The organism is Candidatus Moraniibacteriota bacterium (genome assembly GCA_026396275.1).
In the GTDB taxonomy this organism is placed as follows: Bacteria; Patescibacteriota; Minisyncoccia; order Moranbacterales; family JAPLXC01; genus JAPLXC01.
This window is the reverse complement of record JAPLXC010000011.1, coordinates 1-48,296: the sequence shown is the minus strand read 5'-3', so window position 1 is coordinate 48,296 and position 48,296 is coordinate 1. Positions and strand designations below refer to the sequence as shown.

At 39.8% G+C, this 48,296-nt stretch carries 48 protein-coding genes, 2 tRNA genes and 1 rRNA gene; 45 read left to right on the top strand and 6 right to left on the bottom strand.

Annotated elements, in window-relative coordinates; genetic code table 11:
- From NT136_03245 to NT136_03215, 7 genes are all read left to right on the top strand, one after another.
- Positions 1–1,466, top strand: a 16S ribosomal RNA gene (locus tag NT136_03245); the annotation flags it as partial.
- A 383-nt stretch (positions 1,467–1,849) separates the two neighbouring features.
- Entirely contained in the window at positions 1,850–3,250 is a 1,401-nt protein-coding gene (locus tag NT136_03240) for a RelA/SpoT domain-containing protein (protein ID MCX6765948.1), read from the top strand.
- Positions 3,251–3,591: 341 nt separating this feature from the next.
- Positions 3,592–4,344, top strand: coding sequence for a hypothetical protein (locus NT136_03235; protein ID MCX6765947.1), 753 nt, complete (start codon positions 3,592–3,594; stop codon positions 4,342–4,344).
- 152 nt (positions 4,345–4,496) lie between these two features.
- The gene (locus NT136_03230) at positions 4,497–4,715 is read left to right on the top strand and encodes a DUF2116 family Zn-ribbon domain-containing protein (protein MCX6765946.1); all 219 of its coding nucleotides are present in this window, start codon (positions 4,497–4,499) and stop codon (positions 4,713–4,715) included.
- A gap of 38 nt (positions 4,716–4,753) precedes the next feature.
- Positions 4,754–5,731 (top strand): methylamine utilization protein MauJ, encoded by a 978-nt coding sequence (mauJ, locus tag NT136_03225; GenBank protein MCX6765945.1) that lies wholly within the window; start codon positions 4,754–4,756, stop codon positions 5,729–5,731.
- A 116-nt stretch (positions 5,732–5,847) separates the two neighbouring features.
- Positions 5,848–6,639: a serine protease gene (locus NT136_03220; protein ID MCX6765944.1), complete on the top strand. Its 792-nt coding sequence runs from the start codon at positions 5,848–5,850 to the stop codon at positions 6,637–6,639.
- Positions 6,640–6,940: 301 nt separating this feature from the next.
- On the top strand, positions 6,941–8,311 hold the full coding sequence (locus NT136_03215; protein MCX6765943.1) for a peptidoglycan-binding protein: 1,371 nt from the start codon (positions 6,941–6,943) through the stop codon (positions 8,309–8,311).
- A gap of 66 nt (positions 8,312–8,377) precedes the next feature.
- Here NT136_03215 and NT136_03210 read toward each other — a convergent pair whose 3' ends face one another.
- Positions 8,378–9,010 (bottom strand): hypothetical protein, encoded by a 633-nt coding sequence (locus NT136_03210; protein MCX6765942.1) that lies wholly within the window; start codon positions 9,008–9,010, stop codon positions 8,378–8,380.
- Between the two features lie 134 nt (positions 9,011–9,144).
- On the bottom strand, positions 9,145–9,624 hold the full coding sequence (locus tag NT136_03205; GenBank protein ID MCX6765941.1) for a hypothetical protein: 480 nt from the start codon (positions 9,622–9,624) through the stop codon (positions 9,145–9,147).
- A 59-nt stretch (positions 9,625–9,683) separates the two neighbouring features.
- On the opposite strand from NT136_03205, the gene NT136_03200 reads away from it, so the two are divergent.
- From NT136_03200 to NT136_03180, 5 genes are all read left to right on the top strand, one after another.
- Positions 9,684–10,724, top strand: coding sequence for a metallophosphoesterase (locus tag NT136_03200; protein ID MCX6765940.1), 1,041 nt, complete (start codon positions 9,684–9,686; stop codon positions 10,722–10,724).
- A 35-nt stretch (positions 10,725–10,759) separates the two neighbouring features.
- Complete coding sequence (gene amrS / locus NT136_03195; protein ID MCX6765939.1) at positions 10,760–11,794, top strand: AmmeMemoRadiSam system radical SAM enzyme; 1,035 nt, start codon at positions 10,760–10,762, stop codon at positions 11,792–11,794.
- A gap of 66 nt (positions 11,795–11,860) precedes the next feature.
- Positions 11,861–12,640 (top strand): class III extradiol dioxygenase subunit B-like domain-containing protein, encoded by a 780-nt coding sequence (locus NT136_03190; GenBank protein MCX6765938.1) that lies wholly within the window; start codon positions 11,861–11,863, stop codon positions 12,638–12,640.
- A 33-nt stretch (positions 12,641–12,673) separates the two neighbouring features.
- Positions 12,674–13,189: an AmmeMemoRadiSam system protein A gene (gene amrA / locus NT136_03185; GenBank protein ID MCX6765937.1), complete on the top strand. Its 516-nt coding sequence runs from the start codon at positions 12,674–12,676 to the stop codon at positions 13,187–13,189.
- A gap of 96 nt (positions 13,190–13,285) precedes the next feature.
- The gene (locus NT136_03180) at positions 13,286–13,630 is read left to right on the top strand and encodes a hypothetical protein (protein MCX6765936.1); all 345 of its coding nucleotides are present in this window, start codon (positions 13,286–13,288) and stop codon (positions 13,628–13,630) included.
- A 66-nt stretch (positions 13,631–13,696) separates the two neighbouring features.
- On the opposite strand, the gene NT136_03175 is transcribed toward NT136_03180, so the two are convergent.
- On the bottom strand, positions 13,697–13,870 hold the full coding sequence (locus NT136_03175; GenBank protein ID MCX6765935.1) for a hypothetical protein: 174 nt from the start codon (positions 13,868–13,870) through the stop codon (positions 13,697–13,699).
- Between the two features lie 88 nt (positions 13,871–13,958).
- Between NT136_03175 and NT136_03170 the strand changes: the two genes are divergently transcribed.
- From NT136_03170 to NT136_03075, 20 genes are all read left to right on the top strand, one after another.
- On the top strand, positions 13,959–14,387 hold the full coding sequence (locus NT136_03170) for a ribonuclease HI family protein (GenBank protein MCX6765934.1): 429 nt from the start codon (positions 13,959–13,961) through the stop codon (positions 14,385–14,387).
- Positions 14,388–14,475: 88 nt separating this feature from the next.
- Positions 14,476–15,486: an efflux RND transporter periplasmic adaptor subunit gene (locus tag NT136_03165; protein ID MCX6765933.1), complete on the top strand. Its 1,011-nt coding sequence runs from the start codon at positions 14,476–14,478 to the stop codon at positions 15,484–15,486.
- A gap of 96 nt (positions 15,487–15,582) precedes the next feature.
- Entirely contained in the window at positions 15,583–16,314 is a 732-nt protein-coding gene (locus tag NT136_03160) for an ABC transporter ATP-binding protein (GenBank protein ID MCX6765932.1), read from the top strand.
- A 1-nt stretch (position 16,315) separates the two neighbouring features.
- Positions 16,316–17,557 carry an ABC transporter permease gene (locus NT136_03155; GenBank protein MCX6765931.1) on the top strand — a complete coding sequence of 414 codons (1,242 nt, stop codon included), beginning with the start codon at positions 16,316–16,318 and terminating at the stop codon, positions 17,555–17,557.
- Position 17,558: 1 nt separating this feature from the next.
- The gene (locus tag NT136_03150; protein MCX6765930.1) at positions 17,559–18,815 is read left to right on the top strand and encodes an ABC transporter permease; all 1,257 of its coding nucleotides are present in this window, start codon (positions 17,559–17,561) and stop codon (positions 18,813–18,815) included.
- 97 nt (positions 18,816–18,912) lie between these two features.
- On the top strand, positions 18,913–19,206 hold the full coding sequence (locus NT136_03145; GenBank protein MCX6765929.1) for a hypothetical protein: 294 nt from the start codon (positions 18,913–18,915) through the stop codon (positions 19,204–19,206).
- An 83-nt stretch (positions 19,207–19,289) separates the two neighbouring features.
- The gene (locus NT136_03140; protein MCX6765928.1) at positions 19,290–20,348 is read left to right on the top strand and encodes a DsbA family protein; all 1,059 of its coding nucleotides are present in this window, start codon (positions 19,290–19,292) and stop codon (positions 20,346–20,348) included.
- 192 nt (positions 20,349–20,540) lie between these two features.
- Positions 20,541–21,113 carry a 2-oxoacid:acceptor oxidoreductase family protein gene (locus NT136_03135; GenBank protein ID MCX6765927.1) on the top strand — a complete coding sequence of 191 codons (573 nt, stop codon included), beginning with the start codon at positions 20,541–20,543 and terminating at the stop codon, positions 21,111–21,113.
- Between the two features lie 67 nt (positions 21,114–21,180).
- On the top strand, positions 21,181–21,456 hold the full coding sequence (locus NT136_03130; GenBank protein MCX6765926.1) for a 4Fe-4S binding protein: 276 nt from the start codon (positions 21,181–21,183) through the stop codon (positions 21,454–21,456).
- An 11-nt stretch (positions 21,457–21,467) separates the two neighbouring features.
- The gene (porA, locus tag NT136_03125; protein ID MCX6765925.1) at positions 21,468–22,676 is read left to right on the top strand and encodes a pyruvate ferredoxin oxidoreductase; all 1,209 of its coding nucleotides are present in this window, start codon (positions 21,468–21,470) and stop codon (positions 22,674–22,676) included.
- A gap of 47 nt (positions 22,677–22,723) precedes the next feature.
- Complete coding sequence (locus NT136_03120) at positions 22,724–23,629, top strand: thiamine pyrophosphate-dependent enzyme (protein MCX6765924.1); 906 nt, start codon at positions 22,724–22,726, stop codon at positions 23,627–23,629.
- Positions 23,630–23,647: 18 nt separating this feature from the next.
- Positions 23,648–23,720 (top strand) — tRNA-Thr (locus NT136_03115).
- Between the two features lie 110 nt (positions 23,721–23,830).
- Positions 23,831–24,352 (top strand): hypothetical protein, encoded by a 522-nt coding sequence (locus tag NT136_03110; protein ID MCX6765923.1) that lies wholly within the window; start codon positions 23,831–23,833, stop codon positions 24,350–24,352.
- Between the two features lie 91 nt (positions 24,353–24,443).
- Complete coding sequence (locus NT136_03105; GenBank protein ID MCX6765922.1) at positions 24,444–25,184, top strand: ZIP family metal transporter; 741 nt, start codon at positions 24,444–24,446, stop codon at positions 25,182–25,184.
- A 28-nt stretch (positions 25,185–25,212) separates the two neighbouring features.
- Positions 25,213–26,308 (top strand): peptide chain release factor 2 gene (gene prfB, locus NT136_03100; protein ID MCX6765921.1). Its coding sequence is split into 2 segments (ribosomal slippage): positions 25,213–25,278 and positions 25,280–26,308, totalling 1,095 coding nucleotides; the frame shifts between segments, so codons are not numbered across the junction.
- A gap of 15 nt (positions 26,309–26,323) precedes the next feature.
- On the top strand, positions 26,324–27,004 hold the full coding sequence (ftsE, locus tag NT136_03095; protein MCX6765920.1) for a cell division ATP-binding protein FtsE: 681 nt from the start codon (positions 26,324–26,326) through the stop codon (positions 27,002–27,004).
- The gene (locus NT136_03090) at positions 27,001–27,921 is read left to right on the top strand and encodes a permease-like cell division protein FtsX (protein MCX6765919.1); all 921 of its coding nucleotides are present in this window, start codon (positions 27,001–27,003) and stop codon (positions 27,919–27,921) included. The genes ftsE and NT136_03090 overlap by 4 nt, the downstream gene beginning before the upstream one ends.
- 169 nt (positions 27,922–28,090) lie before the next feature.
- Positions 28,091–28,351, top strand: coding sequence for a GIY-YIG nuclease family protein (locus NT136_03085; protein MCX6765918.1), 261 nt, complete (start codon positions 28,091–28,093; stop codon positions 28,349–28,351).
- A tRNA-Gln gene (locus NT136_03080) sits at positions 28,342–28,412 on the top strand. The genes NT136_03085 and NT136_03080 overlap by 10 nt, the downstream gene beginning before the upstream one ends.
- 18 nt (positions 28,413–28,430) lie before the next feature.
- Entirely contained in the window at positions 28,431–29,546 is a 1,116-nt protein-coding gene (locus NT136_03075) for a glycosyltransferase family 1 protein (GenBank protein MCX6765917.1), read from the top strand.
- Positions 29,547–29,564: 18 nt separating this feature from the next.
- Here the strand turns inward: NT136_03075 and NT136_03070 are convergent, their stop codons facing one another.
- The 3 genes from NT136_03070 to NT136_03060 are packed head-to-tail and all read right to left on the bottom strand — an operon-like array spanning position 29,565 to position 33,183.
- Positions 29,565–29,966 carry a hypothetical protein gene (locus NT136_03070; GenBank protein ID MCX6765916.1) on the bottom strand — a complete coding sequence of 134 codons (402 nt, stop codon included), beginning with the start codon at positions 29,964–29,966 and terminating at the stop codon, positions 29,565–29,567.
- The gene (locus tag NT136_03065) at positions 29,938–31,281 is read right to left on the bottom strand and encodes a hypothetical protein (protein ID MCX6765915.1); all 1,344 of its coding nucleotides are present in this window, start codon (positions 31,279–31,281) and stop codon (positions 29,938–29,940) included. Before NT136_03065 ends, NT136_03070 begins: the two co-directional genes overlap by 29 nt.
- A gap of 18 nt (positions 31,282–31,299) precedes the next feature.
- Positions 31,300–33,183, bottom strand: coding sequence for a hypothetical protein (locus tag NT136_03060; protein ID MCX6765914.1), 1,884 nt, complete (start codon positions 33,181–33,183; stop codon positions 31,300–31,302).
- Between the two features lie 96 nt (positions 33,184–33,279).
- Here NT136_03060 and NT136_03055 point away from each other — a divergent pair, with 96 nt between their 5' ends.
- The 13 genes from NT136_03055 to NT136_02995 all read left to right on the top strand — a co-directional run.
- Positions 33,280–35,736: an AAA family ATPase gene (locus NT136_03055; protein ID MCX6765913.1), complete on the top strand. Its 2,457-nt coding sequence runs from the start codon at positions 33,280–33,282 to the stop codon at positions 35,734–35,736.
- A gap of 23 nt (positions 35,737–35,759) precedes the next feature.
- Positions 35,760–36,956 (top strand): glycosyltransferase family 4 protein, encoded by a 1,197-nt coding sequence (locus NT136_03050; protein MCX6765912.1) that lies wholly within the window; start codon positions 35,760–35,762, stop codon positions 36,954–36,956.
- A 134-nt stretch (positions 36,957–37,090) separates the two neighbouring features.
- Positions 37,091–37,495 (top strand): YerC/YecD family TrpR-related protein, encoded by a 405-nt coding sequence (locus NT136_03045; GenBank protein MCX6765911.1) that lies wholly within the window; start codon positions 37,091–37,093, stop codon positions 37,493–37,495.
- A gap of 133 nt (positions 37,496–37,628) precedes the next feature.
- Positions 37,629–38,816, top strand: a complete 1,188-nt coding sequence (locus NT136_03040; protein ID MCX6765910.1) for a glycosyltransferase — start codon at positions 37,629–37,631, stop codon at positions 38,814–38,816.
- 40 nt (positions 38,817–38,856) lie between these two features.
- Positions 38,857–39,582, top strand: a complete 726-nt coding sequence (locus NT136_03035; GenBank protein MCX6765909.1) for a class I SAM-dependent methyltransferase — start codon at positions 38,857–38,859, stop codon at positions 39,580–39,582.
- A 5-nt stretch (positions 39,583–39,587) separates the two neighbouring features.
- Positions 39,588–39,869 (top strand): hypothetical protein, encoded by a 282-nt coding sequence (locus NT136_03030; GenBank protein ID MCX6765908.1) that lies wholly within the window; start codon positions 39,588–39,590, stop codon positions 39,867–39,869.
- 10 nt (positions 39,870–39,879) lie between these two features.
- Positions 39,880–41,892: a glycosyltransferase gene (locus NT136_03025; protein MCX6765907.1), complete on the top strand. Its 2,013-nt coding sequence runs from the start codon at positions 39,880–39,882 to the stop codon at positions 41,890–41,892.
- 156 nt (positions 41,893–42,048) lie between these two features.
- Positions 42,049–43,005 carry an SDR family NAD(P)-dependent oxidoreductase gene (locus tag NT136_03020; GenBank protein ID MCX6765906.1) on the top strand — a complete coding sequence of 319 codons (957 nt, stop codon included), beginning with the start codon at positions 42,049–42,051 and terminating at the stop codon, positions 43,003–43,005.
- Between the two features lie 367 nt (positions 43,006–43,372).
- Positions 43,373–44,146 (top strand): ABC transporter permease, encoded by a 774-nt coding sequence (locus tag NT136_03015; protein MCX6765905.1) that lies wholly within the window; start codon positions 43,373–43,375, stop codon positions 44,144–44,146.
- A 33-nt stretch (positions 44,147–44,179) separates the two neighbouring features.
- Complete coding sequence (locus tag NT136_03010; protein ID MCX6765904.1) at positions 44,180–45,424, top strand: ABC transporter ATP-binding protein; 1,245 nt, start codon at positions 44,180–44,182, stop codon at positions 45,422–45,424.
- Positions 45,425–45,454: 30 nt separating this feature from the next.
- Positions 45,455–47,026, top strand: a complete 1,572-nt coding sequence (locus NT136_03005; GenBank protein ID MCX6765903.1) for a glycosyltransferase — start codon at positions 45,455–45,457, stop codon at positions 47,024–47,026.
- Positions 47,027–47,030: 4 nt separating this feature from the next.
- Positions 47,031–47,657, top strand: a complete 627-nt coding sequence (locus NT136_03000) for a class I SAM-dependent methyltransferase (protein ID MCX6765902.1) — start codon at positions 47,031–47,033, stop codon at positions 47,655–47,657.
- Positions 47,658–48,296 (top strand): glycosyltransferase (locus NT136_02995; GenBank protein ID MCX6765901.1); only part of this gene is annotated, 639 nt, incomplete at its 3' end.

The window sequence follows — 48,296 nt, the reverse complement described above, 5'->3', positions numbered from 1 at the left end:
AATATTCTGTTCCTGTTGTTTCTTCGTTTTTTTTAATTTGTTTATAAATAGAATCAATATTTTTAAGAATATTGGTCATGACACTTTTTTGACTCTCTCTTAAAATCTCTTCTTCATCCGGAATAATACACGATGTGCTCTACGGAGTAAAGATTTATCGCTTTCGGAGCGGCCTGTGTCCTATCAGCTAGTTGGTAGTGTAATGGACTACCAAGGCAATGACGGGTAGGGGGTGTGAGAGCACGGCCCCCAACATTGGGACTGAGACACTGCCCAAACTCCTACGGGAGGCTGCAGTCGAGAATATTCGTCAATGGGCGAAAGCCTGAACGAGCGACGCCGCGTGCGGGATGAAGGTCCTTGGATTGTAAACCGCTTTTATGTGGGAACAAATTATTGAGTGTACCACATGAATAAGAGGTTACTAACTCTGTGCCAGCAGTAGCGGTAATACAGAGACCTCAAGCGTTATCCGGATTTATTGGGCGTAAAGAGCGGGTAGGCGGATTTGTTAGTCAAATGTCAAATCCCTCGACTTAATCGAGGAACTGCATTTGAAACGGCAAATCTCGAGGAAGCGAGAGACCAGTGGAACTTATGGTGTAGCAGTGAAATGCGTTGATATCATGAGGAACACCAAAGGCGAAAGCATCTGGTTGGCGCTTTCCTGACGCTGATCCGCGAAAGCGCGGGGAGTGAATGGGATTAGATACCCCAGTAATCCGCGCCCTAAACGTTGCATACTAGGCATGATGAGTATCGACCCTCTTCGTGTCGGAGCTAACGCGTTAAGTATGCCGCCTGGGAAGTACGAGCGCAAGCTTAAAACTCAAAGGAATAGACGGGGATCCGCACAAGTGGTGGATCATGTGGTTCAATTCGACGATAAGCGAGGAACCTCACCAGGGCTTGAAATTCAGCTGCAAGCTCGAGAAATCGAGCCGCCTTCGAGGGTGCTGGACAGGTGCTGCATGGTTGTCGTCAGCTCGTGCCGTAAGGTGTTCCGTTAAGTCGGGAAACGAGCGCAACCCCTTTTGTGTGTTACATTTGTGTCACACGATACTGCCCAGCTCTTTTGGTATTATTTTTAGCACCAAAAGGGCTGGGAGGAAGGAGGGGATGACGTCAAATCAGCATGGCCCTTTGATGCCCTGGGCGACACACGTGATACAATGGCCAGTACAGAGGGTTGCCAAGTCGCAAGACGGAGCCAATCCCAAAAAACTGGTCCCAGTTCGGATTGATGTCTGCAACTCGACATCATGAAGCCGGAATCACTAGTAATCGGGAATCAGAACGTCCCGGTGAATACGTTCTCGGATCTTGTACTCACCGCCCGTCACACCAGGAGAGTCGGTAACACCTGAAGACCCCGGATTAAATCGGGGGCCGCGGTGGGATCGATGATAAAGGTGAAGTCGTAACAAGGCATCCGTAGCGGAAGCTGTGGATGGATCACCTCCTTTCTAGGGAGAAATTGACAATAGTCGAGAAATGTGTCCTAGTAAAAGTTATATCCCTCATAGGATATAATGGGAAGCATTGATTATTGTCCGGCGGTCGAACTGTTAGCTTACTAACAGAACTGCCAAGGGCTTAGCCGAGCCAAATAATCGGTAGCCGTACCTTTTGTACAAGGGGTATGCATAGACTCTTTAGGACTAATCGCAAAAGATTTCGATTTGCTGAAGAATATAAGAAACGCCTGTAAATGGCGTTTTTGTGTTGCGCTAAGCTGTGTTATAGTTAACTCACTATGAATGATGATCTGAATAATTTTTTAGCAAGATTCAACATATCGGAGAAGGATTTTGAATCCACAAATTTAAAGTGGGAAGATTTGCAGTCCATGGAAAAAGATTATAAAAAAATCAAAAAAGAATTAAATCTTATTGCCAGGTATATAGAGGAAAAACTGCATACTTTGGACATAGTGCATTCAGTCAGATATAGGATAAAAGACTCCGAACATCTTTTAGCCAAGATTATAAGAAAGAAAATTGAAGATCCAAAGCGCGAGATTACGATTCACAACTATAAATCTTTGATAACAGATTTAATCGGAATAAGAGCCATTCATCTATTTAAGGAAGACTGGGTGTTTATCCATAAATTTATAGAGGATAATTGGGATTTGCACGAGCAACCATTAGCTTATATCAGGGAAGGAGATGCAGGTCCCTGTGTTGAGGAATACAAAAAGTATAAATGTAATGTTGAATTGCATCCCCATGGTTATAGATCGGTTCATTACCTGATTCAGTCAAGGCCTGGCAGAGATCCCTATATTGCTGAAATACAAGTTAGAACTATTTTTGAAGAAGGATGGAGCGAAATAGATCATACAATAAAATATCCCAATAGCATTGCCGATCCTCTATTGAATAAATTCCTTGATACATTCAACGTGCTGGCTGGAAATTCTGATCAGATGGGATCTTTCGTGAGGCGTTTGAAAGACGACTTACTCAAAGGAACAGAAAAGATTGAAGAGTATGAAAAATTAACCGAAAAGAATACTGGAATAATCAGTGATTTAAGGAAAAGAATTGCAGGGACTATTGGCGAGCTCAATTCCAAAATCCGAAATGTTGAATTAAAAATAAATGATTTAGCCTCTAGCGGAATTGCTGCAGAACCATTCAAGAATATTCTCAGCGAAGTAAGGGTTACGGCCTCCGGATTTGAGCTAATGATGGCTACCAATCCTCAGGAAGCGGCGAGCCTTCTGGAATCAGCCGAACAGAAATTAGAACGATTGGAAAAGTTGCTTGAGATGACCCTCGAAGAAAATAATAATATTAATAATACTGATGATAGCAATAAAGAAGCAGTGGCTGGTTCTTATAAAAAGCATGTCGCTTATTTCATCCATAATTTGAGAACCATAGCGGAGCTGGTAGGAGGTATTGGGCAGAAAATACTAATGAATGTGCGTGGGCAGGATGATTCTCAGGCAAAAATTGAAAACGCAGTTAATGAAATCAGTAGCAGGAGTGGATTTGCAAAATTTCTTATCGGGCCAAAATATAAAGGCATTAAATCTTTAAAGGCTGAGATAGTTGCAAACCAAGCAAGAATTAAGACTCTGACTGATGTAGCGAATCTAATAACCGATCCTGCTGTAAGATCTGTATTACAGAAGCAAATTAATTTGTTCACTCAACAGAACAATAAATTGCAAGCATTTGTTGCTAAAAGAGAGCGGAGCGTAAGTTTGTTTGGGTGGCTAGTCAAGCTATTTAGTTAAAAGCCAATTATTCGTAATTTTGCGCAACTGCATGATATGCTCATCTTTTCGAAATTTGAATTTATTCAAGACACGTCAAAGGCCTAATCAAGCCAAGTAATTGATAGTTGTATCTTTTATACAAGGGTATGCATAGACTTTAAAAGCCTGCCCGCAACGCCTGAAGCGTAGCGATGGCGGGCGGGGACTAATCGCATAAAATTACGATGCTGAACAAAATTATGGAAGCAGGGGAAACCCTGTTTTTGTGTTTTTATTTCTCAACATTTTATTTCAGAACGATAAAATCTGGTATAATACAAAAAGTAGGAATGTTAAATTTTTTTTGAAGTTATATTTTAATGGATTTTTATACTGGTAAAACTAAACAATATGCTGATTTAGTATTTGATTTTTCGAGAGATAGGATAGATAGCCACAAAGATGAGGATAAGGAGCTGGCTGAAGTTTTGGGAAATGTTTTATTTGACAGAGACGGACCAAAAGCTTTGACGCAAAAAAAATTGAGCCGAGAGGACGAATTTGCTATGAAGTTATTTAGACTATTCTCTGAGATAGCTAATTCTTATGAAGCATTACAAAACATCCCGATATATATAGATGTTTTTCCTTTTCAAAAAAAAGGAATATCAAAATATGTCTATTTTAAATACCACATTGAAAATTATTTAAATGAGATTTATATTTTACAACAAAGAATGTTAGCATATTTAACTATTATTGAACGAGCTTATAAAAAATCAAAAATTAAATCCAAAGTCTCTTCGGCAACTAAGAAATTGGGCACTTTGGTAACCTCAGCTTTTAGCGGATACATTAAGGTTCGCGGGTCGCACGTTCATTTCACAAGGTATACTGATGAAGATATCGATAGGCTTTCTATGATAGATACGCTAGCTAGATCGAAGGACGAACAATTCGTAGAAAAGCTTGAACTATTATATAGGTTGGTGTATAAGGACATCAGAAGAAAATGGAAAAAGAAAATTGTTGAGGACAAAAAGAGTATAAACCGATTAAATGAAATATATTTTGGTACTTTATATAAAACAATTACTGACAAGGGAGCATTGGTTTATCCTTGGGATAAGTGAGGATGCCGATGGGTCAACTTTCTAATCTCGTCCCAAGCGGACTTTTTGTATAAAAAACTTTTATTCTAGGAGTTTTTTGTGTTGGTCTGCTCCACTTTCCTAGGCGTCATTTTTGTGGTACATTTTATTCAGTAATTGGATAAAGTAAAAAAATGAAAAAATGCCCGTATTGTGCCGAAGAAATACAGGATGACTCAGCTAAATGTAAACATTGCGGAGAGTGGCTGGGCAAAAACAAAAGAGGAATATCAATAGTTTGGAAAATAATTCTTGGCATTTTTTTGCTTATAGTTATACTTTTAGTTGTCGAATCATACAATAAAACCCAAGATACGATGAGCGGAGCAAGACAGGGAGTGGAGGATAGGTAAAAACAAAATAGGTTAGTATTTTTTTAAAGACGCCTTAAATGGTGTTTTTTGTTTTTATTTTGGGATATAATAATGATATGTGGATTCCCCATTTTGGCTATGCCCTCTGGGATAAAGGGGATAGCGATTTAATAAAATCGGATGCTTCAAAAAAAGACACTTCGAAAAGAGAATTCGAAGTAATTTTTACATTGGAAGATCCAGACCGAAGGAAAAAATTTGACAGCCCATTTGTGTTAAAAGAAAATGAGACTAAAACTCAAACCGAGATAAAAGGAGATAAGAAGGAGGAAATAACAATGCTCTTTGAAAAAAATGAAGAAGAAAGATTGGGGCGCATAAGATTTAAAATAAAATCAAATTCTTCTATCGAGGCTCTGGTAAGAACATACAATAACCTTTCTAATTTAATTAGTTTTATAACATTTGCTTCTGCTTCACCACTTTCCATTTTCGGTGTTGTTGTAGTTGATTTAAAACATCAAACAGCTCGAGAAGCTTTTCCACAATATGCTGCTCCAGAGGAATTTGCACTACCAGCGGGGCTAGAATTTGATGATAAGTTTAAAGCTATTCTCTCATTGTATAGAGAGGGAAGAAATAGTCCTAGTCCGTTCTATCGTTTCTTTTGTTTTTATAAAATTTTAGAAGGTTTTTATGAAAGAAGAGAGGCATTTAGAGATGCTGATGAGTATATAAAAAAATATCCTGAAATTAAAAGGCCTCAAAAAAAAATAGATCAAGATACGCTAGTTTGGGCTATTGCTTATCCTAAATACAAAGAGCTAGACGGAAAAGCATTTGGATATTTTTATAAATGGATAACTCAATCTCATAGACACTTAATCGCGCATATTTTTCCTGAAAAATATCCGCAAGACAAATGGTTGAACCTTGATGATTTTAAAATTCACACTGAGTTTGCAATTATCGGAAATATTACGGATTTAGTAGTTAGGCAATTACTCTCTGATGAACTTGAGCTCTGGAACAAAATAAGAAATAAGATTCAATAACCCGCCCCAAGCAGGGGTTTTTATTTCCCTAAGTGGGCAACGAGTGGGTAACTAAAAGTTGACTTTCGTGCAAGCGAAATAGAGTGGGGAAGGTTATTAATTTTTTTAAAAAGTATATGAATAAAATTGAAATTTGTAAAAAAATAAAAAACGTAACAAGAAAGATTCTATTAAAGGATGGAGATAATTATATTAGTGCAGGAACAGGTATTTTAATCAATAGCGAAGGCTTTATACTTACAGCAAACCATGTTATAGAAAAATATAAGCAATTAAAACAGCCGCTTATTATCGTTAATACCTTTGATAATGATGGGAGCCTCCAACCAATACCTTATACAATTGATTTTTCTGATGTGTCATTGGATGTCGGGACTTCTGGAGTTGTGAAGCCGTTAGGGATAGACTTGGCAATCTTAAGACCAATTGAAAATTTAGAGGGTCTCGAATTTATGGAATTGGAAGAAAGTATACCAGATGTTGGGGAGGATGTAATAATGGCTGGTTTTCCTGATGAAATAAATCCTACCTTAGATTTTAATAAGAGTTTAAATTATGAAGGAAATGCTGAACTTGTAGCTAAACATAAAGAAATCGAAAATCATTTTAAATTTTCGATGAATCTGATTATGGCAAAAAGCGGTATGATTGGTGCTGTACATGGTATAAAAATCAGCGCAAAATTTTTAGATAAAAGTGTTAGTATAGACGGTGCTTCTTACTGGATAGACAACGCTTCCACTTTCGGTGCTAGCGGTGGTCCGGTAGTAAATTATTCAGGAAAGTTAGTAGGGATTGTTTGTCAGAAAGGTTTAACAAGTTTAAATGGAATAGAAAAGATTATACCTTCTGGAACTACTATGGCATTGTCTCACAAACTTATAACCTGGAAAATTTCTAAGCAATAAATTTTGCCCAAAACGGCTCATTTTTATTTTTCCCAAGTGGGCAACGAGTGGGTAACTAAAAGTTGACCCCGTAAAGTCGCTACGCTCCCGCGGGGCAGGCTTTCTTGCCTCAAGAGCTAACATCGCAAGGTGAGTCCAGGAAAGTGTTAAATACGTATTTAAGTATATACTTGAGTATATATTCAGGTAAGTAATTATTTACGTACAATTGATATTAATGACACTGGTGGTTAGAATTTGCGCGTTCTCTGAAAAATATGGTAAAATAATTGTGTAAAATAAAAAAAAGGGGGCGAGAAAAATGAAAAAAATAAGCAGCCTTTTTATTTTATTATTCCTCTTGTCCTGTTTTTTGGTTTTTTCTGCGGATAAGGCAAAAGCCGCTCCTTCGGTTTCGGCTTATCATATGGTAACCAATGATCCGACGCCTCTTATCAAAGGAACGATCAGCGGCGTTATCAGCAGCGCTGAAATTTCCGTGACAATTAACGGAATTGACGGAATTGAATATTCTTTAGATTCAGTGAATAATGGAGATTGGAGCATAACATTTGCTAGTGCGTTGGATCCAGGATATTATTACACGGCCGAAATTACGGCTACCGAAGAAGGAGAAGATTCCACTTTCGCTTATATTTATGTGGACGAAGATTATCCTTTTGAATTTTATTATACTAGCGAAGGAGAAGATTTTGAATTTTCGTCAGTTACTTTTAGCGAGGAATACAGCTATGATTCCGAAGACGGAGATTTCTCGCTTCTTTTTCCGTCCGGAACCGTGGTTACAACAACTGAAGAAGGCGGAACATTTGATCTTACGGAATGGTATGCTGAAATCGTTGATCCCAACAATGAAAGAATTATATTAAAACTTCGTTTCGGGATACCCGATAACGATTTGACTTTTTCTTCCCATAATGTCACCATCACTTTTCATGTTGGCGCGGAATATAACGACCAAATTTTGAATATATTTTCAAGAAATGACGGCGATAACGATGAAGGCTGGGATCCTATGGAAATTGACTGTACCGTTATAGGCGGCAGTTGCTCTTTTGATGTTTCCCACGCTTCTTATTTCGCAATTTCCCAATATACCAGCATTGCCGAAACTGAAGAAGAAGAAAATGATGACGAAGATGAAAATGAAAAAGCAAGTATAAGCTCCTGGAAAGCTTATAAATATGAAGACCAAACCAGCAAATTATGTAAAGATAAATTGAAACTTGAAATCAAAGGCAAGCATTTTGACGGTGATGCTGAAGTTAAAATTGGTAACCACGAAGCTTTTTCGGTAGATAAAAAATCCAGCAAGAAAATTGTAGCTAAATTCTGTATGAATAAGTTATTGGATAATCAGGCTAGTCGGAAAAGAACCGTCAGCGTGACCAATCCTCATACTGATAAGGAAAAAGCGGATAAAAAAATAAATCTGAATAACATTGGCTATAATATGTCAGCGGAAGACTTTAATCCCCAAACAGTTGAAGGAATTAAAAATATTCAGAAAGCTCTTATTTCTCTCAGTTTTTTGGATAAACAATATATCACTGGATTTTACGGGCCACTTACTACAAATGCAGTTATGGAATTCCAAAAACAGAATGGCATTTCTCAAACAGGCTATGTCGGACCGCTGACGAAAGCGAAATTGGAAGAAAAAATAAAATAAAAAAACTTATCAGATAACAAAAAGCAGCCTCTTATTTTGAAGCTGTTTTTGTTTTTTGAAATCATCTTATGGGTTTATTTTAACTGTCACGGTGTGAATCAGCTCGTTGTTGAAATAGATGTTCAATTCAAAATCTCCAACTGTTCCGAATGGAATGCCAAATCCAGTTCCGCCTCCTCTTGGGTCAACTTTCATTTTATTGCCAGCTGAAGACATAGTGGTTTGTCCTGTGGTGGAATCGATAAGTTCGTAATATAACTCTCCAGTTGTGCCAGCTTTGGGTTCAACGTCAATTTCTATGGCATCAGTAGCTGCATTGAATTCGGTGGCTGGGACAGGGATATTTTTCAGACTCGGAGGCATTCCCGCTTTCATTTTGGCGATAGTAATTTTATTGAAATATTTTGAATATGACGGGGGATTGGAACAAACTGATTTTACGCAGTAAAGACCAGTGTTGCAATCTTTGTATGTTGCACAAACCGAGCCGACCTTTCCGGATGAGCATTTATTGCTTATGCACTTTAGTCCTGTTTCGCAGTTTGTATTCGTAGTGCAATTTCCTCCTTCCACGCTTAAAGCCACTTTTTTCTCCGGAGTCAAATTGACGGTCGGAGTTGTTTTACTTGTTTGCGTTCCGCAACCAGCCAGAAGCAATACCGCAAAAGAAGCTATTCCCAGAATAATATATTTTTTCATAATTCACCTGCCTTTCTATTTGTTTTATTAGTTTTTGTTCTTATCATTATTATAACATATTGCTAGATGAATATTTGAAAAAACACCTTAAATGGCGTTTTCTGCGTTTTGAAGTGTTTTTCGTTTGCGTAAAATTAATTTTTCTGAAGATTGTCTTTAGAGCGGATGAATTTTATGTAGCCCAGGATAAGGGCGATTATCAAACCAACAGTGACTATGAGAAACCGGAATTTTGTATCCGCGCTCATCAGACCCCGGATGATGCTGTAAGCGGTGGTGAAAACCCCGCCTAAAAGTATCCCGTCGGCGATCATTTTGATTTTCGCAAGAAGAGTCAAGCTGGAAATTAAGATAATAATAGCCGCCGCCAAGGAAATAATTGAAACATTCCGGTTGTAGGGCTTGGATTTTTCCTGAAATTCTTTTTGAGCTTTATTAAAATCATCCCTTATGGTTTTTTGTTCAGCGGTTTCCTCACAGCCGGGCTTTGTCGCGTCAAGTTCCAGCGGATATTGGGGAGCTTCCGGTCCCGGATAAAAAGCATCAATGCCCAGCCCCACAAAAAGGGCGATAAGAAGAGCCAAAAAAAGCGTGTAGATTAATTTTATTATCATACGTCTCTATTATAAATTACAAATACATTATAGCACAAATTTCTGCTATAATTAAGGATATGAAGAGGTATCTAATTATCACTCTCGCTATTCTCTTTATGGCCCTGGGAGCGGTTAGCAGTGGGATATTATTTGCCGAGTGGCAAATCGGGAGAAACAGGACTGTTGAGATTTCCAATCCCTCAAATAATTTGCCCGAAGAACCTGAAGCAAAAGAATCCGATATGGTTACTTCTGAAGCTGAAAAGGAGACGAAGAATGATCCGGCTGATTCGGAACTGCAAACTAGCCCTGATTCCTTTTCCTTCGCAGTTATTGGTGATACCAGGAGTTTTAAAGAAAATGATCCTGACGGGGGTCTTCAGAAAGCTGTTAAGGGAATAAAAGAAAAAAATGTGGATTTAGTTCTCACCGTTGGAGATTTAATTTCTGGCTGTGATACCAGAAGTGATTGCGAAGATGAATTTGGCAGTTGGAAAAAGGTAATGGGTCCACTTCTTTCAAAGACATATGAGGTGGTAGGCAATCATGATCGCGTTGCGTTTCCGGAAATGGAAAATGTCTGGCAAAATTATTTTGATCTTCCCCTTAACGGTCCAGCGGGATTTAGTGAAAAAGTTTATTCTTTTGACTTCAAAAATTCTCACTTCGTGGTCCTGGACAGCGAAGAACCGGTGGAGCGTATTATTAATTCAACCCAGCGCGACTGGCTGGAAAAGGATTTGGAATCCAGCAAGGGAAAAAATATTTTTGTGTCTTTTCACGAGCCCGCTTTTCCAGTAGCCGCGAATATCGGTGAAAGCTTGGATGCGTACGAAAAGGAACGCGACGCGCTTTGGGATATACTTGTAAAATATGATGTAACCGCAGTTTTCTGCGGCCATGAGCATATTTACAGCCGCAAAAAAATAGGCAATATCTATCAAATTATGGTAGCTAACACTGATGTGGAAAGCTATGAAGCTCCACGCGCCGGAGTGGTTGAATATTATTATCAGGGAAAGCATTATGCGATAGTTCAAATAAATGGAGAAAAGATTACGCTAAAAGTTTATTCCGTTGACGGAAAACTTTTGGATTTTATCAATCTCTCCGGCTGAAGATAATTTAGGAAGGATTGTATTATAGTATAGGTATGAAAAAGTGCATAAATTACGAAAAGCTTGAAGGCGACACGCTCCAGTGCCAAACCTGCTCTCATTTTTGCCGGATCAAAGAGGGTCAAGTTGGAATTTGCGGTATTCGCCAGAACATCAAAGGAGAGTTATTTCTTCTGGCTTACGGGAGAGCTGTTGCCGCTCACGTTGACCCGGTGGAAAAGAAGCCCCTCTTTCACTTTTTGCCCGGGACTCTCGCTTATTCACTGGGCACGCTGGGATGCAATTTTCGTTGCGGTAATTGCCAGAATTTCGATATTTCTCAAATGTTCGGACACAAAGGCCAGGTAAAAAAGTACGGACGGCTGAATTGGGGCTATTCTCTCTCTCCGGAAGAAATTATTGACGAGGCAATTAAAAACAAATGCACCAGCGTCGCTTATACCTATAACGAACCAACAATCTGGCTGGAATACGCCCTGGACACGATGAAATTGGCTAGAAAATCTGGACTCAAAAATATCTGGGTTTCCAATGGCTTTATGTCTTCCCGCACGCTTGATGTTATCGTTCCGTATCTTGATGCGATCAATGTAGACATCAAATCATTCGATGACGATTTTTATCAGTCAAATTGCGGAGCCGGAGTCGCACCGGTTCTGGAGAATTGTAAAAGATTAGCTAAAGAAAAAATATGGCTGGAAGTTACGACTTTAGTTATCCCGACGCTTTCCGATGACGAAAAAATGCTTCGCAAAATCGCTCAATTTGTAAAAAAAGAACTGGGCGAATTTGTGCCCTGGCACGTGAGCGCTTTTTCCGGAGCCATTTCCTGGAAACTTCAAAATCTTCCTGATACGCCAGTTGAAAAAATAAAAAGGGCTTATGACATTGGCAAAAAGGAAGGATTAAAATATGTCTACGCGGGCAATGTTTGGGACAGAAATCTGGAAAGCACTTATTGCTCAAAGTGCGGCGAGTTGGTGATTGAAAGAACGGGCTACGAGGTGACGCGCTATGACAAAGACGGAAAATGTCCAAAATGCGGAGAGAAGATTGAAGGAATATTTTGAATGCTAATGGTCGCGAATTGAAAAACAATATTCGCGAATATAGTTCTAACATTAGTGACAATTAGTATGATAAGCTCTGCTTATATAACTCCTCATCCTCCGATTATCATTCCCGGCATCGGAAAGCCAGATGATTTAAAGTTGGTTTCGAAAACAATTGAAGCAATGGAGAAATTAAGAGAAGATCTGGAAAAGATAAATCCGGACACGATTTTAATAATTTCTCCCCACGCACCGACGGATTTTTCGGCGTTTGTGGTTAACTCCGCGCCGCGGTTGAGAGGAAGCTTGATTGATTTTGGCCTGGATCAGGATTTTGATTTTGAAAACAATCTTAATTTGGTGAAAAAAATCGCCGCTGCCGGCAACCGGGAAAACATCCCGGTCCATTTTCACGAAAGTTTCCTGGACCACGGAGCGCTGGTGCCACTTTATTATTTAACTGAAAATATAAAACCGAAAATAGTTCATCTTTCTTTTTCTCTTTTGAACTTTAAAAGTCATTATCGCTATGGGGAAATCATTGGCAGTGTTTGCGGGGAGGAAAAAAATAGAATCGCGATTGTTGCCAGCGGGGATTTGTCTCATCGTCTGACTGCCAGCGCCCCAGCCGGCTATTCTTCCTTGGGAAAGAAATTTGATGAAAAGCTTATGGAAATGCTTGCCAAAAAAGATATTTCTGGAATATTAAATCTCGATAAAAACTTCATTGACGAAGCTGGAGAGTGTGGATTGCGCTCAGTTATAATTCTTCTGGGTATTTTAAAAGATAAATACAATTTTTGCTGTCTTAATTACGAAGGGCCGTTTGGAGTCGGCTACTTAGTGGCCTCATTGTCTTGTTAGAGAATTATAAAGGGCTAATGGAGCTAATTGTTTGTGAATAAATACATTGAGCTTGCCAAGCAGGCAATAGAAGAATATGTGAAAAGCGGGAAGGTAATACTAGTGCCTACTGGTCTTCCCCAAGAATTCCATTCACGCCAAGCGGGCGTTTTTGTAACTATTCGCAAAGGGAGGGAACTGCGTGGCTGCATCGGTACTTATCTTTCAACAAAAGAAAACATCGCCAAAGAAATAATTGATAATGCCATATCAGCCTGCTCCCGAGATAACCGTTTTTATCCCATAGGCAAAGAAGAATTGCCAGGGTTAAACTATGAGGTGAGTATCTTGAGTAAACCCTCGCCGGTGAAGAATATAAAGACGCTAGATGCAGGAAAAAATGGTATTATAGTAAAGTGTGACGATGGACGATGCGGGCTGCTGCTTCCTGATCTTCCCGGCGTGGATACAGTTGATCAGCAGATTTTTATCGCCTGCCAGAAGGGAGGAATTAATCCTGCTGCTGATGGGTATGAACTTTACAGTTTCACAGTGGAAAAACATTCATAGTTATGGTACTATGAGATTGTCAATTAGCGCATTAGCGAATTTCTTAAAAAACCAATCAACTCGTTAACCTGTTAACTAGTTAATAAATAAATTAATATGGATCAACAAACACAACCCCAGCCGCCAGTCCAACAGCCGCCGGCCGCGCCTGCCAAAAAAAGCAAGGTGTGGCTTTGGATTCTGGGAGGATGCTTGGCAATCGTCGTTATTACTTTGATTGTCATTGGAGCCCTGGGTTGGTGGGGAGTGAAAAAAGTGAAGAAGGAAATTGACAAAGCCCAGCCGAAGCTTGAGCAGTTTAAAGAAGGTACTGAAGAGTGGCAAGGGCAATCCGAACAGTGGAAGAAAGATGCGGAAGAGTTTCAGAAGGAGATGGAAAAGTTGCAAAAGCAAGTGCCAAGTTCGCCAGGTGAAACGGGAAATGAAGCTGAACCGGAATAGGTTTAAGTAATTCAAGTTGGAAAAAGATTAAGGCACAAGATTCTTCTTGTGCCTTTAAGTTTGTTTCTAAGATTTCATCTTTACCAATTTGATCAGGGATATTCCCAGTTGTTGCAGCACTGCTCCCAGAGCGAACATTATAATCATGATTAGTATAAGAGTGAGAGCGGCCATAAAAAGAGCAGTTTCTTCCTTTTCTTTGTCATAGGGCGGGGGATAATCATTGGAATTTTTCCCCATAACGTACCTCCTTTTGTTTTAATTTACCAAGAATATAGCATAAATCCCGGATCTTTTCAAGTATTTAAAATAGTGCTAGAATTATTGTATGGAAAAGATAATTATGTACACCGACGGGGGATCGCGCGACAATCCCGGCCCGGCGGCGGTAGGAGTTTACATCGAAACACTTCATAAGCAATACGGCCACTTTATCGGCGAAAAGACCAATAATGAGGCGGAATACGAAGCTGTGATTTTGGGACTTCGGAAAATCAAGCAGGTTATCAGCAAGGAAAAAGCAAGGAAAGTAGAGGTGGCGTGTTTTCTGGATAGCGAATTCGTCACCAAACAGCTTAACCATGAGTATAAAGTAAAAGAGCCGGAACTTCAGCAGTTGTTCTTAACTGTCTGGAATTTGATGCTGGATTTTGGCAAAGTTACTTTTTCTCATATTCCCCGGGAAAAAAATAAAGTGGCTGACAAGCTGGTGAATGAAGCATTAGATGAAAAGGAGAGGCAGATCAGTTTATTGTAATTCCCAATTTCCAATAAAGTTTCCAATGTCAAAATTAAAAAATTTTTATAGTCAGATATTTATTTTCGTTAGCAATTAGAAATTTTCTATGTCCAAACCCAAGAAGTACACAATTTGGATAATAATACTACTCGTAATTGGAGCGGGTGGCTATTTTTTTCTGCGTCCTAAGGCGCCGGTGACGGTTTATACCACGGCAGATGTAACGCGGGGAAATCTGGCGCAGACGGTATCTGTGACGGGGACGCTCAACCCTGAAGAGCAGATAAATCTGACTTTCAAAACTACAGGCATACTTAAAAGCATCAATGTTGATGTGGACGATCAGGTCAAAAAAGGCCAGAAGTTAGCGACGATTGACACCGGATCGCTGCTTTCGCAACTCAAGCAAGCCGAGGAGGAAGTGACAGTGCAAAAAGAAACGCTGGATGATATGAAAAAAAGAGACGATACCTATAATCATGAACAGCGCCAGGCGCAAAGAGCCAATATAAAATCGTCCGAAGCCGCTGTCAATGCCATTCTAGACCAGTTGAAAGACGTGAATATGATTTCTTCGATTGACGGAATAGTGATCAGAAGAACTGCCGATCCAGGAGAAACCGTGGTTTTAAGTTTAAACAGTCCCGTGCTTACAATTGCGAAAAATAACGACTTGATTATTGAATCCAATGTTCCGGAATCCGATATTTTAAAATTAGTAATCGGGCAGAAAACCAGCGTGACATTAGACGCGCTAACGGCGCAGGATAAATTCGACGCGACTGTTTACAAAATCGATCCGGCTTCAACCGTAATTCAAGACGTGGTTTATTACCGGATAAAGCTAAAGTTTAATAATCTGGATCCGCGCTTCAAAGCTGGTATGAGCGCCAATGTTGATATTCACACGGCTGAAGCGGACAATGTTTTGATGATTCCGATGCGCGCCGTGCAGACGGAAGGAAATAATAAATTTGTCGAAGTATTGGATCCGGACGGAAAAACCACAACCAAAATTCAAATCCAGGCCGGTCTTGAAGGAGATGAAGGAATGGTGGAAGTAAAATCGGGCCTCTCGGAAGGGCAGAAGGTAGTAACGTTTACCAAGACGCAATAAGATAACTCGAATAACTCGAATTTTTGCTCGAATGATTCGAATGACAAATATTCGGGACATTCGGTTAATTATTCGTAATTCGGGTTAATTTTTTTTATGTCAAATTCACTAATTTCTGTCCAAAACCTTTGCAAAACTTATGATAATGAAGGTGTGAGGACTCCGGCCGTTTGCGGCGTCACATTCACCATTAATAAAGGCGAATTCGTGGCGATTATGGGGCCATCGGGCTCCGGAAAATCAACGCTCATGCAGGTTCTTGGGTTTTTAGACCGGCCAACGGATGGTGAATATCTGTTTGAAGGACGAAACACTTCCAAGTTTACCGAGGACGAATTAGCTGATTTGCGCAATCAGAAAATCGGTTTTGTTTTTCAAACTTTTAATTTATTGCCGAGAACTTCTGTTTTTGAAAATGTGGAGCTCCCGCTTCTCTATGACAGAAAAAAAGCGACCAAGCAAAGTAATGCGGAAAAAGTTATACGGGCTCTTAAGGCCGTGTCTATGGAGCATCGCGCTGGTTATCTTTCCAACCAATTGTCTGGCGGTGAAAAACAAAGAGTGGCGATCGCTCGCGCCTTAGTTTTGAATCCGGAAGTGATTTTTGCCGATGAGCCGACCGGGAATCTTGATTCCAAAACTGGAACGCAAATTATGAAAATTTTCCAGGAGCTTAATAATGAAGGACACACAATAATTCTAGTCACACATGAAACATTTACCGCCGAACACGCAAGGAGAATTTTGCGCGTCAAAGATGGAAATATTGTTTCTAATGAACCAGTGATAAATAAGAGAGTGGCAAAAGACGGCGAATTATTAAAATAGCATGACGCTCTGGAATCCTATTAAAATCTCATACAAAAATCTGATGGCGGCGAAGTGGCGCTCTTTTTTGACTGTGCTGGGAATTATTATTGGCGTGGCCTCGGTCATTATTGTCATGGCGATAGGAGCCAGCGCGCAACAGCTGATTCTGGATCAGGTGTCTGGTGTCGGTTCTAATCTCATCGGTATTCTGCCGGGCGGATCGGAAGAAAAAGGCCCGCCAGCCACCGTTTTCGGAACAATCATCACCACGCTAAAATATAGTGATCTAAAATCGATCTTAAACAAGGACAATGTGCCGGATGTCGTAAATGCTTCCGGCTATGTGACCGGTTCGGCTGTGGCCGAATATCGGGACAATAATTTTGCGGTGACTTTCCAGGGCGTAAGCCCGCAGCTGATCAATGTAGAGAATATTAAAGTGGCAGAAGGCAGATTTTTTATGCCCGAAGAAGAAACTAATCTGGCGCGGGTTGTGGTTTTAGGCGCGGACAGAGTCAGAGATTTTTTCCCCAATGAGGATCCAATCGGCAAAACGCTAACCATAAAGGATTTGAATTTTACGGTGGTCGGAATTTTAGAGAAAAAAGGATCGTCCGGTTTCTCCAACACCGACCAGAATATATTTGTGCCGCTTTTCACGGCGCAAAAATTAATCCTGGGAATTGATTATCTTAATTTTATCCGGGCTAAGATTAATAATCCGCAAAATTTGAATCAGACAGTCGCGGACATTAAAACCACGCTGCGGAACAATCATAATATCAAAGATCCAACCGATGACGATTTTTCAGTGCGCACCACGGCGCAGGCGCTTTCCATACTGACTAACATCACAGATGTTTTGAAATATTTTCTGACGTCAATCGCGGCTATTTCGCTTCTGGTCGGGGGAGTGGGAGTTATGAATATAATGCTCATCGCGGTCAATCAAAGAATCCGCGAAATCGGCTTGCGCAAAGCCGTAGGCGCGCGCAATTCCAGCATTATCACGCAATTTTTAGTAGAATCTGTTTTTATTACTCTAGTTGGAGGAATTTTGGGAATCATTTTGGGAATCCTAGTGTCTTATTTTGCGTCGGTGATTATCAACCGTCTGGGCTATGTCTGGCAATTTTTAATTACCGGACAATCAATCATCATTGCGACAACAGTAACAATTTTAATAGGCTTGATTTTTGGCATGTATCCGGCCAGAAAAGCGGCAAAAGTTTCACCGATGGAGGCGTTGAGATACGAATAATATGTTCCACGAAATTATCCTATCAGTAAAATTAGCATTTAAAAACCTCCGTTCCAACATCGGCCGGACGGTTTTGACGCTATTCGGAATTGTGATTGGGATTACTTCGGTGATTGTGATTATGTCCAGCGGGCAAGGAGTTAAAAGTTTCATTCTTGATCTAATTGGAACTTTCGGCAACGATGTGATCCAAGTTGAAGTTAAAGTGCCGGCAACCGGAAAGACTTCCACGCAAAATGCTTTAGGACAAGCGATGGGCATTCAGATTACAACTTTAAAACAAGAGGATGCGGATGCTATCGCAAAACTTCCCAATGTAGAGGCGCTGTATACGGCTAACTATACTCAGGAAATTTCCAGTTATCAGGGCGTGAAAAAGCGCACTTTACTTTTTGGAACCAGTGCCGGAGTTTTAGAAACGGATCCCGGTGTCAAAGTGACGGAAGGAAATTTTTTCACAGAGGCCGATGATCGCAGTCTAGCTCAGGTGGTGGTCGTTGGTCCCGATATCAAGCAAACTTTTTTTGGGGATACCGGGGCGATTGGAAAAGAAATAAAAATCGGCAATAAAAATTACAAAGTTGTCGGCGTCTTGGAAAAACGCGGGACATTCGGCGTAGTGAATTATGACGAATTGATTTATCTGCCGGTACGCACGCTTCAGAAAAAAATACTGGGCATAGATTATCTGCGCAATATTATAATCAAGGTCCAGGATGAAAATCTTTTGGATGCGACGTCGGCGGACATCACTGATACGATGCGCCGTCTTCACGGCATCACCGATCCGGACAAGGATGATTTTTCGGTCACATCTCTCAAGGAAGTGCAGGATATCATCGGCACGGTTTTTAACACAATAAATATTTTGCTTTTGGCGCTCACCTCCATTTCGCTGGTGGTTGGGGGAGTGGGGATTATGAATGTTATGTATGTGGCGGTGGTAGAACGCACATTTGAAATTGGACTGCGCAAAGCCGTAGGCGCGCGGTCAGGAGATATTCTCAAACAATTTTTGCTGGAAGCGATTTTTGTGACGCTGGCCGGGGGAATCGTGGGAATTATTTTCGGGTTTTTGTTTTTGTCGCTTTTGTCTTTGATTTTTGCCCGGCTGGGGTTCAATCTAGCGCTTGCCGTCACCTTGCAATCGGTTCTCATTGCCACCGGTTTTTCCGCGGCGGTGGGAATTCTTTTTGGATATTATCCGGCGCAGAAGGCATCGCAGTTAAGTCCAATGGAAGCTTTGCGGAAAGAGTAGGGCTATATTTTTAAGCATCTCTTGTTCATCAGCACCAATAACATCACAAAAATAGAAAAATGTCAACATTGCGCTGTTTGAGGCGGCATGTTAAACTATGAGGGTAAAAATTATTGGCTTTAACACTATGGAGAGCAAGAATACTCTTTCAAAGAAGAAAAAAGATCTCTATTTTGAGCTTGCCCTTTTTTTAATTCTGGGATTTTTGCTTGGAGTGGTGATAAAAACGGAAGCCATAAAGAGGATTACCGTCGGTTTTTATGACTATAAAATCTCTTCTCTGCGCCAGTCCTATGATATCAGCCAGATTCAGAAGAATTTAGCTGCAGAGGCAGAGGCCGGACAGCAGTCAAACTCAAGTCAGGCGGGTAATGGATCCTGCGGACAATAATTTTTTGCAGCGCATTAAAGTTGTAATAATTAAATAAATTTCGCTCCGGCAATTTTTGCTTAAGTTGAAATTTTACTTACAGAATGGAAGAAAATAAAAAAATAGAAGAAGCACCTGCTAAAGAGATGATAGAAGCAGATAAAAAGATAAAAAATCTGATTGCTTTGTCTATTCTTTTGGGCGGCTTGTTTATCGGAAGTATTTTTGTCGATGTGGCGCAGCTGTTGAAAGGGAATGGATTTTCCCAGCGGGTGCTCAATAAAACAGATGTGTTTACTCTGGACGGGAAAACCTGGGTGGCTTATTCCGAGCCGATTGTGAAAATCCAGGTGATTACCGACGACAGTTGCGAAAATTGCCAGCCGGACCAGGCGCTGGTGTGGCTCCGTAGGGTTGTTCCCACAATTCTGACTCAAAAAGTTGATCTAAACTCACCCGAAGGAAAAGATCTGATAGCTAAAACCGGTGTCAAAACCGTTCCAGCTTTTATATTTTCGTCTGACGTGGAAAAGACCGATTTTTACCAGCAAGCCAGTGCTCTATTTGAAAAGAAAAATAACCAGTTCCTGTTGCGCACAGCGGAACTGGGACTGCAGCCGGGAAAATATCTTGAAATCCCCTCAATTTCTGAGAATGACATCCAAGTCGGAAATAAAGAGGCAAAAGTAAAAATTGTTGAATTTTCCGATTTTCAGTGCCCTTATTGCCGGGCTTTTCACTTAAACTCCATAAGCAAGGCAATCAGGGACTATGGAGACAAAATATTGTTTGTCTATAAGCAATTTCCGCTGGAATTCCACTTGCAGGCGGAAAACGCGGCCCTTGCTTCCGAATGCGCCAATGAGCAGGGTAAGTCATTGCCGTATGTTGATAAATTATTTGAGGACCAGAGTAATTGGGGCAAGTTGGAGGGAACGCAAAAATTCAAGAGCTACGCGCTTCAACTCGGCCTAAATTCCTCCCAGTTTAATCAGTGTCTGGACAGCAAGAAATATCAGGATAAAGTGAATCGGGATAAAGAAGAAGCGAGAAGCTTCGGAATTGGAGGAACTCCCTCAACTTTCATCAATGATCAGTTTATGAACGGAGTGATTGCGTATGATGAGATAAAGAAATTAATTGACGAGCAGCTGGCGAAATAAGCAAGATCATTTTTCAGTAATATCTATCAGGAGGCGGGGAAATCAAAGTGCCCGCCTCTTTTGTTATGTCTACTAAATACTAATCACATACAAATATACTAATTTTTAGCGTATATTTTAAATTTTAAGGCAATTATGTTATAATTTATTTATTCGTATATTAGTATATGATTAGTAATTAGTAGGGAAATCATGAAGTTTAACAAAGACACTTTTGAAATTATCTTTTTTGCGCGAGCGGGACAAGGAGCCAAAACCGCTGCTGAAATTATTGTTCAAGCAGCAGTTAGGGAGGGAAAATATGTTCAGGCCTTCCCTTTTTTCGGGCCGGAAAGAAGTGGCGCTCCGACGAGAGCTTATGTTCGCGTCTCTTCCGAACCAATCAGGACTCACGAGCCGGTAATTGACCCGGACGCGGTGGTAGTTTTGGATGAAACTCTTTTAGGAAGTGAAAAAGTAGCGGAAAATTTGGACCGCCACGAGTCATTAATAATTAATACTAAGAGAAACAGAGAAGAAATAGCGCAAATGGTAAAGAACTTTCAAGGGAGAATTTATCCCATTGACGCGACGGGACTGGCGCTTGCAGTCATTGGCCAGCCGAATACCAATTCGGTAGTCCTGGGGAAAATTGTTCAGATTACCGAGGTAGTCAAACTGGAAAGTATAACTCACGAGTTTAGAAAAATTTTTGAAAAGAAGATCGGGAAAGAAATGACAGAGAAAAATGTAAGAGCGATTCAGGAAGGATATGACGCGATTTGATCTTTACGAATTACTAATCAAGTACGAATATACTTAGTAAATAAATTCGTAATTAGTAAAGAAACACATGGAACAAGATGCAGTCATAAAACACAACATAGAAAAAGCTCCGCGAACCGGCAATTGGCGGTATATGAAGCCAGTAGTGAACAAAAAAAAGTGCGTCGGCTGCGGCACGTGTGTTAAATATTGTCCGGAAGCAGCTATAGAATTAGCGGCAAGCGATAAGCGACAAGCAGCAAAGAATAAAAAAGTGGCGGAAATTGATTACGATTTTTGCAAAGGATGCGGGGTTTGTGCAGCAGAATGCCCGCAAAAGGCGATAGTAATGATTAAAGAATAAATTACTAGTACATGATACATAATACTAAAAAACGTGTAGCGTTGACGGGTGGAGCAGCAGCGGCCGAGGCCCTGCGGCAGATTGATCCGGATGTGATGCCGGTTTATCCGATCACTCCCCAGACACCGATTATTGAGACCTTTGCTAAATTTCAGGCTGAAGCGTTAGTAGGCACAGAAATCATTCCGGTGGAATCGGAACATTCTATGATGAGCGCCTGCGTGGGTGCGTCGGCTGCGGGAGCACGCACGGTGACAGCGACCAGTTCCCAGGGATTGGCCCTAATGAATGAAGTTCTTTATATCGCCAGCGGCCTTCGCCTTCCGATTCTGATGCTGGTTTCCGCCCGAGCTCTCTCCGCTCCGATTAATATCCACTGCGACCACAGTGATGTTATGGGAGCGCGCGACGCCGGCTGGATTCAAATTTTTTCGGAGAATGTCCAGGAAGCGTATGATAATACCCTGATCGGCATGAAACTGGCAGAAATTATGAAACTTCCCGTAATGGTTGTAATGGATGGGTTTATTACATCGCATAGCGTGGAAAATTTGGAGATTCTGCCGGACAATATCGTAAAAAAATTTGTCGGGGAATACCAGCCGGAAAAATATCTTTTGAATATTTCCGATCCGGTGACTTTCGGACCGGTGGCACTTCCCAATTCTTATTTTGAATTCAAAAAAGGCCAGGAAGAAGCGATGCAAAACGTTTTTGGAGAATATCAAAAGATTGCCGCTGAATTTAAGCGTATTTCCGGAAGGCATTATGATTTATTGGAAAGTTATCGGGTCGCAACTGCGGATTATGTTATTGTCGCGGCGGGCTCGACTGCCGGGACGATAAAAGTGGCAGCAGACAATCTTCGCTCTCAAGGGATAAAAGCGGGATTGGTGAAAATCAAGCTCTTTCGCCCGTTTCCTTATAAAGAGATTGCCAGGGTTATCAAAAACGCCAAGGGTATTGCTGTTTTAGACCGCGCGCTTTCGCCGGGAACTCACCCGCCAATTTATCAAGAAGTATTAAATAGCATGTATCAAGTATCAAGTATAAATAAAAATAAATCATACTTTATACATGATACAAAATACTTTATACAATCCTACGTTTACGGTCTTGGCGGCCGGGAAATTTTTCAAAAAGATATTGAAGAAGTTTTTGAAGATTTAGCTGATGGAGATAAAGCCGGTGAAATTAGATATATAGGAAATAAAAATTAAGCGATATTCGTATATTCGTACACAATTCGTAATTCGTAGAGAATCTCATGAACAAAAAACTAACTGAAAAATTGGCTCCCGGGCACAGCACTTGCGCCGGATGCGGAATTCCGGCGATTTTCAGAACGGTTCTTGGGGCAACCGATAAGCCGGTAATTGTAGCCAATGCTACCGGGTGTGGTGAGGTAACTACAACGCTTTATCCATATACTGCCTGGAGAGTACCTTATATCCACAACGCCTTTGAAAACGCGGCAGTGACTGCATCAGGAATAGAATCTGCCCAGAAGGTGCTACTAAAAAAAGGAAAGGTAAAGAGACAAGCTAAAATTGTCGTCTTTGCCGGCGATGGTGGAACATACGATATTGGCCTGCAATCACTTTCCGGCGCGCTGGAGCGAGGTCATAATTTCCTTTATGTTTGCTATGACAATCAGGGCTATATGAACACCGGTGGCCAGCGATCAAGCGCCTCGCCATACGGCGCTTCAACAGAAACCACGCCGTTTGGAGTGCATGATATCGGAAATGAACTCACCCGGAAAGATATCATGCAAATTGTGGATGCCCATCACGTGAAATACGCGGCCCAAGCCAATGTGGCTTATCTTGAAGATTTAGAGCAAAAAGCTAAAAAGGCCTTAGCGACAGAAGGACCGGCATTTTTATTGGTCCTTCAGCCCTGCACTAATTTGTGGAAATTTCCCACTTCGCAATACGTGAATGTCGGCCGGCTGGCAACAGAAACCAATTTCTGGCCGCTTTATGAAATAGAAAAAAGGAGATACGTAATTAATTACTTACCTAAAAGTCCGAAACCGGTGGAAGAATTTTTGAAAACCCAGGGAAGATTCAAGCATTTATTTAAGCCGGAAAATAAGAAGGTCATTGAAAAGATTCAGGGAATGGTGGATGAGAGATGGAAGGAACTTCTTGATAAAAGTAAAAAATAGCGTTATAATGATTAAACTGCCCACGTAGCTCAGTTGGTAGAGCGATGCATTCGTAACGCATAGGTCGTCAGTTCAATCCTGACCGTGGGCTCAAAGATCTGGCGGGGCAATGCACTTTAATTAAAAGTAATTTACTACAGTATTTCAGTATACTGTAGTAAAAATTATCACGCTTAAATAATTTGTAATTTGTAGGAGCTTATGAAAACATTCATCTGTGAAATATGCGGTGATGCGTATATTGGCTTAGAGAAGCCAAAAAATTGCCCTTTTTGCGGAGCGAGAGAAAATTTTATCAAACCTGGTAGCGAAGCTAAGCCGATAGTCAATGAAAAAATTGATTTAAGCGAGCAGTCTATTAAGAATCTTAAAGCAACTTATGATCTTGAAATAAGAGCTGTTGCTATTTATACCTGCATGGCTGGGAAAGCCAAATCCTACGAAATAAAAGCAATGTATAAGCGCTTGGCTAAAGTAGAAATGGAGCACGCGGTAATAGTAACGAAGTTGCTTCAGACCGAACGGCCGGTGATTGGCGAAGAATCCTGCGATGACGAAGATATTGAGAATTTCAAAAAGACGATAGTCCTAGAAGAAAACGCAGCTAATTTGTATAAGCAGTTTATGCAAGAAGCGGAGGAGCAAAACATAAAAATTTTGTTCACCGCGCTTTCACAAGCGGAAGAAGATCATATCGAGTTGATTAAGAATTATTTAAAATAGCTTTTAGGATTTAGCTTTTTAGCATCTTAGATTCCTAACAGCTTTTATAAGTATCTAATAAGCTACAAGCTAACAAGCTACAACCTGATTCATGGTTTGGCTTTACACCTTATCGTCAGTCATAATTATCAGCTTAATTTCGCTCGTCGGAATTTTTACTTTTTCTCTTGATCAGAAAAAATTAGCTCGGGTCTTAATTTATCTCGTGAGTTTTTCCGCCGGCACGCTGCTCGGTGACGCTTTTATCCATCTTATTCCGGAGGCCTACGGAAATACGGCTCCTTTGCACGTTTCTCTTTATATTTTATCCGGTATTATTATATTTTTTATATTAGAAAAGTTCATTCACTGGAGGCATTGCCACGTGGTTGCTTCTGCCGAACATCCCCACCCGTTTTCTTATATTATTTTGGCTGGAGACACATTGCATAATTTCATTGATGGCTTGATAATTGCAGCGAGTTTTCTGGTTAGTATCCCCGTCGGTATTGCTACCACACTGGCGGTAGTTTTTCATGAAATTCCCCAAGAAGTGGGGGACTTTGGTTCGCTGGTCTACGGAGGATTTTCACGATTAAAGGCCTTGGCATTTAATTTTCTTACTGCTCTGGCGGCAGTAGCCGGAGCATTGTTAGTACTGGCCATAAGTGGGCAAGTCGGTTTTTTGGTTAATTTTCTTGTTCCTTTCGCCGCCGGAGGATTTATTTATATTGCCAGCACTGATTTGATTCCGGAGCTTCACAAAGATACGGAACCGAAAAAATCATTTTGGCAATTAATCACTTTCATCTTAGGAATCGGATTAATGTTTGCACTTCTCTTACTTGATTAAATAGAACCTTCTTGTTATTATTTGGCTTATGAGAGAGCTCCAAGAAAAACTTCAAATACTCAAGAATAAACTCCCGCTTTTGCGGGACTGTCTTTGATGTTTCCGGAAAGACGCGGAAAATCGCGGACTTAGAGAAAATTGGCGCGGATAAGGATTTTTGGAATGATCGGGAAAAAGCCGCGAAGATATTAAAAGAGCTAGAATTACTCAGGGATGAAGTTGGAGGACTGGAAAAACTGGAAAATCAGTTGAAAGAACTTGAGGAACTTTTGAGTATCGCGGCTTCAGAAAAAGACCGTGATGAATTAGAAAAGCAGGTTTCGGATTTAGAAAAGAAAATAAATAAGCTTGAATTCCAGGCACTTTTAGGAGGATCCTATGACAGAAACGATGTGATTCTGTCCATTCACGCCGGCGCCGGAGGAGTAGACGCCCAGGACTGGGCGGAAATGCTTCTTCGGATGTATCTCCGCTGGGTGGAGAAAAATAATTTTAAAGCAAAAATTCTTGATGAATCACGGGGAGGGGAGGCGGGGATAAAAAGCGCAACAGCAGAAATCGAAGGTCCCTACGCTTATGGAAACCTGAAAAGCGAGGCCGGCGTCCACCGGCTGGTCCGGCTTTCCCCATTTAACGCTGATAATCTTCGCCAGACATCTTTTGCATTAGTAGAGGTTTTGCCGGTAATCGGGGAAATAAAAGAAGTGGCAATAAGCAATAAAGATCTTAAAATAGACACTTACCGATCTTCGGGCGCCGGCGGCCAAAGCGTAAATAAAACCGACAGCGCCGTGCGCATTACCCATTTTCCCACCGGCATTGTCGTAAGCATGCAAAACGAGCGCTCCCAGACGCAGAATAAAGAACAGGCAATGAAAGTGCTTACCGCCAAACTTCACCAAAAATATCTTGAAGACCAAGAAAAAGAAAAGCATAAATTAAGGGGAGAGTTCAAAAGCGCCGAGTGGGGAAATCAAATTCGCTCCTATGTGCTCCATCCGTATAAATTAGTAAAAGACCATCGGACAAAGTATGAGACCGCTAATCCGGAAAAAGTGCTGGACGGGGAATTAAATGAGTTTACTGAAGCGTATCTTCGGTTTGCGGCAAGAGAACATTGGTGATAAAATAATATCAGTATGATTAAATTTGAAAACGTTTCAAAGATATTTCCCGGCGATTTTATCGCCCTGGAGGGTATTAACCTTAAAATTGGACAGGGAGAATTCGTTTCCATTGTCGGACAAAGCGGAGCGGGAAAATCCACCCTGCTAAAACTAATTTATGCCGAAGAGCAGCCGACTTCAGGGCAGGTTTATTTCAATGACCGGCCACTGGATACCATCAAGAAAAGGCATCTTCCTTATTATCGCCGCAACATCGGAACGATTTTTCAGGACTTTAAACTTCTTCCTCAGCGAACCGTATTTGAAAATGTCGCCTACGCGCTTGAGGTAGCTGGGGAACCAGCCGAAGAAATTGCGGAAAAAGTTCCCAGCATTCTGGATATCGTGGGATTGGGCGACAAAATGGAAAAATATCCCTGGCAGCTCTCTGGCGGGGAACAGCAAAAAAACTCAATTGCCCGCGCCCTGGTTCACCGGCCACTGGTCATTATTGCCGATGAACCGACGGGAAATTTGGATCCGATTTCCTCCTGGGATGTCATTCAGCTGCTTCTCAAGATAAACAGCTTGGGCACTACCGTGCTTCTGGCCACTCACAACAAGGACATCGTGGATAAAATTAACCGGCGAGTAGTGGCCATGGACAGAGGAAGAATTATCAGAGATCATAAAAAAGGAAAATACGCAATATGAAACGCACAAAGCTATTAAAACTCTGGAGAACGTTTAAAGAAGGGCTGAAAAATTTTTACCGCAACGGCTGGCTGAGTTTTGCGACAGTCAGCATCCTGACCATCTCCCTTTATATTTTGAGCATTACTATTCTAGTCGGGATTTCCACCGACTCCATTTTGAAAAGCGTTGAGGACAAGATAAACGTCAGTATTTATTTTAATCCAGAGGTAAAAGAAGAAAGAATTCTGGAAATCAAAGATAAACTCACTGGCTATCGGGAAATTAAATCAATTGATTATGTTTCGAAAGATCAAGCGCTCAAAGAATTTTTGGCCAGCGGAAACAATGACCCTTCCATTACCCAGGCGCTGGAGGAAATAGGGGAGAACCCCTTGCTGGCAGCCCTTGTCATCAGGGCGCATCAGTCGGAACAATACGGAATCATCGCTCAAGCTATTGAGCAGTCGAATTTTCGAGAGGAGATAAGCCGGATTAATTATGAAAAAAACAGGACGGCTATTGAACGGCTTAATAATCTGATACGCCTCGCGGAAAGAGTCGGGTTCGTGCTGGGATCCATTTTTATAATTATCGCTGTGCTGATTACCTTTAATACCATTCGTCTGACTATTTATTCGCACCGGCAGGAATTTGAAATTATGCGCCTCGTTGGCGCCTCCAACATGTATGTGCGGATGCCGTATGTCTTCGAAGGGATATTATATGGACTTTTCTCCGCCGTCGGCGCGCTTCTTTTGCTTTTTATCACTGTTGCTTTTACGGATCCCATTATCCAAAAAATTATGGCTGGAGCGAGTGTGGAATCGCTTTATTTCCAGTATTTCGGGCTGATCGCGCTGTTCCTTTTCGCGTCGGGAATAATTTTGGGAATAGTCAGTGGTTTTATTGCGATTAGAAGATATCTGAAAGTGTAAGGTAAAGCTAGAGCTTAAAGTTGATTTTTGGCATATTTTGAGATACGATAAAACAAGCAGCAATGCTTGTTTTAGTATTTTGGGGAGTAGCTCCGTCAAAGGCGGACAGGCAAGCGGCCCGTCTCGTCCGAGGCGTCCTTGCCGAGGCGGATAAGGCACAAGGTTTATTATGAGTCCAACAGTTTATTTGCTTCTGAGCCAAAAAGACAAGAAATCATATCTGGGATCAACAGACAATTTAGAAAAAAGATTAAATGATCATAGTTTTGGAAAGTGCAAATCTACTAAAAATAGAAGACCCTTAAAATTGATCTATAAGGAGGAATTAAAAACTTTGCGCGAGGCAAGGATTAGAGAAAAATATTTGAAATCAAGAAAGGGGAGAAAAGAGTTAAAAAATATTTTTAAAAATTTAGACATTGGGGAGTAGCCAAGCGGTAAGGCAACGGACTCTGGATCCGTGATCGTAGGTCCGAATCCTACCTCCCCAACTGTAGTAAAAGTTTTTTATGCGTATTGCCATTCAAGCGGCGGATTTAGACCACAAAAGAATAGACGGCACCAGGGTCTATCTGCTTAATGTTCTCAAGTGGCTCGGAAAAATTTCTCCGGCTGATGAATTTTTGATTTACCACCGCCGGGATTTTAACCCCGAACTTTGTCCGCCCAATTTTCCTAATTACCGCTTTAAAAAAGCGGATTTTCCTTTTTTTTGGACCCAGACCCGCTTTGCCCGGGAGCTTTGCAAAGACAAACCGGATGTTCTCTGGATGCCAATGCATAATATCCCGATTTTAAGAAGAAAAGGCCTAAAAACAGTTGTTACCATTCATGATTTGGCGTTTAAATATTTCTCCGATCATTTCCCCAAAAAAGAATTGCTGAAACTGAACTTTCTGGCGGATTTGGCCATAAAAAAATCGGATAAAATTATCGCTGTCTCCCAGTCAACTAAAAGAGACATTCTAAAATTTTATCCTGGTATTAAGGAAGAAAAGGTTCGCGTAATTTACCATGGGTTCGACAGTGAATTATTTCAGAAAGAAATATCAGAAGATAAAATTAAAAAGGTACTAAAAAGCTACCACCTGCAAGCTAAAAGCTATATACTGTATGTCGGCGCCATCCAGCCGCGCAAGAATCTGGAAACTCTTATTGAGACCTTTAATTTTATCAAAAAAGAAAAACCTGAGCTAAAGCTGGTTTTGGCCGGCGAGAAAGCGTGGCTGTGGGAAGGAATAATTGAAAAAATTGAAAAAAGTCCTTACCAGAAGGACATTATTTTGACCGGGGGAATAAGCTTTGAGGAGCTGGCTGTTCTTTATCAAAACGCCGCTCTTTTTGTTTTCCCTTCTCTTTACGAGGGTTTTGGCATTCCTGTTTTGGAGGCCTTTGCCGCCGGGGTGCCGGTAGTCTGCAGCCGGAATTCCAGTTTACCGGAAGTGAGCGGCGACGCGGCATTATATTTTTCCGGAAGCGACATGAAGGAATTAGCCGACACGATTACAAGGACCTTGAAGGACGAAGGCCTAAAAAGCAGTTTGATATCCAAAGGACTTGAACAACTCAAAAAATTTTCCTGGGAAAAGTGCGCCCGGGAAACGCTTGAATATCTTAAATCGTAGAAGTAGCTGGAAGTTTCGCTACTGGCTGTCAGAAGAAAAAATAAGTTTGTAAAAATAAAGAAATATCAAAAATGTTGCCGGCACGATAACGGCGATCGCGATCATACTGAATTTGAAAAGAGAAAGAGAGATAAGGAGCAAAAACAATATAGTCAGAGCAAGCAATAACTTGCTTTTTTTCATCTCGTTTTCTCGAAAAGTAAAGTTGTATTTTTTCCCCAGATACGATATCGCGGCAATGACAATCAAAATAGGCAGGGTAATTTTAGTAAGACCGATATGGCTGGAAATTATTCCCGGAATGACATTTTCAGCTATCAATACCGCAAGGTAAAAAATAATCAGCACCAATAAGGCGTCGTTGAGAAGCTTATAGGCAAGCGCGGCTAAATTATTTTTTTGGCTGTTGTTTTCCGGCATAACGCATAATTAGTTTTTTATAAATGTCAGATAGCTGCAGGCGGAGATTTTGCCAGGTTACTGTTTTTTTGAGCACCACATTCATATTATTGACTCTCGCGTCCGAATCCAGTTTTAGCGTGAACTGGTAGGTATTTCCAAGAATGGACTGGAGGTTTTTTATTGAGACCCCGCATCCATAGACCTCGGAAAAAAAAGCGGTTTTTTTCAAATCGCATTGATTTACTTCCAGCCCTTTTTCCTGGACAATCACCGGGTTTCTGTTTAGGTATGACCCAATAACAGCCGTCCCGATAAGCTCGTGCCTTTCCCCGTTTTGGATGTAGTAATATCTTCCCGAATCCTGGCCGGCGAAGATCGTTCCGTCAGGATGGGGATCGTTAACGTAAAAAATTTTTTGCTTTTCATAAATTCCTATTTCCTCCATGCTGGCCGGTATCACGTCGTTCCAGTCAAAGCCCATTGAATCAAAAGTCAGAGGATCCAAAATGGGAAAGATTTTATTGCCGCTGGCAATAAACACGGATTCAGCATTAGATAAAAGAGTTCCGTCACTAAATCCGATATAATTTTCATCTACCTCGTATCTTTTAAGAAAATTTTCATCTTTTTCTATGGCTTTGTCGGGAGAATATTGATTAAAAAAGGCCTTTTCGCTGATGAATTTCCGGAGCCGTTGGTTTTTAAGCTGGTAAAATTCGCCGGAAATTTTAAAAATAGTGTCGTCGGGATATTCTAATGAGCTGGTAACTTCATCACCCTTCTCGTTGTAAGCGGTTTCTTGTTCTAGGACATCCTTAAATGAATTTAAGTTATAACCCAGTTCTCTCGCAATTTTTAAAGAAGAAAACTTTCTTAGCTTTCCTTGAGAAATGATGAAATAGCCGCTTTTGTTTTTGATTAAGCCCCCGTCCTTTAGTCCCAGAGGATTGCTTAAAGGATAAAAAAATGACCGGAACGATTTTTTGACAGTTACAATTCCACCCTTTATTGGCAGGGAGTCCTTTTCTAAGAAAAGGTTGGTTTCGGCTTGGGAATAACTTTCAAAGGTCGAGATGTAGAAGATTAACTGATCTCCGGCCTTAATTTGTCCCTGTTCAGGGAGAATATTTTGGGAATTTCTCGGGTCGGTGATGGTGTTTTTTGACGACTGGGGCGAGCGGAAGAAAAAAGAAAATGATTGAGAGGGAAAAAGAAGAAGATAGGAAAAATATAAAGCTCCCACGGCAAAAGCCAGATACATCAGCCAGCGCAAAAGCTGGTACCAAATTTTCCAGCGCGGCTCCAATTCAATCTCTTTGGTTAAATCAAACATATTTAAAAATTATGAATATTATTCCCTGCTTATTTCAAAAATTTTTCCTTTAACTTCAATAATCTTTTTATCAGGCAGAATAACCAACGGCTTTTGGTTTTCTTCGACGGTTAATCTTTGCGTTTTCAGATTATAGTCCCTGAAAAATTTTAGCTTCTTTCCCGAGTCGCTGTTTTCGTAGAATCCGATATTTTCTTCCGGAACTATGAGATATGTTCTGTTAAATTTCTCCTGATTAATTTTTTCCAGATCAGAGGGATTGAAAAAATAAACCGCGTTTTTCCCAAGGAGAAAACTAAGCGGTCCGCTTATCATTGCCCAGCTGTCGCCGCTGGCTTGCCGATCAACTAAAACCAAATCCCGGGCTGAAAAATTTTGGCTCAACTCCGCAGTTTGTTTTAGCAGGTCTTTATTTTCCGAAAAAGTCGCGAATTTGAGAAAAGACGGGAGATTAAATAGCAGTAAAATAACGATAACCAACACGAAAAGCAACTTTTTTCTTTTATTTCTGCCTTCTTCTTTCCAGATTGCCAAAAATAAAATTGAATAAAAAATAAAAGCCGGCAAAATAGAAAAAACAAATCTTCTTAGCATCCAGGGGTGATCGGGAGAAATATTGGAATTAATTAAATACCAGAAAGAGGGAAGAACAATAAATAGCGGTACCATAATTTCCCACTCCCTCTTTTTTAAAAAGTAAATAATTCCAATGGTCCCCAAAATGAAAAAGGAAAACAACCCGTAAATTAGAAACACTTGCAAAAAATAGGAAACAGTTAGCCCTATGCCGGCTTTTGTTTCCAATGAACCAGAGGAAAAAGTTGTCAGCAGGGCTCTGGCCATTTCTTTATAAAAATAGATATCTTTGGTGAAATTCCAAAATAACAAACCCGCCAGAATAATCAGGGGAATTATAATTTTTCGTAAAAGATCATTCTTGATATAATCTCTGGTTTTTGAAAAAAAGAAAATCACAGCCAGTCCGGTTGCCAGAAATAAAATTCCCTCTATCCGGACGAAAACTAAAAGAAACGCCGAGGAGATATAAAAAAAGTAATTCAGATTGTCTTGTTTTCTCAAAAAATTCAGCAGAGCAAAAATTGAAATCCAAAGAATTGCCAGCGCCATATTTTCGGAGAGTGTAAATTTAAAAAACCAGGAAAAAGAAAAGGAAGTAAATGTCAAAAGCAGAAGAAGCAGAGAAGGCGATTTATCGGAAAATAAACGAGCAAGAATATAAAAGGATAATAAAAAAAGAAAAAGCAGGACTGCATTTGCAACTATTAACCCGATAAGGCCGAAAAGCGAATAAAAGATTGCCAGCCAGGATATATAGGGAAAGGGGAACTGGGTAACTAAATTTCCATTGGGAGTGTAATAAAATCCCGGAAAATTAAGAGCTTTGCCGGAAGCACTTGCCCCGCACCAAATAGAGGCGATTTTCGATTCGAGGAAATTTTTATTACCGCGATCTTTATTCCAATTATTTATGCAGTTTGCGAATTTATATTTTGGTGCGGGGTAGATTTTAAAAAACTCGGAGCTGGCGGGAGTGGAAAATTCAAGCCGGTGATTTTGAGCCAGACGCACCGCGGCTTCGCTGATGGCGCCCTGGTCGCGGCCGGAAAAAATTGTCGGAGTAGCGAAAAAAGAAAAAATAGTCACTGCCATAAAAATGAAAAGAGAAACGCCGACAATTTCTTTAGGCATCCGAAACCCCGGTTTTTTAACAAAATAGTAAACTGAAACTGGTATTGCCAAGATAAAATAGGCGATGATCAGTCCAATATAAAAGAAACCGGCGAGCGCCAGGATGAATCCCAGCCATCCCAAAAAGACCCAAAAAAGAGCAAAAATTATGAAAATCCGATTATCGCCAAAGGCATTGTTTTCGTTTCCCATGACTCCCATTATATCCGGATTCGGGCGGTTTGCAAAGGAACGCTGGCTGGTCTAAAATGGAAGAAAGGAGCTAAAAAACAGAGAAAAATACATAAAATGAAAAAAGACAATTTTTTTGTCTGGTATTGGAGTAGGGGAATAAGTGAATTTCTGGAAATCTGGAAAAATCTTCTTTCTTTTTTTTGGCGCTATTTCTCGATGACTAAACTCACTGCCACTCTTTTTTCTCCTTGGAAAAGAGACGTAGTTTTTCGCTATTGGCTTGGATGGAAACCTTTAAAATCACTGGAAATTCTGGTTGACAACTTTTTTTCGCGCTTCATCGGCTTTTTAATGCGTTTGGCAGTCGTCACAACCGGCCTGGTTGTAACTGTCAGTTTTTTTCTCGGAGGACTAATACTGCTTTTTATCTGGCTTTCCTGGCCAATCCTTTTTTTATTAGTTTTGGCTAAAGCAATAGCAGGAAGCGTAATGGCGCAGCTTGAGGCGCTGGTCTTGTTTCTTTTTGGCCTCCTTTTTTATCTTCTCTATCACGACTCGCTTCAGATTCCTTATATCCAAATGAGCGCCAAAGAATTATTCAAGAAAAAGTGGCTTGAACGTGTCGCTAACCGCCTCGGGATGGCGAAAAAGGAAATAAATAAGAATATTTTTGAAAATTCTAAGTCACTAGCTTCTTTTCTGAAATCGCTGGATTTAAACAGCGGGGATTTTGAAATGATTGTCGCTTGGGAAGCAGGAGCGAGACAAAAAAAAGAAAACAAGAAAAAGTTCTGGCTCAAGGAAAATCTGGATAAAATATCACCAATCGGAAAACACTGGGCCTATGCTTATACTCCCCACCTCGATGAATATGCGACTGATCTTTCTCGGGTAGATCCGACGGAGTATTGCGGCCGGGAACTTATCGGCCGGCAGGAAGAATTAGAAGTGGTCAAGTTGGTTTTGATGCGTCCGGTTCAAAGCAGCACCCTTTTAGTAGGGGATTCGGGATCGGGAAAGAAAAATTTAGTTCATTATCTTGCCGGACTTATTCGCCACGGCCAAATTGATTACCTGCTCAGCGACAGCCGAATTTTATTGTTTGATATTGGCAGAGTTATTTCCAATGTTTTGAGCGAGGGAAAAGATGTTGATAATGTTCTTCACGCGATGTTTCATGAAGCAGCTTATGCGGGAAACGTGATTTTGTTTCTTGAAAATATTGAGAATTATTTAGGAAAAGGAGACAGCATGTTTCATCCTGATATCTCAGCGGTAATGAGTCAGTATCTGGCATTGCCAAGCTTTAGGGTTATTGCCACCTCGACGCAAAAAGAATATCACAATCTGGTTGAAAAACATGAGCAGTTTATGAAATACCTTGAGGTAGTGGAAATGAAAGAGCCGACCGAGCAGGAAACACTGGAAATACTGCTTCAGGATTTTGAAAAAATGGAGGAAAGAAGAGTTGTATTTACGCTCAAAGCCATTCAGTATATTGTTGCATCATCCGGCCGGTATCATTGGGAAGTTCCTTTGCCGGAACGGGCTCTTGATCTGGCGATGGAAGTGCTGATATTCTGGCAAAAAAATCCGGGAACTTATTTTATTACTACCGAAACCGTTGATAAATTTCTTGAGCTAAAGACAGGAATGCCCCACGGGGAAGTGCGTCAGGAAGAAAGAGGAAAACTTCTCAATCTTGAAGAGTTTCTCCATCGACGAGTAATAGGTCAGGAAGAGGCCGTTCGCCAGGTGGCTGAGGCCTTGCGAAGGGCCAGAACCGGCATTGGAAGAACTCAACGGCCGGTTGGAAGCTTTCTGTTTCTAGGACCTACCGGAGTGGGAAAGACGGAGACCGCCAAGGCCTTGGCTGAGGTTTATTATGGAGGTGAAGAAAAAATGATCCGGCTGGATATGAGCGAATTTCAAAGCCCAACGTCCCTTGACCGGCTAATCGGGTCCAGCGAGCTGAATCAGCCCGGCCGACTTACTTCCGCCGTCAAGGATCATCCGTTTTCTTTACTTCTTTTGGACGAAGTTGAGAAGGCCTATCCGAATGTTTTAGACATATTTTTACAGATTCTGGATGAAGGATATGTAACGGATGCTTTTGGGGAAAAAATCAGTTTCCGCAACATTATTGTCATTGCCACTTCTAACGCCGGAGCGCCGCTTATCAAGAATATGATAGAGGAGGGAAGGGAACCGGAAGAAATCAAGAAAAAGCTTATCGACTATGTGGTTGCAAATGGCATCTTTCGCTTGGAGCTTCTTAATCGCTTTGATGACATCATCTTTTTTCAGCCGCTTGAGGGCAACGTGCTGCGGAGTGTCGCGCAGATGATAATGAAGAAATTCGCCAGGCGCCTGCAGGAAGAAAAGAATATAGAAATAGAATTTGATGACGGAGTGGTGGATAAAGTAATAAGCTCCGGTTATGATCCTATTTTTGGAGCCAGGTCCCTCCAGCGCCACGTGGAAGACAAGATTGAGGATCTGGTAGCCAAAGAAATGATTGCCGGAAAAGTGAAGAAAGGGGAAGTGATAAAGGTTTCCACCGAGAATTAACTGGCATTTTAACTTGCGAAATTATGAGAATACTGATTATTGCCCCCACTCCTTTTTTTGCTGACCGGGGGACGCATATTCGAATACTGGAGGAAGCGCTGGCTCTGGAAAAACTGGGCCATAAGGTTACCATTGCCACTTATCATATCGGGAAAGACATTGAAAAAGATATCAAGACCTCCATTGATGTGAGAAGGATCAGGCGCCTTCTTTTTTGGTATAAAAAACTGGAGGCCGGTCCCGACTGGCAGAAGATAATTCTTGATTTGATGCTTATCCGCAAGGTGTTTAATTTGGCCAGAACCGGCCGACCGGACATTCTCCACGGACATCTTCACGAAGGAGTATTGGTCGGGTGGATTGTGAAGAATTTGCTGTTTTGGAGAAAAATGAAATTAGTGGCCGATTTTCACGGGAGCTTAACAAGAGAAATGATCTCTCATGGATATTTGAGCGACGGGATTCTAAGGGGCGTTTTTAAATTTTTGGAAAAGCTTATTGATAATTTGGGTGACTACGCTATTACTAGCTCCTGGGAAAACAGCCGGGAAATTTCCCGCTGGCGCAAAGATGGCAAAGTAAAGACAGTGCCGGATGGAGTTAATCCAGAGCATTATATCCATCTTCCTGCCAAAGAGGAATTGAAAAAAGAGCTGGAACTTACTCCGGATAAAGTAATTATCACTTACACCGGCGCGCTGGTGGCCAATAAAGGCATCCGATACTTGCTGGATGCTATTCCGCTAGTTTTAAGAGCGACGGACAAGGCCTATTTTGTCATCGGGGGGTTTCCTATAGGAGAAATAGAGCATTATGTGAAAAAGCACACTCTGGAGAATAGTGTGCGGCTAGTTAGCCCGCTTAATTATTTTGATCTGCCTCAATTGCTCGGTGCCAGTGATGTTGGCGTCGATCCCAAGGATTCCTCCGCCTGCCAGGCCAGCGGAAAAATTTTGCAGTATATGGCAGCTGGACTGCCGGTGGTTTGCTTTGATAAAATTAACAATCGGGAATATTTAGGAGAAGGGGCTTATTACAGTACCGAGGTTTCCGCTCAAGGTATTGCCGATGGTATCCTGCATTTTCTTCGCCATCCCGAAGAAATGAAAACGAAAGGCGAAATCAACTATGAAAGATCCAAAAATTTCAGCTGGGATAAATCGGCGAAGAAAATAGAAGAAATTTATGCGAGGCTGCTAAACAGCCCGAAAATAAAATGACAAATTGTAATTATAGTTACAGTCATAATTGCGGCTATAATTGCAGTCATAGTTATAATCAAGACCAAAGCCATCACTTTACCTTATTACCTAATATGGTAAAATAATGAAAAGTTGATTTTTTCGCATTTTTTATGGCAAAAGTAAAAACTCATCTAGTTGATCGCAAGGAAAAATACAGGATTATAGGAGAAATGTACGAAATCATTAGCAACCTTAAAACAAAAAAAGAAATCGTTGATTTTTTTATGGGTCTTCTTACTCCCAGTGAGTCGTTAATGCTGGCTCGGAGAATACAGGTAGCCGAGATGCTGATGGAGGAAAAAAACTATGACGAGATTAGCAAAAAGTTGAGGGTAAGTTTTCAAACAATCGCTAAAGTTTACCAATGGCTTCACGGTGAAAATGAGGGATATAAGCATCAAATTCTCGAACAAATAAAAAGAAAAGAAAGGCGCAGCAAGAGAAAATCTGATACCTATGAAAGTTTGCTTGACAGATATCCTCATCACCGGTTTTTAAAGGAATTGCTTAGCTAAGCGTTTACCGCATGACTAGTAGCAGGATCGACTTTAAAATTAACCATAAGATATTGTTTACTACCTTATTACCTAATATGGTAACAAAGCTAGAGCTTGTGGTATGGTGATATGGTAATGAAGTTTATTTTTTATGAAGCTTTTGGTGATAAAATTTGGGAAGGCGCTGAAAACGCTTGAAAGAGAAGGATTATTGAAGGGCGGAAAGCGCGTGGCTAAAGCTTTTTTGGCTATGTTTCATTTAGTCGGTTCCGGCGACATTCTTTTTATTACCAACGGCGTGGGGGACAGCGCCCGCTATCGAACTTGGCACGTGGCTGAGGAACTCGGCCTTCACGATTTTCGCTGTTCCGTCACCATTCAGGACAATCCTTTTCTGCCCCGGTACGCCAGCCGATTTAAAATTTTTATTTTTCATAGGATTCTATATACTTCCGCCATCCGAAAATTAATAGAAAATATCAAAAGTCAGAAAAAAGAAATTATTTTTGAGACGGATGATCTGCTTTTTGATCCTAAGTTTTTTGAACAATCCGATTATTTCCGCAAAATAAATGCCTTAGAAAAAAAGCTGTACGAGGGAGGGCTAGGAAGCGGAATCCTAAAAGATCACTATGTGAAGGTCTGCACCACCACTACGTCTTATCTGGCGGATAAATTAAAAGAATACGGAAAGAGGGTCTTTGTCGTGCCGAATAAATTATCTAATGAAGATTTAACTGTCATTGGAAACCTACTTAAGAGGACCGTCCTCGAATCAATCGAGGACGGTCCTCGAATTCGAGTCGGCTATTTTTCAGGCACGGCAAGCCACGATAAGGATTTCGCCACAATTACTGATGCGCTGGAACGAATAATGGAAAAATATCCTCAAGTTGAATTGCTGTTAGTTGGACCACTGGATACTGATGAAAAAATTAATAAATTTAAAGATAGAGTAAAGCGATTGTCCTATGCTCCTCGCGAAAAACATTTTGAAAATATCGCTTCGGTGGATATAAATCTTGCGCCGCTGGAAATTGGAAATCCTTTCTGCGAAGCCAGATCGGAACTCAAATTTTTTGAAGCCGGGATTTTGGGAGTGCCCACCGTGGCGGCCGCCACTAGGACTTTCGAGGGAGCGATTGCTGACGGCATTGACGGTTTTACAGCCAGAAGCGCGGACGAGTGGTTTGAAAAACTGGAAAAATTAATTTTGGATAAGAATTTTCGCCTAGAAATGGGAAAAAAAGCGAAGGAAAAAACTCTGGCGAGATATACCAATAAAAATAGCCACAACGAAAAATACTACCGATATTTATTCGGAAACACTGGAAAATGATAGGTTTTATTAATTACTATATCTAACTATTTCATACAGAATGAAAAATGAACTTTTAGATTATGAAAAATTTTACACGGAATACTGGATAAACGCGTTTCAGAATGGCAGAGAAGATTTTGGGGATTTAGATCTTGCGGTAATTTTTTTAGATAAAACTGATTTATTGAAAAAAGAACATTTTATTCTCGAGGTTGGTTGCGGTGTCGGAAAATTATGTAATTTTTTATATAATCATGGTTATAGAAATATCATCGGAACAGATATATCCCATTCGGCCATTAATTATGGCAAAAATAAATTTCCGCGTTTGCAGCTTCAACAAATGGACGCAAATTCATTAAAGTTTAATGATAATTATTTTGATGCCTGTCTTTCATTTGATGTGCTGGAACATTTGCCAGACATCAGAAAACATCTTAAAGAAATTAATAGAATTTTGAAACCAGGAGGACATTATTTATTTCAAACGCCAAATATACTATCAAACGGCATTATAGAAACAATACGCTACAAGGGATTCGGCTGGAAAAAATACCACCCCTCATTGCAATTTTCATGGTCATTGAAAAACAAGCTGGTAAAAGAAGGATTTGATGAAATAAAATTTATTAAAATTATTCCGCTAAGTGATTATAAGCTGAAAATACTTCCCGGATTTATAAAATACATTGTGAAATTTATTCCCTGGAGTCGCATTCCCATTTTTCTGCAAACCGGATTTTATGTGATAGCGTCAAAAAATAAGCAGGATAAAGTATATTAAAAAATATGCTAGACAAGAGCAAAATTTTCGATCCTTATGTCAGCAGTTATTTCGGCCGGATTCACGATGTCGAAAACTTAGAGGAAAGCTATGAGATCTTTTTCCGCTATTACAGAAAAAATCTTGAGAAATTTCTTCCTCTTTCCAAAAGTGCTAAAATTGTGGATCTGGGCTGCAGCATCGGTCAGCTGCTCTATTTTTTTAAAAAAGCAATGGCACGCACTGTGCAGAATTTATCGTGGGATGTAGTAGGGAGAAGGATTAATGAGGTATATCAAATTTTATAAATCAGAAATTATGAAATGCCCCATATGCAGAAATGAATGTAAAATTCTGTTCGAAGACGGGAAAGATTATTTTATTCTTGACGGAAATTCTCCCTCTTTCGGCATAGCTTACTGTAATGACTGTGAAATCGGTATTTCTACTCCGTTCCTTTCCGATGAAGAACTGTCATCTTACTATCCTGACGAATATGAAGCTTACAAACCCAAAAAATCATTTGCAGCATTTCTTCAGACAAAAAAATACCGGGGTGATTTAAAAATTATTTTGAAAAATACATCATACAATAATTCTACATTGTTCGAGATCGGATCGGGCAGGGGTGAATTTTTAAATGAAGCAAAAAAAATTGGATTCATTGTTGAGGGAATAGAACCGGGCAAAAGCGGGATAGAATTTGCAAAAAATAATTTTAATATTGATTTACAGAATGGCTTTGCATCCGGCATAAAATATAATAAGAAGTATAATATCATCGTTGGCCGTCATGTATTGGAACATATTAATGATTTTAATAAATGTCTCACCGATATTTTTCAAAACGGTTTGGATGATTCAGGTTTATTGTTTATTAAAATTCCCCGTTTCGATTCATGGGAAGCAAGATTTTTCGGAAAATTCTGCAGTGGTTTTGACCTGCCCAGGCACAGAGTTCATTTTACAAAAAGGGGTGTAAAAAAGCTGCTCTTCCGGGTTGGCTTCGAAAATATCAAGATACTGAACGAAGTAGTTCCATCGGATATCATCAGGGGTTTACAATATTATTCAAAACACGGGAGCAATTCTTTTCTTATTTTAGGAGCCAAAACTTTTAATATGTTCCCATACATTATGAAACTCTTTTTTGCACAAATCACCGGAATTTTTTTATCTCCGCTGGGAACCGGCAGAATGATAATCGTGGCAGGAAAAAAACAGACTAGCCAGAGCCATCTCACCAAGACGATTATCGCTATTGCCCGAAAAGAAGAAAACAAGCCGGATGGAAAAGCGGCGGTAATTATCGCCAACTGGAACGGAAAAGAATATTTGAACGATTGTCTTTTCTCGCTTCGCCATCAGACCTATAAAAATTTCAAAATTATTCTGGTAGACAATGGCTCTTCGGATGATTCGGTATCATTTGTTAAAAGTAATTTTCCCGAAATTGAAATTATCAGTTTGCCGGAAAACCAGGGATTTGCCAAGGCGAACAATATCGGGATTAACAAGGCCTTTGAAGACACGAGTGTTGACTATATTGTAACTTTAAACAACGATACCAGAGTCGATCCTGGCTACATTGAGAAAATGATCGAATGCGCCGTGCGGCACCCGGATGCCGGATCGATCCAGCCGAAAGTGATGAATTTTTTCAACCCCCAAATGATTGATAGCACCGGAATTGAAATTTATTTTGACACCAGTGCCATAAACCGGGGGCAAAAAGAGAAAGATATCGGCCAATATGAAAAAGAAGAAGAAATTTTCGGCTCAAGCGCCAGCGCCGGTCTCTTTGCGCGCCATGCTCTAGAAAAAGTCAAATTGAGCGAAAATGAATTTTTCGACGAGAGCTATTTTTCCTACCAGGAGGACGTAGATTTGGCCTGGCGGCTTCGTCTGGCCGGCTTCAAATCCTACTATTGCCCGGAGGCGAAGGTCTTTCATGCCCACAGCGCGACAGGAAAAAGCTACTCGTCGTTTAAGGCCTTCTTTATAGTTAGAAATCAATATTATAACATCGTAAAAAATTTGCCTTTTTGGATCTTAATTAAGGCCTTTTTATTTCTTTTTGTCCACTATATTTTTTCCTTTTTTGGTATATTCATCCAAAAAGGCCAGATTTATGAATTTCGAAAAACAAGAGAAAGAGAGGGAATAATAAAATTGTTGCTCAAAAGCTGGCGGGACGTTGGCAGAAATCTTCCAAAACTGATTGAAAGAAGAAGGTTAATTAAAAAAATAAAACAGGTAAGAAATAAAGAGATAAATAAGTGGTTTAATAAATTTAAGGCCTCACTGATAAAAATAGCTTTAGACAAATAATTATGTCCCGCACCAAATTCCGAATATAAATTTCAGTACTATTAAGTTTATACTCACGGAATCGCCTGCGGCTTAGCTAGTGAAAATGCAAATTTTAACCAATAGAATTGGTACGGGATGCTCATTTTTGTAGCTTCTCGTTCCTCGAAGACAAAAATGGCAAAAATTTTAATCACCGGAGGAGCTGGATTTATCGGTTGCCATCTGGCCAAAAAGCTAATTGAAAGAGGAGACAAAGTTGCGATAGTCGACAATTTTAATGATTATTACGATCCTTCTCTTAAGCACGACCGGGTAAAAAACTTGCTTTCCGGGAAAAAATTCAATCTTTATAAAGGCGATATTCGGGACTATGGTTTTTTGGAGAAAGTATTTAGAAAAGAAAGACCCGACAAAGTGGTCCATCTGGCCGCGATGGCGGGAGTGCGCTATTCAATTCTCAAACCCCTTCTTTACGAAGAAGTAAACATTAAGGGAACGGTTAATCTGCTGGAACTGGCGGTAAAGCACAAAATTAAAAATTTTGTTTTCGCTTCCTCTTCTTCGGTCTACGGCGGAAATAAAAAAGTTCCTTTCTTGGAAGACGACAGAGTGGACAATCCCGTTTCTTCCTATGCTGCCACCAAAAAAGCCGGCGAACTCCTGGCGCACGTTTACAGCCATTTATACGGGCTTAGGATCACCTGCCTTCGCTTTTTTACCGTTTATGGACCCTGGGGACGGCCGGATATGGCCTATTTTAAGTTTACGAAAAATATACTGGAAGGAAAGACAATTGACGTTTACAATTACGGCAAAATGATGCGCGACTTCACTTATATTGATGATATTGTTGACGGGACTATCAAGGTGCTAGACAAAAATTTTCGCTACGAAATCGTCAATATCGGAGCGGACAAGCCGGAAAAACTAACCCGTTTTATTGAGGTAATTGAAAAAGCCGTGGGGAAAAAAGCCAAAAAGAGATTTTTGCCCATCCAGCCCGGAGATGTTCCGATGACAGTGGCGGATGTCAAAAAACTCCGCAAACTCGGCTGGAAGCCGAAAACGAGGATAGAGGAGGGAATTGAGAAGTTTGTGGATTGGTATAAGGAATACTATCATGTAGCATGAAGCATGGAACATGTAGCAAGGCAACAAAAAAACGGAGCTGAACTCCGGTCATAAACCCATTTAAAAGACCACCTCATCAATGTTCTCTTATATCCACTCTCTCTAGTGTCCATCTGCACCCGCTGATTGTCTCCCCCTTTTCGAAGAACAACCAACAAAACGCAAATTTCACTTTTTACTTTCTCCCCAAAGGTGGTCTTTACATTTAGTACTACAATCTAGATTGAATTTTCTTTCATTGTTATATCCGGAATTGGGCCTTAAGTAAGCCATATTTTTGCGGTATTGTATCAAGAAAAATAATGGCTTTGATCAGGGTAATTTTGATGTTTTAATTTCGCCAAGAAGTTGCTATAATTACAGAAGTATGACACACCATGAGAATTATAAAGAACTAATTTGGGCTTTAGCCAAGACCGATTTCAAGCTTCGCTATCAGGGTTCGGTTCTGGGCTATGTGTGGGCGATTTTGAATCCACTTTTGGTGTTTACCATTCTTAATTTTGTTTTTTCTTCCATCTTCGCCCGCGGCTCCGGAATCAAGCATTATGCCCTCCAGCTTCTGGTGGCCATAATCCTTTTTAATTTTTTCTCGGAAGGAACCAAAGCGGGAATGGCCTCTTTGATTTCCAAGTCGTCGCTAGTCACTAAAATTTATGTTCCCCGCTGGACGATAATTGCGGCTTCCACTATCAACTCGGCTATGATATTCATTATGAATCTTATCGTTATCGTGTTATTTTTCATCTGGAAGCAATTCACGCCAAGTTTTGAGGCAATTCTTCTGTTTCTGTTTTTTTCCATCCTTACTTATGTCATAATTCTCGCCTTTTCTTTTTTTACCGCGCCTCTTTACGTGAAATTCCGGGATCTTCTGATGATCTGGGGAGTTCTCACTATGATACTTTTTTACGCCACGCCAATAATCTATCCCCTCCAGCGGCTTCCGGAATACGTCCAGCAGATTATTCTCATAAGCCCCATAGCGTTTATCATCCATTTTACTAAAGAAGCGCTTATTGATAACCACTTTCCGGAATTGTGGCAGACCGGCATTTTTATTCTAGCGACTTTACTGTTTTTTGCTTCGGGAATTTTTGTGTATAAAAAAACGGTGCCAGGAATTGCGGAAGAAATATAGGTCATATAACATGAAACATGTAACATATAACAAATGAATGAAATTGCTATAAAGGTAGAAAACGTCTCTAAGACCTTTAGGATTCCTCATGAAAAAATCAACACCATGCGGGGAGCTTTTGTTAATATGTTCAATAAAAAGACCTATGAGGAATTCAAGGCGCTGGATAATGTTTCATTTGAAGTTAAGAAAGGGGAATTTTTCGGGATTATCGGCCGCAATGGATCGGGCAAATCCACGCTTTTAAAAATTTTAGCCGGCATTTACCAGTCGGACAACGGAAAAGTTGAAATCAATGGCAGAATCTCGCCCTTTCTGGAATTGGGAATCGGTTTTAACCCGGAACTCTCCGGCCGCGATAACATTTATCTCAATGCCACTGTTTTAGGACTTTCCCGTCGGCAGATTGAAAAAAAATTTGATGAAATTGTAGCTTTTTCAGAACTGGAGAGATTTATTGACCAGAAGCTTAGAAACTATTCCTCCGGAATGCAAGTACGCCTTGCTTTTTCCGTTGCGATTCATGCCAATCGAGATATTCTTTTAATGGACGAAGCGCTGGCAGTTGGAGATTTTAATTTTCAAAAAAAATGCCTTGATATATTTAGACAATTTAAAAAAGAAGGGAAAACAATTTTTTTAGTTTCTCACAGTATGGAAACTATTGGAGAGTTCTGCGATAAAGTAATTTTGTTAGATAATGGAAAAATTATAGATATTGGAAAACCAGAGAATGTTATTATGGACTACTATCGGAATTTGATGGCAGATACAGAAGATGCAGAAGGTAAAAAGGAAAATGAAAAAAAGGAAAAAAATAAAAAAGAAAAAAAAGTAGAAAAGGAAATAAAAAGTGATAGAATTTTATCAATAAAATTACTAAATAAAGATGAACTTGAGAATAATGTTTTTAAAAGAGGGGATAAGGTTATAGCCCAAATAGAATTGCAAATTAAAAATTTCAACGAAAGGTTGCATGTCGGGTTAGCAATAATAGAAAAAAATAAAAATTTACTTGTTTGTGCAAATAATACATACTTTGATGAGTATAATCATTCGTGGAAAGAAGGGAAAAATGTTATTCAGATTGTTTTTCCTGAAATTAGTTTGAATAGAGGCGATTTTTATCTAGCATCCAACTTATTTATTGGAGATCCAATTGAAAAAAGAATGCTAGATTATTATGACAGCAGAGAAGAAGAATATTATTTTCAGGTTGTGCCAGAAAATCGAAGAAATGGAATTTTTTATGCTGAGCACGAATGGAAACACTTATAAGCATAAAATGATTAAAAAAATTTCTTAAAAATGAATAAATTAAAAGTCAGAAGTATTCAGGAATTATTTCATAAAAGTTTTAATATCCTGAAAAATAAAAGAATAAAGGAATTTGCAAAAAATTTTTATTTTCATGCAAAGTATGGCAGAAAATACTTCAGTAAGCGTGAAAACTATAAAGAATTAGAGAAAAATATGGTTAATAAAAATTTTGAAAAGTTTAAATTTATTGATAGCTCAATAACTTGGTATGGTATTACTAAACAATTGGAAAGAAATTTAATTAATTTAGGATATGAACCCAGCGAAACAGGAGTGAGTATTTGTTATGCGAATGATATCGGAGAAGTTGACCCTTATTCATTAAAAAAGATAAATCAAGAGAATAGAGTAACACTAAGGAGAGCTCTTGATTCAAAAGCTGATTTTCTTTTTTATAGTCAAAAAATATGTGACAAGTGGTTTAAAGATAGAAGAAACTCTTTTTACTTGCCATCGGGAGTTGATACAAATGTTTTTAAGCTTTATGACGGGATCGTAAGAGATGTCAATGTCGGATTTGTTGGAAAGAGGTACGATACTCCAGTAAGAAAAGAATTTTTGAATAAACTATCGTCAGATGAAAATAATTTTAATTTTGTAATGGCAGAGAAGGACAATTTGTTTTTCGAAAATTTAGCTAGATTCTATAATCGGTGCAAAATTGTCGTAAACGACAGCCAGCAAAATGAAATTACGATGAGGATGTTTGAAGCTACCGCTTGCGGATGTTTATTAATAACTAGAAAAGTTCCATTTATTGATGAATTATTTGAACCAGGAAAAGAAATCGTGACTTATAATAATAATGAAGACATGATTAAGAAAATAAAACATTACTTAAAAAACGAAAAAGAAAGAATTCGTATTACTGAAAACGGAAGAAAAAAAACACATTTAGTTCATAGTTATTATGATCGCGCGCGATTTATTGTGAATAAAATAAAGGGAGAAAGAAAAGCAAGCTTTATAACAAATGAAGAGAAATATATTGCTCTTTATGATAACTTACATAATGCTTTGCCAAAAGCTCAAGAACGATTATTCGATCCAAGTTTACCTGATACTAATGTCAAATGGAACATAAGAGAAAGAATGCGCAAAACGGTTGCGCTTTGTAGGGGAGATGTCTTAGATGTGGGCACTCAAAAAGGCGGATATTTATTACATGCAAGAAAAAATCCAGAAGTAAAAAGATTGGTTGGGATAGACATATCAAAAGATTATATTATAGAAGCGAAAAAAAGGCAGCCCGATGTTGAATTTAAAGTAGGAAGAATAGAGAAAATTCCATTTCCCAATGAAAGTTTCGATACTATTATGGTAACTGAAGTTTTAGAACATATTCCTAATTTGATGAAAGGAATTTACGAATGTAAAAGAGTAATGAAAAAAGACGGTCAATTATTAATATCAGTTCCTGACTATGATTATGAAGAAGATCCTTATCACGTTCGGAATTTTACTAGATTTGATTTTACTCAATTATTCGAAAATATGAAAGTTAAATTTATAGATTTAAAAGATTGCTTAAATATTCTTGTTAGGATAACAAATAGATAATGATATGTCAGTAAAGAATCCAAAAGAATTTTGGTCGAAAATTTCAAATCTTGAAAATTGGCGAGATTATATACTACCGAGAAATAATTTTGCTGATTTCGACAAGGAAGGTTACGCAGAAGCCCAACGACTTTTTTATTTCTATGATAAAAGTAGTGTAGTGGTTGATTACGGCTGTGGCATTGGGCGGGTTGCAAAATATGTAGCTCCCCGAACGAAAAAATTTATAGGATTGGACATCAATCCCGATTTTGTAGTGAAGGCAAGGGATTACGTAAAGGAAGAAAACGTCGAATTTTATACTATTGATCAATTCAAGAATATAGAATTTGCAGATCTCGTTTATTCACTAATGGTTTTGCAACATAACGATGCGGATCATCGTCAATTAATAATAAGTCATATCCATCTATTATTAAAAAAAGGTGGTGTGGCAATCATTAATTTTCCCAGATTTGAAAGTGATTACTATCAGGAAAATAATTTCTTGCATAAATTTAAGCGTGAAGAAGTTGATAATTATGGGTGCATATTTTCTTCTTGCAGAATAATCGAAGGAAATTTGCCAAACTATGAAAAGGAATTTAATAATAAAATAAGCCACGAATATTTTATAATTGCAAGAAAATAAATGAAAATTTTAATTACAACTCATCATCTTAAAAATAGAGCAGGTTCGGAGCTTTTTACATTTGACTTAGTAATGGAATTTAAAAAACGTGGTCATGATGTCTTTGTATTTTCCAACATCTTAGGAAAGGTTTCAGAGGAAATAGAGAGATCGGGGGGGATACCAGTTACAAACAATCTATCTGATTTTGTGAATGAAAATATTGATATTATCCATGCGCAACACAATACAACAGCAATGATGGCTCGCTCTGTTTTTCCAAATACTCCCATGGTATTTATGTCTCATGGCATACTGCCGGATTTGGAGCAACCACCAACTGAAAATTTGAATATTTTGAATATATTTAAATATCTCGTAGTGAGCAATGAAGCAAAGGATCACCTAACTAAAAAATACGGTATAAGCAAAGATCAGATTAAAATAGTACGCAGTTTTATAGATACAAATAAATTTTTCCCAAAAAAGGAAGTTAATTTATTTCCAAAAAAATTATTAGTAGTAAGCAATCATTATAGGAAAAACACCAAGGAAATAATTGAATCAGCATGTAAAGAGTTAGGCATTGAAGTAACTCATGTAGGCCTTCCAAATAATTCCGTGGAAAATGTGGAAGATTTTATCAATGATTCTGATATA

Coding starts and splice junctions, on each gene's coding strand:
- NT136_03240 (MCX6765948.1), top strand. CDS start 1,850: ATGGAAAAAGATTATAAAAAAATCAAAAAAGAATTAAATCTTATTGCC.
- NT136_03235 (MCX6765947.1), top strand. CDS start 3,592: ATGGATTTTTATACTGGTAAAACTAAACAATATGCTGATTTAGTATTT.
- NT136_03230 (MCX6765946.1), top strand. CDS start 4,497: ATGAAAAAATGCCCGTATTGTGCCGAAGAAATACAGGATGACTCAGCT.
- mauJ (MCX6765945.1), top strand. CDS start 4,754: ATGGTGTTTTTTGTTTTTATTTTGGGATATAATAATGATATGTGGATT.
- NT136_03220 (MCX6765944.1), top strand. CDS start 5,848: ATGAATAAAATTGAAATTTGTAAAAAAATAAAAAACGTAACAAGAAAG.
- NT136_03215 (MCX6765943.1), top strand. CDS start 6,941: ATGAAAAAAATAAGCAGCCTTTTTATTTTATTATTCCTCTTGTCCTGT.
- NT136_03210 (MCX6765942.1), bottom strand. CDS start 9,010: ATGAAAAAATATATTATTCTGGGAATAGCTTCTTTTGCGGTATTGCTT.
- NT136_03205 (MCX6765941.1), bottom strand. CDS start 9,624: ATGATAATAAAATTAATCTACACGCTTTTTTTGGCTCTTCTTATCGCC.
- NT136_03200 (MCX6765940.1), top strand. CDS start 9,684: ATGAAGAGGTATCTAATTATCACTCTCGCTATTCTCTTTATGGCCCTG.
- amrS (MCX6765939.1), top strand. CDS start 10,760: ATGAAAAAGTGCATAAATTACGAAAAGCTTGAAGGCGACACGCTCCAG.
- NT136_03190 (MCX6765938.1), top strand. CDS start 11,861: ATGATAAGCTCTGCTTATATAACTCCTCATCCTCCGATTATCATTCCC.
- NT136_03180 (MCX6765936.1), top strand. CDS start 13,286: ATGGATCAACAAACACAACCCCAGCCGCCAGTCCAACAGCCGCCGGCC.
- NT136_03175 (MCX6765935.1), bottom strand. CDS start 13,870: ATGGGGAAAAATTCCAATGATTATCCCCCGCCCTATGACAAAGAAAAG.
- NT136_03170 (MCX6765934.1), top strand. CDS start 13,959: ATGGAAAAGATAATTATGTACACCGACGGGGGATCGCGCGACAATCCC.
- NT136_03165 (MCX6765933.1), top strand. CDS start 14,476: ATGTCCAAACCCAAGAAGTACACAATTTGGATAATAATACTACTCGTA.
- NT136_03160 (MCX6765932.1), top strand. CDS start 15,583: ATGTCAAATTCACTAATTTCTGTCCAAAACCTTTGCAAAACTTATGAT.
- NT136_03155 (MCX6765931.1), top strand. CDS start 16,316: ATGACGCTCTGGAATCCTATTAAAATCTCATACAAAAATCTGATGGCG.
- NT136_03150 (MCX6765930.1), top strand. CDS start 17,559: ATGTTCCACGAAATTATCCTATCAGTAAAATTAGCATTTAAAAACCTC.
- NT136_03145 (MCX6765929.1), top strand. CDS start 18,913: ATGAGGGTAAAAATTATTGGCTTTAACACTATGGAGAGCAAGAATACT.
- NT136_03140 (MCX6765928.1), top strand. CDS start 19,290: ATGGAAGAAAATAAAAAAATAGAAGAAGCACCTGCTAAAGAGATGATA.
- NT136_03135 (MCX6765927.1), top strand. CDS start 20,541: ATGAAGTTTAACAAAGACACTTTTGAAATTATCTTTTTTGCGCGAGCG.
- NT136_03130 (MCX6765926.1), top strand. CDS start 21,181: ATGGAACAAGATGCAGTCATAAAACACAACATAGAAAAAGCTCCGCGA.
- porA (MCX6765925.1), top strand. CDS start 21,468: ATGATACATAATACTAAAAAACGTGTAGCGTTGACGGGTGGAGCAGCA.
- NT136_03120 (MCX6765924.1), top strand. CDS start 22,724: ATGAACAAAAAACTAACTGAAAAATTGGCTCCCGGGCACAGCACTTGC.
- NT136_03110 (MCX6765923.1), top strand. CDS start 23,831: ATGAAAACATTCATCTGTGAAATATGCGGTGATGCGTATATTGGCTTA.
- NT136_03105 (MCX6765922.1), top strand. CDS start 24,444: ATGGTTTGGCTTTACACCTTATCGTCAGTCATAATTATCAGCTTAATT.
- ftsE (MCX6765920.1), top strand. CDS start 26,324: ATGATTAAATTTGAAAACGTTTCAAAGATATTTCCCGGCGATTTTATC.
- NT136_03090 (MCX6765919.1), top strand. CDS start 27,001: ATGAAACGCACAAAGCTATTAAAACTCTGGAGAACGTTTAAAGAAGGG.
- NT136_03085 (MCX6765918.1), top strand. CDS start 28,091: ATGAGTCCAACAGTTTATTTGCTTCTGAGCCAAAAAGACAAGAAATCA.
- NT136_03075 (MCX6765917.1), top strand. CDS start 28,431: ATGCGTATTGCCATTCAAGCGGCGGATTTAGACCACAAAAGAATAGAC.
- NT136_03070 (MCX6765916.1), bottom strand. CDS start 29,966: ATGCCGGAAAACAACAGCCAAAAAAATAATTTAGCCGCGCTTGCCTAT.
- NT136_03065 (MCX6765915.1), bottom strand. CDS start 31,281: ATGTTTGATTTAACCAAAGAGATTGAATTGGAGCCGCGCTGGAAAATT.
- NT136_03060 (MCX6765914.1), bottom strand. CDS start 33,183: ATGGGAAACGAAAACAATGCCTTTGGCGATAATCGGATTTTCATAATT.
- NT136_03055 (MCX6765913.1), top strand. CDS start 33,280: ATGAAAAAAGACAATTTTTTTGTCTGGTATTGGAGTAGGGGAATAAGT.
- NT136_03050 (MCX6765912.1), top strand. CDS start 35,760: ATGAGAATACTGATTATTGCCCCCACTCCTTTTTTTGCTGACCGGGGG.
- NT136_03045 (MCX6765911.1), top strand. CDS start 37,091: ATGGCAAAAGTAAAAACTCATCTAGTTGATCGCAAGGAAAAATACAGG.
- NT136_03040 (MCX6765910.1), top strand. CDS start 37,629: ATGAAGCTTTTGGTGATAAAATTTGGGAAGGCGCTGAAAACGCTTGAA.
- NT136_03035 (MCX6765909.1), top strand. CDS start 38,857: ATGAAAAATGAACTTTTAGATTATGAAAAATTTTACACGGAATACTGG.
- NT136_03030 (MCX6765908.1), top strand. CDS start 39,588: ATGCTAGACAAGAGCAAAATTTTCGATCCTTATGTCAGCAGTTATTTC.
- NT136_03025 (MCX6765907.1), top strand. CDS start 39,880: ATGAAATGCCCCATATGCAGAAATGAATGTAAAATTCTGTTCGAAGAC.
- NT136_03020 (MCX6765906.1), top strand. CDS start 42,049: ATGGCAAAAATTTTAATCACCGGAGGAGCTGGATTTATCGGTTGCCAT.
- NT136_03015 (MCX6765905.1), top strand. CDS start 43,373: ATGACACACCATGAGAATTATAAAGAACTAATTTGGGCTTTAGCCAAG.
- NT136_03010 (MCX6765904.1), top strand. CDS start 44,180: ATGAATGAAATTGCTATAAAGGTAGAAAACGTCTCTAAGACCTTTAGG.
- NT136_03005 (MCX6765903.1), top strand. CDS start 45,455: ATGAATAAATTAAAAGTCAGAAGTATTCAGGAATTATTTCATAAAAGT.
- NT136_03000 (MCX6765902.1), top strand. CDS start 47,031: ATGTCAGTAAAGAATCCAAAAGAATTTTGGTCGAAAATTTCAAATCTT.